The sequence below is a fragment of the Silvanigrella aquatica genome (assembly GCF_001907975.1).
GTDB classification, from domain to species: Bacteria; Bdellovibrionota_B; Oligoflexia; order Silvanigrellales; family Silvanigrellaceae; genus Silvanigrella; species Silvanigrella aquatica.
Window position 1 is genome coordinate 3,272,823 of record NZ_CP017834.1, and the last position, 57,671, is coordinate 3,330,493.

Genomic DNA, 57,671 nt, shown 5'->3' on the forward strand with positions numbered 1-57,671 from the left:
AAAAGAGACTTTTCAAAATAATTATTCCTTTTATCAATGACCATTGTGTTCTTTTACGACGAGTTCCATAGCTTGCGATATTGGAATTTGATAGTTTCCGTTATCTAATTTTTTATATGATGATAGTATTTCTTGTTGATTTTTTTCATAATTCAATAATGTTTCGTTACCCATTCCGGTAATCGTTTCATGAGAAAAAGATTCCGTTGTTTTCCAAAGAAATGTATAACAAAATAATGCAATAAGAACCAGTAAAACAAAAGATGAAACGACAATCACAGCTGTTATCAACACGGGCGGACGATCGGGTTCATCTTCATCAACACTGTGGGAAGGATCTGAAGACAAATTTGATGGAATACTTTTAATATATTTTAACATTTCAAACCACCTTACACATTTTCATAAGTCAACGACTCTGGCAAGCGCGGATCTTTAATAGGGACAAGGGCTTTTTTACGTGTAACCGCTGCAAAAAAAGCAATGAAAAGACCGCCAATTCCAAGAAAACAAAAGATATCTATCATACCAAATTGAGGTCCCTCTTCGTACTTTGAGGGCATGACAAGCCAATACAAATCAATAAAATGCATGATAAGCATCCAAACTGAAACAGCGACAACCATTGTACGGGATCGTTTTGCTTTACGCGCCATTAAGAAGAAAAAGGGAACAATAAAATGTCCAATGCTTAATAAAGCAAGAACATATGCCCAGCCATGAGATTCACGAACAGCATACCATTCTGTTTCTTCAGGAATATTTCCATACCAAATAAGTAAATATTGCACAAAGGCAGCATAAGCCCAAAAACAAGAGTGACCAAAAACTAATTTTCCAAGATCATGATAGTGCTCTATGGTTATCACTTCATTTAATGTTTTAACGTTATGTAACAAGCGCGTTACAATAGTCAGCGCAGCAAAAAATACCATATAACAACTGGCAAAGAAATATAATCCAAATATTGTAGAATACCAGTGCGGATTTATCGACATAATCCAGTCAAATGCAGCAAAAGTAACACAAAAACCAAGAACAATTAAAAAAGGATAGCTTGCATTTTGCAGTCTATATGTAATTTCGTGATTGCCTGTTTCATCTTGCTTTGCAGAATTTTTTGCAAAATAAATAGCAGCCCATGTAAAAATTGCTAAATAAAAAACAGCACGAATGTAGAAAAAAGGAATGTTTAAATACCATTGCTTAGACTGAATGACTTTATCTGCTAAAGCCTCATGACTCGTCCAATGATGGTATAAAGTTGATGTTCCAAATCCCATAACAATTAAAAGAATAAAAAATAGAGGCATTGTCATGGCAATATTTTCTGCCATTCTTCGAACAACAACACTCCAGCCTGCCTTTGTTGCAAATTGAATTAATACAAAAAAGACCGCGCCAATTGCTATACTTAAAAAGAAAAGCCACCAAACATGAAAAGAAAAGAAAAAATATTCGATATTTGATTTCCCCAGCATAAAGGCAACTAATAATGAAATTAGTCCAATGGCTGTCCCTGCAAGAGGAAGTTTTGCAAACAGGTGATCGGGCGGTAAAGAAGCATTTTCTTTTGTTAATGTTACTTTATTATGACTGCCGCTCATTTTTTATTACTCCAACCATTTTTAGCTTTGACATCTTCTGGCACATTTTCAGTTTTAGCTGTCCTTGAAATCTGGAGAGCACGAACATACGCGACAACAGCCCATCTTTCTTCAACAGTCATTTGCGCAGCAAATCCAGGCATATTCCAATTATTCACGCCATTGCGAACGGCATCATATATTTTACCATCAGCTAAATTGATTTTATCCGCATCATGTATATTGGCGGGACGAATAGCCCCTCCTGATCTTTGTGTAACAGGACCATCGGAATTACCAGCAGGACCATGACAAGTTGCACAATAAATATTGTATTTCTCTTGTCCTAGTTGAAGGACTTTATCATTTAATTTTATTGGTATTTTTTTTACCCATTTTGGATTTTGATCTGTTGAATCGGACTCTTGTCCAAAATAAAGCGGCTTATTTGTTCTTTCTTCACCTTGCGCAACCGTTCCCGAGACAGGAGCGCGATACGCTAAACCATCCTTAAAAAATTCATTTTTGGACTGAGGTCCATATGAAGTCTGCTCAACCATATTTTGAATAGGCTGAATAGGAGGTTCTGTGCTCTTTTGGCCGCGACAACCACTAAATACGAGTGATATAAGAGCAGCTCCCGCTATAGGTAACAACATTTTTTTACTTAAAATAAACTTAAACATAATGTTACTGCTCCACCACTTCCACATGAGATGCGCCTAATTCTTTTAAGAATTCCATCGTATTAACGGGATGAAATTTCGGATCAGTTGCTTCAATAGAGATAAAAAATTTATCGTCAGTCGCTTTTTTAAATGCTTCCGAACGAAATAAGGAGTGATACCATTGCGGAAGTTTATTTAAGGCAAGCATGCCAAATAAACAGGCAAACGCCGCAGATAAAACAGCACATTCAAAACCGGGTAAAAAATACCCTGTTAATCCCCAAAAAGGCTTTCCTGCAATGACAAATTTATAATCAACGGCATTCATCCAAACCCATGTTGAAAAACCGCCAATGCCACATATTGCAGCTGTACCACCAACAACCCATGAAAGTTTACTTTGCGGTAAACCCATTGCTTTATCTAATCCGTGTACAGGGAAAGGAGTGTGAGCATCCCATTTTAAAAAGCCTCTATCACGAACTTTTTCACAGGCATGATATATGTCTGGCGCTGTTTCAAATTGCGCCAACACTCCGTAAATCATTTTTTTACCATTTGTAGTCATTTTTCCTCCACCATCACAATGCCATGTTACTTTACTTATCCAAGCTCAGGGTTAGCATTGCGAAGTTTTGCAAGGTAAGTCGTTCTTGGTCTCGTATTTAACTCACCAATTAAAGCATAGTTACGACTTAGTGCTTTGAGCTTTGAAACAGCAGATTCGGGATCAGCAACATCACCAAAAGCAATGGCATTTGTCGGACAAACACTTTGGCATGCTGTGATTACAGCTCCATCTGGAATAATTCCATCCGAAATCTTTTTAAATTTCGAACGTGCATGATTAATTTTTTGGACACAATATGTACACTTTTCCATAACCCCGCGAAAGCGAACTGTTACGTTAGGATTTTTTTGCATAGCATATAAAGGATTTCGTTCATCATCAATTTTACTATAATTAAAGAAATTATAACGACGGACTTTATAAGGGCAGTTATTTGCACAATAACGCGTACCAACACAGCGATTGTAAGCCATGTCATTTAAGCCATCAGGACTGTGCACAGTTGCGGCAACAGGACAAACAGCTTCACAGGGTGCATTTTCGCAATGCTGACAATTAATAGGTTGAAATACCGTTCTCATTTCAGGATTATCAACATCTCCTGTAAAGTAACGGTCAACGCGAATCCAAGACATCTCACGATTTTTAAATACTTCTTCTTTTCCAACAACAGAAATATTATTTTCAGATTGGCATGCCACAGAGCAAGCATTACAGCCAAGACATGAATTTAAATCAATTGTCATGCCCCACTGTTGACGTGCCCATTTTTTCTGAGCAGGATCTTCAGGAAATTTAAATAAATTACTTTTTTGTTTTTCAACGGGAAGTAATTCATATTCATTAACAAAAGAAGGATTTGACTTAAATGCACTTAATGTTGCTTCACGAATAGCGGGTGGACGATCCTCTTCCATTCCGGGAGTTCCGCTCATAGAACCATGCTCTTGGCATGACACAAGAGAATATTGTTTCCCTGTTTTTTCGATTTTAAGATCAGAGCCAAACCAAGATTCAGAGGTTCGAATTAAATTTGCATTAAATCCAGAACCATTGGCAACTCTACCAAATTTAGTTCCATATCCGATATGTAAAATAGCGGAAAAATCGGCAACACCGGGAGTTTCCCAAACAGCAACCTCCATAGAGCGATTTTGATACGTTACCTTAACAAGATCGACATGGGATTTTCCTGGTTTTGGACGCGCTTGAAGCTTAAGCTCCTGAGCTGTCTTTGGACTTATTAAAAGTGCATTATCCCAAACTAATTTTGTAATGGGATCAGGAGTCTCTTGCATCCAAGCATTATTCGCATACATTCCATCATAAACAGTGCGATCAAGTGCAAAATTAATTTCGAGAGACTTTCCATTTGGTTCAACAAATTTCATTGCCTTTGCTACGGCATTAGCAAAACTAGAAAATGAAAAATGACTTATTGCTGTTTCTTTATGATAATCAGAAATTATGCCATTACTTAAATATTGACGCCACATACTTTCAAAATTTATGGAATTTCCTAACTTATTTTGCCAAAACTTTTTAACAATTAAATAACTACTAACCACGTTCTCAGAATGATATAAAGAATAAATAAACGAATACTCATCGATACAATCATCATACAATGGAGCAATTAGCGGTTGAGTAATACTTACAGTACCATCGGAAGCTCTCGTATCTCCCCAGTTTTCTAAAAAATGAGACTTTGGAAACAAATACTTACAGGATTCAGAAGTTTCATTTAAAGAATAACCTAGATAAAAACTATCCGTTACCTTAGAAAAAAGAACTTTAAAATTTAAATCAGAAGCGGATGTAAATACAGGATTACCACCTACAACAATTAAATTTTTAATCGTATTATTTTCAATTGCACTCTTTAGATTATTGTAATTACTAACGCTTTTGGGACGAGTCGTATCAGGTAATAATGTTAATGTTTTGCCAGTCGATCCCAATGCGGAATTTATAGCAAAACCCAACATATGTACCCATGTTGGTTGTCTGTCACCAATAATAACAACGCTGTTTCCATTTTGTTTATAAAGATCTTTGGCACATGCTTTTACCCAACGCAATAAAGCATCAGGTAATGCTGCTCTTGAAGAGATATGATCAACTATTTCTGCTGAAAACTTCACTTTTAATGCTATAAGTTCAGTGACAAGAGCAATTAAAAAATCACCCATAATTCCAGAACGCAATGCGTAATGATGATCAGCCAAGGAACCCGTCGTACTAAAACTCGATTCAACACTATACAAACGATTCATACTTGAATTTTGATTTAATACTTTTCTTTTTTCAGCGAATTCTCTAGCGTTTTTAACGCTATCACCCTCAATACCCATAAAATCAGAGTCTACTGCTAAAATAACATTCGCATTTGATAAATTATATGAAATATCAGCAGAAGTCGCAGCTATGTTACTTAAAGCTATTTTACGATTAGATGAATAATTTGAGTCTTGCTCAACGATTAATGCTTTTGGATAATTAGATTTAAATTCGTCTATCAAATGAGCAAAAGTCAATGAAGAATTAGCTGCATAGACTAAGGCTAAATCGGAACCATCCACTTTTTTAGAAGCTGTCATTGCTTTTTTTAAAGCTAAATAAGCTTCTTTTTTATCAATGGCTTTATTTGATAAATAACATTTTTGTACCCTATCAGGGTCATACATATTTAAAATTTCAGCTTGAGCAAAAGTATTTGAAGAACCAATTTTACTATTCGCAACAGGATTGTTCATAGGATGGCGTGCATTGCCATCAATTTTTGTCGGACGCCCATCCGTACTTGTTACAAGAAGTCCTAAAACACTCCCTGCCACCTGAGCCGATGTAGAGTAAAACTTTGGCACCCCAGGGATCATATCTTCAGGGCGATGGCTTTCAGGATAAATATGTTCTTTAGGCCTTCTTATACAACCCGTGGCTGTCACACCTGCGAGTGCCATAGAAGCACCAATTATTCCTAAAAATTTTCGCCTTTGAACACCTGGACGCATTTCAAGTTCACTGGCTCCGTGAGGAAACTCACGTGTTAATTTATTTAAAAAGCCAGGAGAATTTTCTAAATCTTCTATGCTGCGCCAATGTGTTTGTTTTTTTTGTTCATCATTGGAATTGAACTTTGTCATGGTGCAAACTTTCCAATCAAAATTTGTTACTTTACGCACTCAAAAAAAGCGCTCGTTTATAAAATGTACTAATAGTGACAAGCACCACAAGCCTCAGGGCCTTGCTTTGGTCTGTCTTTATAATCTGGATCATTGTAAAGAAGGTAACCTTCTTTATGAGGATCATAAAGCATGTCCGTCAGCTTGCTTTGCGGTCTAATATTTGGCGTTGTATTGCGGTGGCAATCAAGACACCATCCCATACTTAATGGACTCGCAAGACTGACTACTTCCATTTTATCCACACGGCCATGACATGAAACACAACCAACCCCTGCAGTTAAGTGGGCGCTGTGATCAAAATGTGCGTGTCTTGGTAATTTATATACGTGAACCCACGGAATAGGTGTGTTGTTCTTGTAACTTTCGTGCAGAAGTTTCAGTCGAGGACTGTCTTTCTTAACTTTATTGTGGCACCCCATACACGTTTCTGTAGCAGGCAAAGGAGCTGTAGGAGCTTTTTCTATACCGCTATGACAATAGCGACAATCTATTCCCATTTGTCCCGCATGAAGCTGATGACTAAATGCAATGGGTTGTTCGGGTTCATAACCTACCGCCAAAAATTTCGGCGAGAAATAATACCAAATTCCAGCAACGATAGCTATTACAAGTAAAGGAATACCTATGCCAAGAAATAAAGGAATTCGGTTCGTCCATTTTGGAAATATCGGTTCCACGGCACCACCTAAATTAAAGCAAAAGCTGAGTGATTATTAAAAAATCTAAAACTTTTTTCATTAACGTAACAACATAAATACCTAATGCAAATTCAATAAACTGAACTCACAACAATATGATGTTGCGGGAGTGTTCTAACGGATCATAACAAGAGGAGCAAGACCCCAATCCTAGATCATCAAAAACATTTTTCAAACTCATAATATATCAGTAAAATAAAATTTTCTCGCTCACATGATCGCATGTCAAGCATATAACAAAAAGTGTCACGCAATCCAATTGAGATTAATTCTCATTTAGATTACAAAGCTCAATCATTTTACTTTCCAATCAGCATCCAAATAAATCTATCGGCAACGAGACCAAGAACTAAGACTGGTAAGTAAACAAGTGATGCAAGAAAAAATTTCCTAGGCCAATTAGGTAACACATCTCTTTTTAAACCAATAATACTTAATCGTAAAAACCAAACCCCTAATATCACAGAAAAGCCAAGATATATCAATCCTCCAACCTGTAATGGAACAAGCAAGACACTTATTCCAATTAAGACAATAGTCCACAAAACAGCTTGAATTTTAGCGACATGATCACCCCGAATTGCAGAAACAACTTTAATACCTGCTTTTGTATAATCTTCTTTATGATATATCGCTATCGCAATAAAGTGCGGCATTTGCCAAGCAAATAAGACTCCAAATAAAACTAAACCTGGCAAATCAACTTTATTCGTAACAGCTGTCCATCCTAGCAAAGGGGGCATGGCTCCTGGAAATGCACCAATAACAAGTGCTAGAGGCGTTTTATATTTTAACGGTGTGTAAATTAAACTATATGCAAATATAGCAATAAATGCAAGGCTTGCTGTTAATATATTAACATAAATTGCCAGTAAAAAAATACTACTTACACCCAGAGCTGTTGCAAATATGACAGCATTGAAAACTTTTAACCGCCCCGTTGCCAAAGGACGATAGCGCGTGCGTCGCATTAATTTATCAGTTTTTCTTTCATAAATCATATTGAAAGTATTCGCTGAAGCCACAGATAATGAAGTTCCAAAAAGAGTCATTATAAAACTTAAAAAATCAATATTACCTGGAGCAAGAATGACACCACCAGCTGTCATTAAAATACAAAAAAATGAAATACGAGGTTTTGAAAGTTCTATATAGTCTTGAAAAGTAGAATTTTTTTGAGACATTGTAATTTTAATTTCCAAAAATCTAATGCGTTTTTTGCGCTGTTACTTTAGTAGCCGATTTACAATATTCAGCGACAGTTTGCCAGACATCACCACAAGCTTTTTTTAGTGGTTTTAATTTTTTATCTTTCATATAAGCAGTGCATTGTTTTGCACCAAAATTATAACCATAAATTTCGTTTCCAAATTGCGAGCATTGTGCTGTTTTATCCGAGTTTGCTAAACATACCTTGATCATTCTTGATACCGTTGTATCACATAATTCGGACATGACGTCACATTTCGAAAACCATTCCATTGTCCTATCTGCACAACCAAATATAGTAAGCGATGAAGATTCTTCTTGAATTTTAGCAAGTGACGAAGTGATTTCTTTTGATGAGTTTTCATAACTTCTAAATACAACCCAACCAATAATTATGGAAAGTGCAAATAGAGCGATTACAACTGGAATACCCAAATCACCTTTACGTCTAAATGCTTCACTATCTTCATTTTGCATGATACCACTTCCTGATTTAAATTTATGGGAGCTATTAAAAAAAGATATTTCCTCATTTTGTGGCTCAACTGCCACACATGTGAGACTTAGCCTATCCTCTAGACAATTTCCAGAAGCAGGCGAATGCTTTTTTATATTCTGAGCGACTTTATTTGTTTTATATCAAGATAAGCAAATCTTTGGGAGAGTTAACAGTTATTTGCGGAGCGAGAGAACCTGGCTCTGAGTTATAACCCCAAGAACACCAAACGGTCGTTGCCTGAAAAGCATGTCCTGCCTGAATGTCGCCAGCACTATCACCAATCATAAAAGCTTTATTTTTGGAAAAAGAAAAACCGTGCTGTTCCGCAACAATTTTAAGCGGCATCGGACTTGGTTTCATTTCAGAGCAACTGTCGCCACCCATAACGTCGGTAATGTACTTAGCAAGATCTAACTTCTTTAAAAGCTCTCTAGAATGTTTTTCAGGTTTATTTGTTATAACAAAGACCTTATTTTCTTTAGAAAGTTCCTTTAAAGTATTTGGAATTTCATCATAGCATTTAGATAATATACAGATATTTTCAAAATAATATTGCTCGTAATAATTTTTTAAATTTTCATATTTTAATTTATAATTCATATTGTCAGATAAATAATCATCAAAACAATTTTCATATAATTCATGCATGCCTTTATTGACATATTTTTTCAAATCTTTGGTATCTCTGAGCGGCAATTCCAATTTTTCTCTTACAGCGTTTACAGCATTCGCCATATCATCACGTGAATCTTCAAGAGTTCCATCTAAATCAAAGAAAAAAAAGTTCATATTACTTTATACCTTATTTTTTTGAAGATCTTCAACGCTGCCTTTAGCATCACTGTATTCTGTTACTTTACGCTCTCCAGAACGACTTCCTTTAAAAGCCGTAAATGGTTTTGAATTATGAATTGAAACATGATGAGGAATGCCAGGCGGTATCACTAAAATATCGCCAGATTCTAATGTAATAGGAAATTCATCAAAATGAAATGTGATGCATCCCGAAACAGCGGCTCTAATTTCTTCGTAATCATGTCCATGACGACTGCGATCAAACCAAGGAGGACATGTCTGTAAATCGTAGGCTTTAAACCCCAGTGACTCTAATTGCTGTTTCATTAATTCTTCAGTGGGATCAACTTTTAAAGACCATTTATAAATAACAATTCCGTTGGGAAGCTTATAATGATTCATTAAAACATTCCTTATATAATAAAAAAATAGTTAAATAGGTGATGTCACCTTTGGAGGATTGTCTCGATACTTCCTGACATAAGAAAACACTTCAAAATCAGTTGATAAATTTAACTTCGCTTTTAATTCAGGATCATCCCATCGCAAAAAACTACTGATTTCTTTTTCACTTTTTAATGAAAAGGGAACTGTAAATTGATTTTTTTTACGCGCTTCAATAGCTTCATTTAGTTTAGTTGTAATAGCTAAATTATCTGGTTCTAATTTATTTAATATTAAATAATTTTCCACGGTATATTCGTGCGCACACCATATTAATGTTTCATTCGGCAAAAAATCTCTTAAAAACTTCAATGAGGCAAACATTTGTTGCATGGTGCCTTCAAATAATTTACCGCACCCACCAGAAAAAAGAGTGTCCCCAACAAAAAGATGGTGTTCCCCATTTTTCAAGGGAAAATAATAACAAATATGCCCAACAGTATGTCCTGGAACAAAAAATACAGTTGCTGTTTCTGCGGCAAATGCAACAAGATCACCTTGTTTTAAATAGTGAGTTTGTCCTGGAATGCGCTCTGCATCATTGATGCCACCATACACTTCTACATTGGGAAAAGCACGAGAAAGTTCTTTATTACCAGACACATGATCAAAATGATGATGAGTATTAAAAATTTTAGTTAATTTTAATTTATTTGATTTTAAAAATTTTAAGACAGGCTCTGCCAAAGCAGGATCAACTACAGCTGCTTCCTGTTTTAATTCATCAATTAATATAAAAATATAATTGTCGTTTAAAACAGGAAGCATGCGTATTTCCATAAAATTATACTCTATTTGTATTAAACTTATTAATTAAATCGGATAAACTTGCAGGTTTTTCAGATTCTTTATTTTCGTTTCTTACATTTTTTGTATTTGGCCTTCTATTTGCATTAGCTGTAGAATAATTTTGATTTCTATTTTCTTGATTATTCTTATTATAATTTTGGCGCTGATTTTGGCCGCTGCTCGCCCCATATCTATTTTGCTGATTTGAAGAAACCGATGGCGTTGGATTTTCTTCGCAAGCACGTTTTGAAAGAGAAATTCTTTTTCTTTCTTTGTCTAAGCCAATAACTTTAACTTTAACTTGCTGACCAACACTAATTGCTTGCGATAAATCTTTAATAAATTGATTTGACAATTCAGAAATATGAATAAGACCATCTTGGTGAACACCAATATCAACAAAGGCACCAAAATTTGTTACATTTGTAACTGTACCTGTAATAATTTGACCTTCCTTTAAATGACCAAAATCTCTGACTTCACGATTGTATGTTTGCTTAGCGCCATCTTCACGAGGGTCACGACCTGGCTTTAAGAGCTCTTTAATAATATCTTGTATCGTTGGCAAACCAAATTCTTCTGTCACATAATTTTCAAGTTTTATTTTATCAATATTTTCTTTATTACCCACTAAACTCGCAATAGGTAAAGATAAATCAGATGCCATTTTTTCAATTATAGAATAGGACTCAGGATGCACAGCTGTGTTGTCAAGAGGATTTGAACTTTCGGGAATTCTTAAGAAACCAGCTGATTGCTCAAATATTTTTGCGCCAAATCCCATAACTTCATACAAGCTTTTTCTATCCTTAAATTCACCACAAGCATCTCTATGTCTCACGATACCTTTCGCTAAACTATTACCAATACCGGCAACATACGATAATAGACTTGGGCTCGCCGTATTTAAATTGACTCCCACATAGTTCACACAACTTTCAACAACGTCACCAAGTTGTTTTTTTAGTCTGCTTTGGTTCACATCATGCTGATATTGTCCGACACCAATGCTTTTAGGATCTATTTTTACAAGCTCAGCAAGAGGATCTTGTAAACGACGTGCAATGCTAACAGCACCACGATAAGTAATATCCAAATTAGGAAATTCTTCACGAGCAATATCACTTGCAGAATAAACACTAGCTCCCGCTTCATTTACAATAACAATACGCGGTTTTTTTCCTTGTATAGATTCCAGTACTTTTTCAATAAAGGCTTCCATTTCACGACCTGCAGTGCCATTGCCGATAGAAATGAGCTCAACTTGAAACTGTGAAATAAAATTTAAAAGCGTTTCTGCTGCTGATTTATTTTTAGGTTTATCAAAATCATCATCATGTTGTGGATAAATTGTTGCATAATTTAATAATTTGCCCGTTTGATCAACAACAACAAGTTTGCTTCCTGTTCTTAATCCGGGATCCACGCCAAGTACAATTCTTTTTGGTATAGGCGGCAAAAGTAACAAATTTCTTAGATTTTTACCAAACACAGAAATCGCTTCTTCTTCAGCACCTGTTTTTGTTTCTAATCTAAGCTCTGTTTCAATGCTTGGCGAAACGAGTCTATTGTAACTTTCTGAAATACATTCCGATAAAAAGTTTTTTACAATATCAGATGCTGTATTTTTAATTACGTGACTTGAAATAAGAGATAATGGAATTTGCTCATCAAATTCAAAAGAAACTTTTAAAACTTCTTCTTTTTCACCACGTCTTAAAGCCATTAAACGATGCGCTGCTATTGTTTTAACAGGCTCTAAAAAACTATAATAATTATTATATTTTGTTTTTTTATCTTTATATTCTTCTCTTACTTCTGCCTTAAAACTTGCATTTTCAAACATCCAATGGCGAACTTCTTTTCTCATTTCTGCAATTTCAGAAATTTGTTCGGCAATAAAGTCTTTTGCACCTTGAATAACTAATTCTAAATTTTTAAGTTCTTCATGTGTTCCAATATAGGAACTAAATAAAGTTGCTAAATCAACAAGAGAAGATTCTTGTTTTAAAACTTCAAATGCTAATGGTGCTAACCCACGCTCCATTGCAATTTGACCACGTGTACGTTTTTTAGGTTTGAACGGAAGGTAAAGATCTTCGAGCTCAGATTTTACTTTACAGGCAACAATTTTCGCCTGTAATTCTGGCGTTAATTTATTTTGCTCTGTAATAGAACGAATTATAGCCTCTTTCCTTTCATTTAAAGAAAAGATATATTCGTACTTATCGACTATATTTCTAATTTGTACTTCATCTAAACCACCTGTTACTTCTTTTCGGTAACGTGCAATAAATGGTATTGTACAATCATCAAGTATAAGATTAAGAGTATTTTCAACCTGATTCTTATTAATATTCAAATCATTTGAAATATCAGATATCATTTCTTGAGTGAGGATAATTTCTTTTATAGCCATAATAGTTACTCGCAAATAAATGTAGCCAGAAGAACAAAACTTTCCTTGATCAAGGAAAGTAAAACGCACGACGGATACTATACACTCTTTTTAAACAAAAAAAACCGCAAATGCGGTTTTTTAAACTACGATAATTTATTTATTTTAAATTATTTTGCAGCGTTTACAAGCTCTGTTCCTGAAAAGAAGTAAGCAACTTCAATAGAGGCATTTTCAAGAGAGTCAGAACCATGAACAGTATTTTCACCAATACTAAGACCAAATTCAGCGCGGATTGTTCCTTTATCTGCTTTTGCAGGATCGGTTGCACCCATGAGTTCTCTATAAGCAGCAACGGCATTTTTGCCTTCAAGAACGGAAACAACAACGGGACCTGAAGTCATATATTCGCACAATTCGCCAAAAAAAGGACGAGCTGAGTGAACAGCATAAAATTGCTCCGCTTCGCGGCGGGACATATGAATCATTTTAGTAGAAACAACCTTTAAATCTGCGCCTTCAATTTTAGAAAGAATTTTTCCAATAAGATTTCTTTTAACTCCGTCTGGCTTGATGATAGAGAACGTTCTTTCCATAGTAAAATACCTCTTTGTAGATAAAACAAAAAAACCAAAGATAAATAAACCAGTGGGAGGCTATTTAAAAAAGGGGTGAAATGTCAATAGGAATTCTGCTAAAATAGGGTTCTGAGACAAATTAACTAGTCAAAATAAAGAAGTTCTTACTTGCCCGAGGACGATTCTTTCATAATGAAGTCTTGCAAAATATGGAACCAAATACGCGGTCTTGGGTTACCCTCATTGGAATCCCTAATAATTTCCTTCAAAATTCTCAGCAAAAAACAAAAATTAAATAAGCATTGAACCATCTCTATATTTTTGGGACGCAACTGAGAAGAGCCTATATTTTCCTCTAAACTATGATTGTAAAATTTGAAAAATAGATTTTCAATTTCTTGAATATGTGGCTTATATTTCTCAGGAGTGATTGTCTCAGGCATTTTTTTCGTATTCAAATTTCCCATTTTAATATCACTATTTTCCGAACCTTCCGTTAAAGAAGCATAGTACTTTCTTTCCGTAAAGTACCAAGAAAATCGCAAACTCACCAATAAAGAGGCCACATCCTTTAAACAAGGCTGTTTAAAACGTCTATAACTGGGATCATCAAAATTATCAGACTCATAGTCTAGTAAAAAAAGGCCATCTTTGCCAATTAAAAATTGTCCTAAATGAATATTACCGTGATTGCGTACGCGCAATCCTAAGTCATCAGCTGATTTTATTTTATCGATTATTTTATTAATAAAGTCAGGAAGTAAATAAAAAACTCCAGAATAAATAGGATATTGATTTTGCATTTGCAAAACTTTTTCTAATCGTTCGTGAAGTTTAGCTGAAGTGACTTCAAGCCATTTATTTTTTGAATCTGAAGTTGTTTGATCGGGGGTAAGATCAGTTCCTCGAGGAGCAAGAATCATTGCCTTATGAAAATCACCCATAATTCTTCCCAGAGATTCGACGATTTCAAGCACCTGATTCCAGGCATCTTCTGATAAACTTTCTTTTGATTTTTGAGGGAATCTAGCTTTATGTAATAAAGAAACAAAATGAGGGAATAAAGTACCATTATTTTGAATATATTTTATTCCTATTGCCGTATGAGACTTCTTTATATTTCTTGAAGAAAATTCAAACACACTTATCAACTTAGCAAAATTCGTAAATATATTTTGGCTGCCCAAATAAGTTAACAATTCAACTTCAATGGATTGGGGATGCTCTCTTTCAATGGTTCTAAATATTTTATAGGCAATTTGAAAATCAATCCGAACACAGGTGTTTTTGGTATCACTCCAAATCCCAATCGCATTCAGACTAGGCTCACCACCAAATTTCTTATGGAAAAATGTCCCTTTTTTAGCCGTAGGAAGTGGATTGCGAAGCTTTTGCGCTTGGCGCCAACTTTCATAAAATTTTCCGTCCGAGGAGGCCTCTCTTAAACTCCAAGGAGAAATTGTGATTAAATCTCCATCTTCACTATAGCGTGCCAAGCGAAAAGGAAAGACATAAATGTCTGAAATTCCTTTAAATTCAACCCATAAAAACCCCGAAGCCCCTTGCGCACTGGTCTCAAATAAGCAGGTATCAAATACATTTCCCGCGGGATTTTCTAAAAATTTAAAGGGGAAATTGCTTTGCTCAAGCCAAGTTTGTCCTGAAACTGCCTCTACGAGTTGCTCAATAATTTGTATAAAGGCGTTCATGAATTTTTTTTCTTTATTGATCAGTTACAATGACGTCATCAAGTTCAGGAAATTCTTCTAAAATATAATTGGAAATAGATTCTGAAGTATAAGCCTGTATTGAACAACTTCCGCAAGAACCCGACAGCTCTAATGTAAGTATATTATTTTCAAGGCTAATCACGTTCACTTCACCACCATGAGCCATAACCCCGGGAGAAATTTTTTCGTCGATAAAGCCCTTTATCGCATTGTACTGCTCTAAGTTCTGCATAAAACCAAATATCCTTAATAAATAAAACCAGTTAGCTATGTTTTTAAGTTTGCAAAATCAACTTCGCTGGGAAACAAATACCACTGATAATACTAGCATAGTTTAGTTCATGACGGAAGCCTTGCATTCAAACCCTTTACATGCTGCAATGAAAATAGCGAATATTTTAAATAACTTTTGCCTTAAACCGAACTGAATTAAAAGGAATCCTCATGGTTATTGCTCAGAATAAGGGCAAAATCAAATTTAAGATATTAATATCATTAATTTTATTTAGCATAAACCCCTTTGCTTGTGGCATAAATTTAGGTTTTGATGATGAGGACATTATTCCCTCACTATTCGAAAACAATAATACACCGCTATCATTAAATAATATTAATGGAATTCCTTTAACGGCTTTCCATATTTTGAATGATATCCAGCGAACCCGACTTCAAAAACAGATTTCTGATTTATGCCAGAGAGTGGACTACACCTACAGTAAACTGAGCTGGGGAAAAAGTCCTTGTTTTTCAGTTCCTTGGAAGTTTGATTTCGTCAGTGAATTAGGAAGACCTCTAATATACTGGGAATTTAAAGGTCAGTACCTTGATGAAGAACAAAAGAAAAATGTGACTATAGTCCTAGGGGGCGTGCATCCCGATGAGCTCACACCTATTCATTTAGCATTTAAATTTGCAGAAACTCTGCAAAACAATCCCGAGCTTTATAACAATGCCCACGTTATTGTAGCACCCCTCGTCAATCCTGATGGTTTTTTTTCAAATCCACCTAAAAGGACAAACGCAAACGGTGTCGACTTAAATCGAAACTTTCCCACGGCAACCTGGAATAAGTACGCCTACCAGGTTTGGGTGCGCTCAAAAGTCAAGGACAAACGTAAATTTCCAGGAAATTTTGCAAATTCAGAACAAGGCACTCGTTTTCAAGGGGATTTGATAGCTAAATATCATCCTGACAAAGTTATTTCTATTCATGCACCTCTTGCTTTTTTAGATTTAGATTACGAAATACCCAAACTTCTTACTTTAGGAAAATTAACGGAACAGCAAAAAAAAGCCCGTAGTCTTGCTGAACTTCTCTCTCGGAGTGCGGGGAATTATAGAATAAAAGATATTGGAATTTATCCAGGTAGTCTTGGAAACTATGCAGGAAATGAAAGAATAATCCCTACAATCACATTAGAAATGAACAGTAGCAATCCCAGATTTGTTAGAAAATTTTGGAATGAATTTTCTCCTGGATTATTTAAAGCAATAAAGTATGAAGTTAAAAAACATCAATTTGCCGATTTAGGGAGCTCAAATTTTGGGAACCAATAATTAATTATTAACTCACCTATTAAAAATAACAATATTTTAAATTATAATTTAATTTTTCAATTGACAATTTAATTCTTTTTTGATAGAAAATTACACTGTAATCAGTTTAATAAAAATAAATTAATAGGAGAAATTATGATTAAGTCATTTATAACTTGCTCTATGTTATTATCATTGCCCGTTTTTGCATTTATGTATTCTGAAAACGATAAAGGATATCATATTTTTAAAATATATTCTGCAAATGAAGATAAGGGTTATCATTAATCGCAATAAAAATTTGAAATGAATAAAATTGAATTTTGGGAAATAGAAATAATTTAATTTATTTTCTCGAATTCTTTTTTACTTTTTCTTTTTGACTCATCTTTGACATAAAATTAAAGTAGTCTGAAGAGATTAAAACCCCTAAAATAACTACTACCCCCCCTAAAATAGCTGAAATTGCCAAAGGATGGCCCATCACCAGTGATGTCAAAACGGTAAATACAGGTACGAGATTAAAAAATACCACCGTTTTAGGGACGCCTAATTTTTCGATCCCAAAATTCCAAAACAAATATGCTAATGCGGAGCCAAAAATAGCCATAAATATCAGTGCGCCATAAACATTTAGTGGAAGAGTTGAAATTTCAATCCATGAAAAATTTGGAATTGCTAATATAAATAAAAAAATAGTTCCCACAAGCATAGTCATTACTGTTGTCACTAATGGTTCTGAGTTTTTAAGATATTTTCTCCCAAGTACTCCATATAAAGCCCAGCAAAAATTTCCTAAAATAATAATCCAATCACCTATAGCAACTTCTAAATTTTTTAATGTTAACAAGGAACCATTTGTAACAACAATAACAACACCAAATAAGCTTAATATCATCCCTATTTTTTGACTTATTTTAATTGGATCTTTTAATATAATATAAGAAAAAAATGAACTTAAAATTGGATTTGTTGCCATTATGAGAGCTCCATTTAAAGGAGTTGTGTATTTCATTCCCCAAAAAAATAGCTCGTTAAATCCTGCAATTCCAATAATTCCAAGCACAATATATATTTTATAGTTTGTTTTAATTGATTTTTTTAATTTCACTTTCTTGATAATGACAATAATTAATATGAGCAATGTGGCAATAGCAAAACGCCATGCTGCTGCTGCGGTAGGGTGCATATAATCTACAACAAATTTACCAATATTAAAATTTGTACCCCAAAAAAATGTTGTTAATACTAGTAAAATAATAGATAAATTTTTTGACATTTTAACCTTCCTAAGAATTTAGGATTTCGGTGATAATATTTTTAAATTCTCATTTAAATCATTCTAATATAAAAAAATAGACAAATAAAATAGGCATTTATTTCTTGATATTTTTAAAAAAATTGTTAAAAAAGAAGACTTCGACCAATGTTTCATTGGTGTTTTTAATTCCTTAAAGATTAGGCTTGCATCATGGCACTTAAATTTGATTATCTTGCAAAAGATCCCCATTCCGAAGCAAGAAGAGGACGCATTCATACCGCACATGGAATCATTGAAACACCGGTGTTTATGCCTGTAGGAACATTTGGCTCTGTCCGCACCTTAGATCACACAGAACTCGAAGATATTGGTGTTCAAATCATTTTAGGCAATACATACCACCTCTATTTGCGACCCGGTCCCGAAATATTAAAAGATCTGGGTGGCTATCATAAGCTTATTTCATGGAATAAACCCATTTTAACGGACAGCGGTGGATTTCAAATTTTTTCTTTGCCACACCAACGGGTTATTAGTGAAAAAGGCGTTACTTTTAAAAGCTATATCGATCAAAGTTATAAGCGTCTGACACCAGAAAGTGACATTGCATTTCAAGAAGTCATCGGATCCGATATTATGATGGTTCTCGATGTTTGCGTCCCTTCCACAAGCTCCTATGACGTCTGTGTCGAGGCCATGAACCGCACCCACCGCTGGGCGAAAAGATGCAAGCAAGCCAAAACCAGAGAAGAAAATTCTTTATTTGGCATTGTTCAGGGCGCTATTTTTGAAAACTTACGCACAGAAAGTGCGGAAGCCCTCACAAGCCTCAATTTTGATGGCTACGCCATTGGAGGACTTGCCGTAGGGGAAAGCGATGAAGAGCGTGATCATTTCACAAGATTTTCCGCAAAATTACTCCCCGAAAACAAGCCGCGCTATTTAATGGGCGTCGGCACGCCACACGATTTAGTGAGAAGCGTGCTTGCAGGAGTAGATATGTTTGACTGCATCATCCCTACAAATCACGCACGCCAAGGTGTAGCCTATACTTTTGCAGGCAAGGTTAAATTGCGCCGTGTTTTTCATGCGAGAGAAGATAAACCCATAGATGAATCTTGTGCTTGTTACGTTTGCAAAAGATTTTCAAGAGCTTATTTGCATCAGCTTACAAAATGCGAAGAACCTACAGGATGGAAATTAATTTCTTATCATAATACCTGGTTTTATGAACGCTTGATGGAAAAAGTAAGAGAAACTATTGTAGATGGAACCTTTTCTACTTTTGCTAAAAATTTCCTAGAAAATGCGGAAGAGTAATCGCTATCTCTTTCTGCGAAAGAAGATAGCGAAAATAATTCTTAAAAACTTGTATCTAACTCTTATTACACATTTTTTAGATATTTTGTATAAAAAAAGCCCCCGATCTATCGGAGGCTTTTTTTTAGAATCTTTTTACTTTAAAATTATATAGCAAAAAGAATATGATTTAGTTCATGCTCAATAACGCTTTTTTCTTCTCCACGAGCAACAGAAATTTCTGAAACGAGCATATTACGCGCACGCTCAAGCATTTTCTTTTCACCAAAAGAAAGTTCTTTGTCGGAACTCAAAGAAGAAAGGTCTCTCAAAACTTCAGCAATTTCAACTAAATCACCTGTATTTAATTTATCATTTAGCGCTCTAAAACGACGATTCCAAGTGGCAGTAGATTTTTTGGAAGGAGATTGCAATATTTGAAATACTTTTTCAACATCAGGAAGCGAAATAACAGAACGTAACCCAACAGTTTTTGCAGCTCTTGTAGGAACCATAACTTTAGCGCCAGTGGAATGAATTTTTAAAACATAAAAATCTTGTTGCGCACCGCCAATACTGCATTCTTCAATATTTTCTATAGTCCCGACACCGTGACAGGGATAAACAGCTTTTTGGCCGACGATAAAATCATAGAACTTTTCAGCACTCATGCTGCAAGACCTCCAGAAAAAAGAAAACCCGTTGTACCTTGTAGGAATATTCAAGCGAAACAACGAGAAATACTTAAGTTTTTAATGAAAAAATAATATGTTAGCAAAAATAAATGATCTGTTATTTAATTTAAGAGATATTAAATTCGAATATAGCAAGAAGCCCCCACAAGCATTATGACAATGCTTTAATAGTTATTCTCAGATAACTCTCTCAAAAAAATTCTAAACTTAACAGTTGCGAAAAATATAGGAATTCTCTCCAAGAAAGAATCCCAATCTTTGTTCTTTCATTTAGATGATTCAAAAATGAAAGTTCCTTAGTTGATTCCAGTCTAAAATCCTTAAAAAAACATAGCTCTAGGATTTGACATAACTAAAAAAAACTAATAATCACTCGCTTTAGAGAATATGTTTAAAATCCACTCTTATTGAAAATAGAGTATTAAACAACATTATTCCAGTTAAGAAAGACTTTCTTAAATAAGAAATACCTATATTTCATTGATTATAAACCCACTCTAACAAGACTGTTTTCGTAAGTCAAAGCATCTATTAATTTACCTAGACAAACCCATTTTGTCAATTTATTTTGCATAGTAATTGCGCACCTATTTAACATTAATGCCTTTTTTGTTAAACAGCATTTTGAAGGAGATCGCATGGCAATGACCGCAGTTCAAAAAAGGTATTTCACAATTGACAAAAATACATCTAAGCTTGTTTTTACTGGAAAAATACGTGATTCTTTACACGATACGGTACCTTTCACAGAAGCAGAAAAAACAATCATAAATACTAAAGAATTTCAAAGACTTAGAAGAATAACCCAGACTGCTTTTACTTATTACGCTTTTCCTGGTGCTACCCATACCCGTTTTGAACATTCCCTGGGGGTTATGCACGTTGCGACACTTATGCTTCATACCATTATGACAAATCAGCGCAGGTTATTGGAATCTCTTGATTTTGCTAAAGAATCGACGCCAGATCACATTTTTCAAAACATGCTTGAAAACGAAAAAAGTTATGGTTCTTTAACTTTAACAGAAAACGTTCTCCATTTTTTAGAAACAAGTCCTTATTTATTTCAATGCTTGCGATTCGCCGCTTTACTCCATGATGTTGGCCACGCACCCTTTAGTCATTCAGGCGAAAAATTCATGATTTCTTGGGAATCATTTTCTGAAAAAATAGATGAACTTGAATGCCCATTATGGTTAAAATTAGCATTTAAATTAAAAATTTCAAAACTAAAAGAAAATTTTCAAAACTTAACTGAAATAAAAATTCGTCATGAAGTGTACACACTTCTTATCGTTTCAAAAATATTTAAATATGATGATGAGTATTTATCAGAAAAAATGGCTCAAGATATTTGTGCCATACTCGATCTTTCTGTTAAACCCTATTCTGGAAATGATTTAGAAAAAAGTGGTTTGCAAAATTTACTGCATGAAATTGTCAGCGGAGAAATTGATGCCGACAGAATGGATTATCTACTCAGAGATTCAAGAGAATGCGGTATTGTCTATGGTTATTTCGATTTAGGACGCATTTTAGATTCCCTTGGATTTTATTACGATTATAAAAAAAATAAGTTTCATTTAGCCTTACGCCGCAGTGGATTATCTGCATTTGAAGATTTTCTCAGAGCGCGTTGGAGCATGTATCAGCAAGTCTATTTTCATAAAACTGTGACCGCATGCGAAGCCATGTTGCAAAACATAAATAAACAACTACCTCATTTTAATTTACCTTTAGATTTAAATGAGTATTTATTATTAGATGACAATAGTTTTTATCGTTATATTGAAACAAAATATTTAAATGATTCAAACTCTTATACAAAAGAATTATTAAATGATTTGATTTACAATAGAAAACTTTGGAAAAGAGTCTATGAAGAATGTATTCCTAAAAATGCAATTAGACTAATACCTTCCTTATGTCCTGCAATATTAAATTTTGTTCAAAGTTCTGATTTTCCTTCAGAGCTCATTGAGAACAGCACAAACTTAACAAATTTCTCTCCCAAAGGAAAAGAAACTTCCTCAAAAAATAATTTAAAAATAATAATTAAGGACGTTCATTCTTTAAAATATTTAGAACCTGTAGAACAACACAGTTCTCTTATTAACAAATCTGATGAAGAAATTATTATCCGTAGAATTTATGTTTCAAGATATAAATTAAATCATGAAGAAATTAATTCTAAAGAAATTCAAAAAAAGATATCTGAAAAAATAATTAATCCAGATCAATCTTTAAATCAATTTGATAATAATTAATTAGGATATATTATGAAAATAAATAATAATGAAAATAAGTTAGCAGAAGAAACTAGTCTTTATTTACTTCAACATAAAAAAAATCCTGTACTTTGGTTTCCTTGGGGAAATGAAGCATTTGAAAAAGCAAAATCTGAAAATAAACCTATATTTCTTTCTATTGGATATTCCAGTTGTCACTGGTGCCATGTGATGGCTCATGAAAGTTTTGAAGATCAAGAGACTGCAGATTTAATGAATGAATTATTTATTAATGTCAAAGTAGACAGGGAGGAAAGACCTGACATAGATGAAATTTACATGGAAACTGTGATGCTCATGACAAATCATGCAGGTTGGCCCTTGAGCGTATTTTTAACTCCCCAATTAAAACCATTTTATGGTGGAACTTATTTTCCTCTCGAAGCAAAACAAGGCTTCCCCTCTTTTAAGGATATTCTGAAATCTATCTCCGCTTTTTATCATGATAATAAAAACAATATTGATGAAAGATGTTCTAAAATAATAGGTTATTTAAAAGAAACTTCTTACCAATCTAGTTTAGTAAATCTGGAAGAATATATTTCAGATAAAAATATTACAATTGACAAAATTGTAGATAAAACTCTACCATTTTATAATAATTTACTAGATAAACTCGACTCTATTTCTGACAAAAACTATGGCGGATATGGAAGTTCTCCTAAATTTCCTCAACCTTCCAAAATATCTGCCATGTTATTTTCTAAAAATAAACATCATCGTTCACATGCGATTTTTACCTTAGATCATATTCGCTGCGGCGGAATTATGGATCAAATTGGTGGTGGAATATCGCGTTATAGCGTAGATGAAAAATGGCTGGTTCCTCATTTTGAAAAAATGCTTTATGACAATGCACAAATTATTTCTCTTTATGCAGTAGGAAGTGCTTTATTATTAAATGAAAATGTTTCTTTAGCAAAAGAATTTTCTAATACTGCTGAAAATATTTTTAATTATTTAGAACGAGACTTAAAATGTAAAAAATCAGGCTTATATTTTAGTGCTGAAGATGCGGATAGTGAAGGTGAAGAAGGTTTATTCTATACTTTTTTAGATGAAGAATTTACAAAATTATTCGAAAAAAAATTTGAGCTTTACGACTTTGCTAAGAAATATTATAAAATATCTTCTTTAGGAAATTTTGAAGGCACTCATATTTTAACAATACCTCATGATTTTAAAAAGTTTTGTGCTCAAGTTTCTATTGAAATAGAAGAAGGAATAAAATTTTTAAACGAATCTAAAAATATTTTGCTTCAAGAAAGAAATAAAAGAGTACGACCTGCTTTAGATAATAAGTGTTTACTTTCCTGGAACTCTCTTGCAGTAACAAGTTTCATTCAATCTGCTATCTCTTTAAATAATTCCAATTTATTAGAACGTGGTTTAAATTTATTGCAGAATATTTTTATTCATTTTAAAACCCCACTAGGATATCAACATGTCTATATTAATGGACAAGCCAAAATAGAACCTTTTTCAGATGATTTAGGATTTTTATTAGAAGCCTGTATTGAAGCACTTTTTATTACAGGTTGTGAAGCGTTAATTTCAGAAATTTTAGATATTTCAAAAACAATACATAAAAATTATATCGATCCCATTTCAGGAACTCTCTATTTTTCTAAAAATCAAGATGATCTTATTAATAGACCCATAAAACCTGAAGATAATGTTATTTATAGCCCTAATTCTGCCATATTTGGTTCTCTTACTAAATTTATTGTTTGGTTAGGAGCTACAAACAATTATGATAAAATATCATCAAGTGATCATAAAATGTTGGAGTCTCTCGCCCTTATTTCTGTATCAAATACAGTTATTTTATCTGAAAAATCTCCTCACGCTTGTGCTAAAATGTTACAAAAATTAAAATATCTTGAACATAAAAACGTGATTATTATCAACGATAAATTAAATAGAATTCCCTCATTAACAAGCTTCCACCATGCTTTTTTGACTTGTGTAAAAAAATTAAATGAATACTCTGTGGTGGGAAGTGATTTGAACTCTAAATTTGATTTGTTAAATATTCATGAATATAGTAAAGAACTATTAAAACAGGAAAGCGAAAGCAAATATTCTTTTTGTAGCATTAAAGGGTGTTCTCTTCCTACTGACAATTTATACAATTTGTTCTAGAGAAAAGAGGATATATGATGAACAAAATAAATTCTAATTTAAACATTCCCAATATATTTACTGTTTCCGATGGAACAGGAGAAACCGCTTTAAGCATCGTACGTGCTGTCCGAGTGCAATTTGAACATGCGGAAATGCATATTGAAAGATACAATAAAGTCCGCAATCGGGAAATGTTAGATGATATGCTCCTCTCTGCAAAAAATAAAAATGCCACTGTTGTTGCCACTCTTGTTGATCCTGAATTGAGGGTTTTTTTAATTTCACGTTCTATGCAACTAGGCGTAAAAGTTGTTGATGTCCTTTTTCCATTACTGGAAACGTTATCAGAACAGCTAGGGAGTCGTCCTAGTGCTATTCCAGGCCTTCTTCGCCAACTAGATGAGGGTTATTTCAAACGCATAAGCGCCATCGAATACACCGTACGACACGATGATGGCATTATTTCAAATGATTTGCCCAATGCTGATATTATTTTAGTCGGGGTTTCGCGCACCTCTAAAACACCTCTTTCTATGTATCTTGGCCATAAAGGCTATAAAGTCGCAAATATTCCTTTAGTTCCAGGAATAGATCCTCCCGCAGAACTTGCTAAAGTAGATCAAAATAAAATCATTGGACTTATTATCGATCCTTCACGCCTCGCCGAAATACGCGCCGCGCGTATAAATGCTTTAGGCACAGATGATATTGGTGATTATGCTGATTTAGAGAAAATATTTGAAGAATTAGAGTGGAGCCGCGAAATATTTAAAAGAAATAAACGTTGGCCTATATTAGATGTGACAGGTAAAGCATTAGAAGAAAACTCTGTAGAAATCGAAAAAATTATTTTAAACCGATTTCCACAGTTATCCGATGAACAATAAATTTAAAATTTATTCAAATAATTACTGTCCACTTTGTTCCTGAAGGAGCGTCTTGAATTTGAACGCCTTGAGATAATAATTCGTCCCGAATGGCGTCAGATTTTGCCCAGTCTTTATTTGCGCGCGCTGTTTTTCTTTCTTCAATTTTTTGCTCAATTTCCGTTGCCGAAATTTCAGAAGCTAAATTATATTTTCTTAAATGAGCAAAAAATTCTTGTGGTTCCTGTACTAATAAACCCATTGAGTTTTTAATCCAATTTTTAAATTCTGGCCATTTTGTTGATAATAAAAATTTATCTTGTTGATTTAATGTTTTTCCCGATTTTTCAAGAGCATTTAACTTTGTATTTACAGTTCTCATAAAATCAAAAAAGACCGCGAGAGCTGCACTGCTGTTTAAGTCATCGCATAAATATTCTCTCATTTTAGGTATGAGAGACTCTAACTCTTTAAAAATAAAATCCGCAGTTTGATTTTGTTCCTCTTCTTGTTTACTAGAATAACCATCAACTAAAGAAACAAAACGATATATTTTGGCTAATTTTTTTAGATTTTCAGTGGTCATTTCAAAAGTAAAATCGAGAGGCTGTCCATAGGAAATAGATAGAAATACAAGACGTAACACTTCAGATGGATATTTTGCCAAGAAATCTTTTATAGCTACGTAATGATTTGTACTTTTACTCATTTTTTCGCCATAAAGAGTCACCATACCTGCATGTAACCACGTAGAAGCAAGCGGTTTACCCGTTGCCCCTTCAGACTGTGCGATTTCGGCTTCATGATGTGGGAAAATGAGATCTCTTCCCCCCATGTGAATATCGATGGAATCACCAAATAAAGAATGGATCATAGCGGAACATTCCACATGCCATCCAGGACGACCTTGCCCCCAAGGAGAATCCCAAAAAATTTCACCTTCTTTTGCAAATTTCCACAAAGCAAAATCGAGAGCATCCTCTTTCGCTTCATCAACCTCAATGCGGGCTCCTGACTTCAAATCATTGATTTTATTTTTACTGAGCTTGCCATAGTCAGCAAATTTACGGACACGATAATAAACACCAGATTTACTGACATAAGCATAATCTTTTGCAATTAAAGTTGTAATGACATCGATTATTTGAGGTATATTTTCTGTTACTTTAGGCTCGTGTTGCGGACGCTCTAAATTAAACAATTGCAACATTTCATCTTGCTCAGAAACATAACGAGAGACAAGTTGCGCACAAGGAATCCCCTCTTGGTTTGCTTTATTTATTATTTTATCATCAACATCTGTAATATTACGAGCCCATTCAACATCAATATCATTATCAATTAATGTGCGATAAAGTAAATCATAAGAAAAAAAAGTACGGCTATGACCAATATGCGTGTTACCGTAGGGAGTCACGCCACAACAATACATTTTTACCTTACCTTCATGTAAAGTTTTAAATTTCTCTTTTTTTCCAGTAAGTGTATTAAAAAATTGCATTGTCATGTGTTATTACCCAAAAATTTTATCAAAAAACCCGTTATTATTTTTTACGTTCTGTCCTACTTTTTGAGCAAAAGCTCTTAAATGCTCTTCTGCCTCTTTATTTACTTTCATAGGAATCTCAACATTGACTTCAATAATGAGATCACCTTTACCTCTACCATATTTTTCGAGCTTAGGTATCCCTGCGCCTTGAATAACAAGACGCTGACCAGGCTGAATTCCTGCAGGAATTTCCACTTGACGCGGCTCGTCTTCAAAGCAGTCAATACTCACATCTGTGCCTAAAATAGCTTGAGCGACACCTATTTTAAGTGAATAAACCAGATCAAAATCTTCTCGCTTAAACTGAGGGCTCGCTTCCACTTCTATGAAAACATAGAGATCACCAGGAGTGCCCCCATTAATGCCGCCTTCACCCTCTCCAGAAACTCTTAAGCGCATTCCTGTATCAATACCCGCTGGGATTTTTACATTAATATTAGAAGATTTGGTTTGAAAACCTGTTCCCTTACAATCACCACATGGAGTGGAAATACTTTTACCACTGCCATTACAGTCAGGACATGTTGATGCGTAAGTAAAGAAACCTTGCTGCACTGCCACTTGTCCTTGTCCACGACAGGTTGAACAAGTGACAGGTTTGGTGCCTTTTGCCGCTCCCGATCCTTCACAAGAAGTGCAAGATGTTTTGCGCGGAATTTGAATTTTTTTCTCCGTGCCTAATACGGACTCTTTAAATGAAACTTTCAAATCGTAACGAAGATCGCCGCCTTTACGTGCTCTGTTTCCACCGCCACGTTTTCTTCCACCGCCCATACCAAAGAGGTCTTCAAATATAGAGCCAAAATGCTCAAAAACATCGTCAACATTGCCAAAGCCAGCACCACCAAACCCATTTCCACTGACACCCGCATGACCAAATTGATCGAAGCGTTGGCGTTTTGCAGGATCACTAAGAACTTCATAAGCTTCTGCCGCTTCCTTAAACTTTTCCTCTGCGACTTTATCTCCAGGATTGCGGTCGGGATGGTATTGAACCGCCAGCTTACGGTAAGCTTTTTTAATTTCATCTGCTGAAGCGGATTTCGATACTTGTAAAATTTCATAATAGTTGCGTTTTGTAGTCATCTAAAAATACTCCAGGATACTGTCGGGGTTAGCGATGCGGATCGACAGGAAAAACAAGGTTGCGGAGAAAACTTAACCTTGATTCAAAGAGAGTCAACAATTCAAAGGCAATATTTATTATATTTAAGAAAATATACCCGTAAACGAAGAAAAAAAGAATAAGGCTTCCCTTATTTATGTTGTCAGAAGCGTTTATAGAGGAGTTTAACCTACGGCGAGACCGCTGAGGCTGACTTGAACTTCTTCCAAAGATTTTGGAAATGTAAGTAAAGATTTTAAACGATTTGCTTCACGAACCGAAGGAACACGAATGGTTCTTGCAGATACGTTTTCTAAAATAGCTCTTGCTAATTTATTGTGCAGATCGTGACCTGCTTTATGAGCAATGACATGACCTAGAAGAGGCATGCCCATTAAATGAAGATCACCAATACAATCAAGTACTTTATGTTGTACAAATTCAAGTTCATGACGCAAGCCATGCGCATTGAGCACACCTTCTGTCCTTGAAACCAGAATGGCATTTTCCATGGAGCCCCCTTTGGCTAGACCACGGGAGAAAAGAAACTCAATTTCTTCCTTGAGGCCAAAAGTACGAGCAAACGAAAAACTTTCACAAAAGGCTTTTGCCGTATAATCCATAGTCACAGACTGACGACCAATAGCCGCCACACCACCGAAATCGATCACATAAGAAATGAGAGGCTTTTTAGAAGGTTCAATACGAATAAAGCGTGTTGGATTTTTTTCATCCACCACTTCTATTGTTTTTTCAACAATTAAAATCTTGCGAAACTCTTTCAACTCTTCAATACCTGCTTCATTAAGAAGCACTAAAAAAGGGGCTGAAGAACCATCCAATATAGGCATTTCACTATTATTTACGGCAACGATAGCATTATCAATGCCAAAACCAAAAAAAGCCGCCATTAAATGTTCAATTGTAGATATATATGCTTGAGGACTACCAATACGGGTCGCAAGGCTTGTGTCAAATACCGCTTCCGCATTTGCTTTTATATAAGGTTTATTAGGAAGATCAGTACGTTGAAAAACAATTCCGGTATTTGCAGCGGCAGGGCGAATTTCAACAGAAATTAAATTTCCAGAATGAACTCCAACACCTGAGAAGGATACAGAGCGTTTTAATGTTCTTTGGAAGTTATTCATAATTTCTCCATACAAACCAAAACAAATACAGCACTTATCGTCAATTCCGAGTTAATGTCAGCAGGAACAGCCCAAAACACGCCCTTATAGCTAGCATTTTAATAATAGTGTCGCAAGTATAGGGATGTTTTAGACATCATTATCTGTAACATAACATATCTATCGGAAATTATAACCCGATCCCTAGTAAAATTTTACTGAGTCACCCAGGTTATATATGATAAAAATTTTGACTTTTTAGTTAAAAAAACAGAAATGAACATTAACTGGTCAATATAAATAAAAAAATTACAAGCGAAAGAAACCTGATTGACGCTGTGAAGACCGCGCTATAAGCCTATTGTGTGGGCAAGGCGATCCCCCATGCTTATTATTTGCACATTTAAGGAGCTTCTTATGTCTGGAGTAAACAAAGTCATTCTCGTCGGTAGGTTAGGGCAAGAGCCCGAAATTCGTAGCACAACAAGCGGGCAACAAGTGTGTACCCTTAGCATTGCCACAAGCGAAACTTGGGTAAAAGATGGTAACAAAGAAGAAAGAACAGAATGGCACCGCGTCGTGCTCTGGGGCAGACAAGCAGAAATTGCTCACAAATACCTCAAAAAAGGACGCCTCGTTTATATCGAAGGAAAATTACAAACACGTTCGTGGCAAGATCAACAAGGCCAAAAACGCTATACAACAGAAATTGTTGCTAATAACATGCAATTCTTAGAAAGTATGAGCGGCAATTCTCCTTCCAACCGCGATACACAGGACATGCCACCTATTCATGACAACAACGACGCTCCTTATTATTCAGGAGCAGGTGGTTACGATAACGCACCGCAAAAAAATAGCAGCTCTGCATTCAGTAGCAACTCACGCCCTATGGATGACGACATTCCGTTTTGAGGCTCAATAACTGAAAATTTTTAAAGCAGAAAATTTTATTTTTAAAAAATATTCTCGTTACTTTAAGGTGTTTTAAAGTAGCGATTTTTTATGTGCTATTTTCAAATCAAAAATAATTAAATTTAAATAAATTACCAATTTTTTAAAAATATTTTTAATAGCTTTGCATTATTAAGAAAAATTGACAACTAAATAAACATCGGTATGTTGTCTCTTGAGGATTTAAAAAAAGATCCTCTACATAATATTATATGCCACCAAAAATAATATAATTATATTATTTTTTTAGTATGAAGAATGATTATCTATGTCCACTGAAATATTACTGCTTATCATTTTTGGATCTGCTTTTGCCTGTTATTATATTGAACGCAAAATAGCTTGGATTTTCCATGCAAGCAGTGTTTGCTTATTAATTCTCTTTGCAATGTTTTTAAACCAAATTGGGTTTATACCTACTGAAACAGAATTATATGACCATTTACAAAGCTCATTTTTATTAATAGCTATAGTTATGATCACCCTAAACTTTAATTTTAAAGATATTTTAAAAATTCCTTTAAAAATTTTAATTGTGTTTGTTGTAGGCGCAATCGGCAGTATGGTGGGTGGTATTTTATGCGGTTACATTGCTTCATACGAACTTGGCATTGATGCGTATAAAATAGCAGCACAACTCACCGCAAGTTACATAGGCGGCTTGGAAAATGCAGCCGCAATGCAAAAAGTCATAAGTATACCGAATCATTATTTTATTGCTTCATTTACCTTAGATAATGTTGTCACAAGCCTCTGGATTATTATTTGTATATACTTTTCAAAAGATAAGAAAAATGAAATTGATATTGAAGAAAATGACGCAAGCAGTTTTGATGGTGTAAAAACCTCTATTTTAAGTGTATTTGCGTGTTTTTTTGTAGCACTAAGCGTTTTATTTATTGCAGATTATTTAGCAAAACATGTAGGATACCTACATAAAATTCTATGGCTATCTCTTTTAACAATCATAGCAGGACACATTCCATTTTTAAAAGAGTTTTATAAACCAGGATATGTGATTGGCGCAATTTTATTTTCTGGATTCTTTTTCGCAGCAGGAGCAATTTCCGATTTAAATGAAGTTATGAAACTTCCTAAATTTATTATAGCTATGCCATTTATAATAGTATTTGTACATGCTATATTTATAATAGCAGCAGCAAAAATACTAAAGCTAAATAACATGACACTTTTTATAACATCACAAACTTTAATTGGTGGCCCCGGCACAGCGGTTGCGATTGCACAGGCAAAAAAATGGAAAAGCGGAGTCTCTATTGGAATTATACTTGGTGTTTTTGGCTATTCGATAGCTAATTTTTTTGGCGTTTTTGTATTTAATATATTACAATTTTTTGCTCCACAATAAGGAATATTATGATTCAAAAATTAATTGAGACCCCGATTTATTTTGACTATAAGCTCCCTACTAAAAATGACATTGATTGGCTTAAAATTAATACTAAATCCGTTAATGTTGAGCAAAATTTTAGAATAAATGCGGCTCATTCATACAGAGAAATTAAACTCAGCGGAACGCAAAACATTATGCTTGCGCGCCAAGCGTTAGTATTAAAACTCAACGAAATTCTTGAAATTTTACCAAATAAATACAGCTTTAAAGTATTTGATGCCTTTCGTACTGTGGAAACACAATTTGCATTATTCAATTATATCTATAACCAGCAAAAAGAAATAAATCCCAAATTAAGTCACTCCGAACTTTATTCGATTACAAGAGAATTTATTATTCACCCAGAGGAGACATCGAGATTTGCTATACCGCCCCACAATAGCGGAGGAGCTATCGATTTAACTCTAACTTGCGATGGAATTAACTTGGAAATGGGAACAGATTTCGATGCCATTACACCACTTTCCCAAACAAATTATTTTGAACAAGAATATATTTCAGAATGTGGATTTACAAACGAAAAATGGCTTGAAATTAGAAACAACAGAAGAATTTTATTTAATGCCATGAAACATGTGGGCTTTACAAATTTTCAAGTGGAATGGTGGCACTACGATTTAGGCGATTGCATGTGGGCAATAGAACTTCAACAAAACTGGTACTATCCCTCGCTTGAAAAAGAATTAAAATAGAGAATACTTAATGAGAGCAATATATAATTTAAAAACAATTAAATTTGAAAGCTGCGCTCCGATAATTAAAAAAATAATTGGAACTTATTTGTGCTTTTTATTTATTTTATTTGTTATTTCTTCAATTATTTTTTTAAATAATTTTAAACAATTTTTTTCAGAAAATCATGTTTTTAATATAACAACATTTATAACAATAACATTTTTTATAATTTCTTGTACCTTAGTTCTTTTATTATGGATCATCCTCAAAAACATCATCTCCCCTCTGGTTAAACTTATAACTCACTCAAAAAACTCAACGACACTGCAAGAAAAAGAAATTCCAGAAAATATTTCATCTGAAATAATAGAATTGTATAAAATAACCAACGAATCTATTGCGCGCATTAATGAATATCAAGAAAAAAAAATTGAAAATGAAAAAAATAAAGCTATTGCCATGACCACGCAAATGCTTGCCCACGATATTCGAAAACCATTTCAAATATTGAAGATCTCACTTGAAATTATTTTAAAGCAAAAAGATAGTGATAATTTGAAAAAAATTGCCTTAGAAGTATTACCCGAAATTGATCGTACTATTAAAAAAGTGGAAGGCATGATAAGCGATGTCCTAGAAATAGGTAAAACAAGTGAAAACATCAGTCTCACTCCTACCGACCCCGAATTATTTATTGAAAATACACAAAAAATATTTAATAAATTCTACACGCAGAAAAAAAATGGAACAGGGCTTGGACTTGCCATTGTGGAAAAAGTGATAAAGGAACATGGAGGCAATATTTACTGCACTTCTGAAATGAATTCAGAATTTCCTGAAGGCAAAGTTGAATTTTGGTTTACTTTGCCTATTGCGGAAGGATATTTAAAATACCAAACAATAAATAATTATGATAGAAATAATGAATTAAATATTTAATTATACAAAAATTAGTGAAAAGCACTTAAAAAACTTTCCACATTTCCGCCAAGGGCACTTACTAAATAACCACCTTCTTGAAGAATAATTGTTTTTTTATTCATAGCGCGAAATTCTCTGCCTAAGCGGTTAAAATCGGCAATACTTATATTAAAATGGCCAATGGGATCGCCGGCTTCAATATCAAAACCGGCAGATAAAATAAGATAATCTGGTTCCATAACTTGAAAAGCTTTATTCATTCCATTAAGAAGTGCTTTAAAATATTCAGAGGGGGAGGAAAGAGGCATTAAAGGAACATTCATATTATAATTTACGCCATCATCAATTCCTTTTTCTTCTTCAAAACCCGTAAAATAAGGATATTCCACTAACGGATGAGCATGAATGCTGAAATAGAAAACTTCAGAGGAATCATAAAAAATGCTTTGGGTTCCATTGCCATGATGATAATCGAAATCGACAATCATAACGCTGCCCGATTTTAATAAATATTTTGCAATTATGGCGGCATTATTAAGGTAACAATAACCTCCAAACATATTTTTAGAAGCGTGATGCCCAGGAGGGCGGCAAAGAGCATAAGTAGGTTCACCTGTTTTTTTAGTATGTATTGCTGCGGCATATGCGGTACTGGCAGAAGCAACAGCGGCACTCCAAGTGTTATTCATAAGAGAAGTGCCTGCATCAAAACAATAATAGCCTGCTCTTTTAGGAATAAAAGGTTCGTGCCTAGAAATTCTATTGTCACAAGGAAAAACATAGGGGCATATAATTTCATCATTTTTTAAATTTTGCGATGACTCTAAAAAATGCAGATAATCTTCATCGTGAACGTTTGATATGGCATCATAAGGTAAGATTTCAGGAACTATAATTTCATAATTACCAGCATGTCTAAAAGCCTTTAGAATGGAGTCAACACGAGTCACTTTATCATTATAGGGATGAGCTTTTCCGTTATAAACTTCTTTTTTTATAACGTGCTTTTTTTGAAGTGAGCTGTAAAAAATTTTCATGGAAATTACTTTCTTATTTGACCTATTGAATAAAGTAACTAGAACCCCGAAAATCATAACTGAATCATATTTAAGATTCCATAATATAAGAAAGTATTTAAAAAAAAACAGGGAGACTTGTAAATTTCAAAAATCAAATTAGTATAGGCCTGATTATCAATTGGTGTCAATGCAAAGCTACGGGGGATTAATAATGTTACAAAAAATTAACATTCCTAAAATAATTGGACACAGAGGCGCCAAAGGTCATGCCCCTGAAAATACAATAGCATCATTTCGAAAAGCAAAAGAATTAGGCGTAACATGGGTTGAATTTGATGTAAAAGAAACAGAAGATGGCGTTCTTATTATTATGCATGACGATGAACTTGATAGAACAACAAATGGAAAAGGTGCCATTGCAAAAAAAAATTGGGCAGTCATCAAAGAACTCGATGCAGGATCTTGGTTTCACTCTTCATTTTCTAATGAAAAAATTCCCACTCTAGAAGAAACATTTTTATTACTTAAAGAATTAAACATGGGTGCAAATATAGAAATTAAGCCTTGCCCCGGAAGAGAAGAAAGAACGGCAATTGCTGTTGGAAAAGCAATAAAAGAAAAATGGCCACAAGAACTCCCACCTCCATTAGTTTCGAGTTTTAGTATGGATTCGCTCGTTACCGTAAAAAAAGTTTATCCCAATTTGATTATTGGCGCTTTATTTGAGACACTACCGGACGATTGGAAGAAAATTATTTTAAAGGTTCAAGCGCAAACAATTCACATTGATCATGAAGTTGTCAACGCAAAGATGATTCAAGAAATGAAAGACGCAGGATATCCCGTTCTTACGTATACTGTGAATGATCAAAAAAGAGCTCGTGAACTATTTAATATAGGAGTTCATTCTATTTTCACTGATTTTCCATGGAAGGAATAATTATATTTTAAATTTTTGCTAATAATTTGTTATCAAACGTATTCAGTTTTCAAAATTAAAATGTTTTCCAAAGGAGATTTATTAATGAAATCATTGAAGCTCGCGACTTTAACTTCTTTAATGGCAATAAGTTATAATGCACCCGCATTTTCAGTAGTAGATCTTCAATTTTGGCATGGCTTATCAGGACAAACAGCGGAATATTTAAATGACATGATTAATGATTTTAATAAATCTCAAAAGGAATATCATGTCACAGCTGTTCGCAAGGGCAGCTATCAAGAAACTATGATGGCAGGAATTGCGGCATATCGTGCTAAAAAAAGTCCGGATTTAATTCAAGTATATGAAGTCGGTACCGCAACAATGATGGCAGCTCAAGGCGCTATAATACCTGTTTCAAAATTAATGACGGACAATCATGCTAAGTTAGATATAAAAGATCTTATTCCTGCCGTCAAAGGTTACTATAGCCATGGAGAGGAACTTCTTTCTTATCCTTTAAATAGTTCTTCTCCCGTTATGTACTTCAATAAATCCATATTTAAAAAAGCAGGACTCGATCCCAATTTACCACCAAAAACTTGGGATGAGCTTTTTAAATATGCAGAAAAAATTAAAACTTCAGGAGCAGCGCCCTGCGGATTTACATCCGCTTGGATTGCTTGGATACAACTAGAAAACTTTAGCGCATGGCACAATGTTCCTTATGCAAGCAACAGCAATGGAATGAGTTCAAAGACTCCAAAACTGCTATTTAATTCTAAAACACAAGTGTCTCACTGGGATAATTTACTAAAAGCAAATAAAGCAGGTTATTTTACATATTATGGAAGAACAACTGAACCAGAAATGGCATTTACAACTCAAAAGTGTGGTATATACTTCGACTCTACAGGATCCTATGGAGATGTGAAACAATCAAAAATTGACTTTGGCGTGGCTAAACTTCCTTACTATCAAAATGTCCCTGGCGCCCCACAAAACACTATTATTGGTGGTGCGAGTATGTGGGTTTTTAATGGTATTTCTGCTGAAAAACAAAAGGCAGCAGCTCACTTTATTTCTTATTTAAGTCAACCTGAAGTCATTGCAAAATGGCACACAACAAGTGGCTACCTACCCATATCTAATTCTTCATATAAATTTTTAAAAAATGAAGGTTTTTATAAATTAAACCCAGGATTAGAAGTTGCTATTTTTGAATTAAATAATAAGGTACCAAATGATAATTCTAAAGGATTAAGAATAAGTGGACTCCCCGAAATTCGTAATATTATTGAAGCAAATTTTGAGTCCATGTTATCAGGAAAATTAACGGCTCAAAAAGCTCTTGATGACGCTGTTGAAAAGGGTGATGCTATTATTAAAAAATAAGGTGAATAAGTGGAAAAACGTGCTGTATTTGATTCAAAAATAATACCCTATCTGTTTCTCGCACCACAAATTATTGTTTCGGCGGTGTTCTTTTTCTGGCCAGCACTTCTTGCTATATGGCAATCCTTTTTAAAGGAAGATGCTTTTGGATTGAGTACAGAATTTGTGTGGTTTGATAACTATAAAGCCATATTTCATGATTCCAATTATTTATCTTCTATTTTTATTACAATAATATTTAGCTTAAGTGTTACTTTAATTTGTCTCGTTTCTGCACTTATTTTAGCTGGTCTGATCAATAAAATTCGTTTAGGAAAAATAATTTATCAAACTCTTATTATTTGCCCCTATGCTGTCGCCCCTGCTATTGCTGGGGTATTATGGTTTTTCTTATTTAGTCCTTCCATTGGGCATATTGCTCATCTCATGACAAATGCGGGTTTAAATTGGGATCCTAATTTAAATGAAAATCATGCCTTAATCTTAATTATTTTAGCCTCAAGTTGGAAACAAATCAGCTACAATTTTTTATTTTATCTTGCAAGTTTGCAAGCAATACCAAAGTCGTTAATTGAAGCAGCAGCCATTGATGGCGCCAATTCATTTCGAAGATTTACCGACATCATCATTCCATTAATATCGCCTACAACGTTTTTTCTATTTATAATGAATTTAATTTATACATTTTTTGATACTTTTGGCATTATTTATACTACGACACAAGGTGGACCAGGATATTCAACAACAAATCTCGTTTATAAAGTTTATGTAGATGGTATTGTAAATTTAAATTTAGGCGGTTCTGCTGCACAATCTGTTATATTAATGGTATTTGTTTCTTTTATTACAATTTTACACTTTAGATTTGTTGAAAAAAAGGTGCACTATTAAATGGATAAAAATTTTAAACTATCCAATGCCATTGCTCATCTCATTTTAATTATTGGTGTTATTATAATTACTTTTCCTATGTATTTTGGCTTTGTAGCCTCAACCCAAAGTGTTGAGGCGATTTTACATGGTAACTCTGGAATTCTACCAGGGAATTATTTCGTAGAAAATTATTTAGAAATTTTTTCTCCAAATAAAAATATTTTGCCTGGTATATCAATATGGCATTTGCTCTTTAATAGTTTATTCGTTACTTTATTAATAACTTTTGGCAAAACAGCTATATCAATTATCTCTGCTTACGCTATTGTTTATTTTAAGTTTCCATTTCGAAATACGGCCTTTGCGCTTATTTTTTTAACACTCATGCTTCCTGTTGAAGTTCGTATTGTGCCTACATTTCAAATGGCTTCTAATTTAAATCTTCTTGATTCTTACCAAGGATTATCGGTTCCACTTATTGCTTCTGCCACAGCAACATTTTTATTTAGACAGTTTTTTATGTCCATTCCAGATGAACTGTGCGAAGCGGCTCGCATTGATGGCGCAGGTCCTGTACGTTTTTTTTGGGACACTATTTTACCACTGTCTAAAACAAGTATAGCTGCCTTATTTGTTATTTTGTTTATATATGGTTGGAATCAATATCTTTGGCCATTATTAATAACCACAAAACAAAGCATGAGCACAATTATAATTGCTGTAACTCAAATGATCACATCAGATGGAAAAACACCTTGGCACCTTGTTATGGGTGTCGCTTTTATTGCAATGATACCCCCGGTATTAGTCGTTATTTTAATGCAAAAGTGGTTTGTTAAAGGATTGATTGATTCTGAAAAATGAAAAAAAAGGTAAATACATGGCAAAAGTAATTTTAAAAAATTTAAAAAAAGAATTTCAAAATCAAACTATTCTTCAGAGTGTCAATCTTGAAATTAACGATGGTGAATTTATTGTTGTTTTAGGTCCAAGTGGCTGTGGTAAATCAACCATGTTACGTATGATTGCAGGATTGGAAACCGTCTGCGAAGGAGAAATATTAATTGGCGATCAAAATGTCTCAAAATTAGAACCTAAAGACAGAAAAATAGCAATGGTATTTCAAAACTATGCATTATACCCGCATATGACGGTTTATAATAATATTGCCTATGGATTAAAACTTCATAAAGTACCAAAAGCCGAAATTGAAAAGAAAGTTAATATTGCCGCTGAAATGCTTCAATTAAAAGATCTTCTACAAAGAAAACCAAATCAATTAAGTGGGGGCCAAAGACAACGTGTGGCTATGGGGCGCGCTATTGTACGTGAACCAAATGTTTTTTTATTTGATGAACCACTAAGTAATTTAGATGCTAAACTCAGAACACAAATGCGTTTTGAAATTAAAAATATTCATAGAAAAGTGAAAACAACAAGCATTTATGTCACTCACGATCAGATTGAAGCCATGACTTTAGCTGATAGAATTGTGCTTTTAAATAAAGGTAAAATAGAACAAATTGGAACCCCTTTGGAATTATATCATAAACCCGCTTCTACTTTTGTGGGTGGATTTATAGGAAATCCACCTATGAATTTTATTCCTGGTGATATCGCACAGAAATATATTGCAACTGATAAATTAAATGCAAATACCATTTTAGGCATTCGACCCGAAAAAATTGAAATTATTGATGAAAAAAATTCTCAACAAAACCATAATTCATTAATACCTTTTATGACTCATATGTTTGAATCCATTGGTCATGAAAATTTTATTTATGGTAAAATTGAGGGAACAAATACAGAATTAATCATAAAATCAAACAATGTTTTCATGGAAGAAAATAAAAAGATAAATATAAAAATACTAGAGGAAAATATTCATATATTTAAAAAACAAACCGGGCTTAAAATTTAAATATCATTTCAAATTATAAATCTATAAATTTCATCATATGATTATAATTTTGTGAAGAGAATTTTTGATTACCAATAAATTTAGCTTTATTTTTAAGCTCATTATAGTTTTTTATATCTAAATATAAACGCGCACTTTCTTCAAGTTTTGTAATTAAATTTTCTATATTTCCTGCTTTAAAAATAAAATCTTGAAAATCTGAAAAGACTTCAGGCAAAGCACCTGCATCAGAGCTTAAGACAGGTATACCTGACTGCAAAAATTCAACTCCTACACGGCAAATGACTTCGCTATCTAAACTTGGAATGACTCCAAAATTTGTTATCGCTAATAAATTTTGAATATTATCAAGTTTTTCTTCGATCATAAAAATGCGTTTATTTTGTTCTTTTGATTCTAAAAAATATTTATTTTGAGTATACCTTCCATTTCCAAATATATTTAAATATTTTAAATATATTTCTTTGGGATTGATATTTGCTTTATATCCTGCAAATACCAGTTGCGCTTCTATATTTCGATTATCCTTATTTTTAAACTTAGCTTTATAAAAGGCATCGACAAGATAATCATGTCCTTTTACAGGATCAAATCTTCCAATAACAAGAAATAATAATTGATTTTCATTAATGGAAGGAAACACCTCTTGCACCTTAAAATCTTGCGATTCATTATAAATATTTATAATATCTTTCCCATAATAAACAACCTTTGAATGATTATTTTTTATTTCAAATAAAACTCTATTTTTTACACACTGAGCAGCAAAAATAACTTTATCCGTAATTTTATTATAAATAAATTTAGATATAAAATTTGATTTTACCGTTTGAGCTTGTCCTCTGACTCGAATTAATTTTTTATTGCGCCATAAAAAAGGAAAAATTATTTTTATAATACAACATAGTGTATGTTCACGACCTTCAAACACCCATACATATTTTATCCTATTTTTATTTTGTAATAGAAGCCTGAATATAAATAAAAAACTCATTAAAAAGTTCTTTAATGATTGATTATGAATAGGGATATGAACAAAAGGAATTTTATATTCAACACACTTTACATCCATAGCCGTACTGCCCACTTCAGAACAATATAAAATATTTTCTGAAGCATTTACATATTTAGCAATTTGCAGACTGTAATCAGATACGGCAGAAAACCAAGGATTTGAATTTAAAAACAAGTGTTTTATATTTTTTTCTTTATTCAACTTTAGACGCCTTACGAAAGATAAGAATGGGATTCGTTAGCAACTCCTGATTCTTATCTCCTTCTACAATTTTATTCCAGGCTAAAATGGGATTCTCAAATCCTAAAATATGCCCTTCTTTTTCTAATTTGCCCTCACAATATATGAGCTCTAAACCCAACTGGGTGGCCTGCTCGTAAATATAAGGCAAAGGCCATCCAGGATCAGAAGGGTGCATCAGGGCATCAGCAACACTCACCGATCCTAAGCCTAAATAGCGAAAGCGTTGTCCTGTTGAAGAGAAAAATCCTAAAAAATTTAAAAACTGCCAAAATCTGAGTAAAATATATTTTAATAAAATCTCAATGCGAAAGCGTTTTTTTTGTAAAAACTGATTCCAAACATGACTATAACGACTCTGAATGCGACGCTCTAATTTGCGCCCGTGGTAGCTGTAAACCATCAAACGCAAAATACCACCTGCATTTAATCTTTCCACCATAGGGAAAAGGATGGAAAGAGGGTCAGGTTGATGATGAAGAACTCCAAAGCATTGTATAAAATCAAAGGATCCCAATGCCTTCTCAGGGAGTACCATTTCGGCTCCCCCTAATAGAAACTCTACTTTTTTAAATTTCTTATGATTCGTTATTATGTTGATAATGCTATGAAATGAAATCTTTTTACGTGCTTTTTGAATTGCTCTCCGGCTCAAATCAATACCGATAATTTCATTCTGCGGATGCAGTTTCCGAAATAACAAGGGCTCATCAGTTCCACAACCGACTAATAATATTCGTTTTGATTTCGGAAATGCCTCTTCCATTTCAATTAATAGCGCGTTCCACTCCTCCTTGGAAAGCTCCAAATTCCCCTTGCTAAATTTAACAGCTAAATTCCATAATTTTTCCGCAAGCAGGAGTCGTCCCTGCAACAATAACTGAGCAAATCCTCCGTGCGCCGTAAGATGCGCTTCAATATTAGGTGATATCATTAAGGGACGATTGGGGTATGGGAAAAGGTCGTAAAATTGCCTCATTTTCTCGATCTTTAGCTGCTCCATGCGTTTCCTTCCCTAAGTGCTTCTATGGCAAGTAAAATTCTCTCATAATAACATGAGGATCGTGCAAACTGAAGAGTTTATTACTCTGTGCTTGACACTCATATATTTGTAAAGTATTGCTGACAGGCTCATGTTGGTGGCTGTAGTCAAGCGGTTAAGACAATGGATTGTGATTCCATCATGCGGGGGTTCGAATCCCCTCAGTCACCCCAAATTTTGAGTTTATATAAAAAAACCTCATCTTCATAATTATGACCAGATGAGGTTTTTTTATATTGCCTACAAAATAAATAATGCGCACTCTTAAAAATGAAATCGTGTTGATCATAAGTTGAATGTATTTGAAAATAATTTAAATTATTTAATTCCAAAACTTGATTTAGTCCCAAAAAAAAAGTAGTATTCGATTAAATTTATTGCCTACAAAATAATTGGTTAAAAAAATGAAGTTATTCGGGATTCTTTATTTAATTTTTTTTTCAATTTATATACAACAAAATGCCTATGCAGATGAAACTTTTATCATATGTAGTAACCAAGACGAGACATGGCAATGGCTCAAAACAGAAAATGGTTTATTCTATGTTGCACATGGTAATTTTGTTATTGGTGAGTTTGAAAAAAATTCAAAAATATATTTATATAGTTATTTTAAAATTCAAAATGGTGAGCGCATTATGCAACAGTTAAAAAATTTATGTCATGACAAATATGGTCAAGACTATGCAAATCCTCAACCAGCCAACTCATCACTAAGTCCTTGGACACTATTCTCCATTAGTGATAACCAATTTATGGGTGGTATTTTAGCAGTAAGAAATGGCGGATTTCGTCATGCAACTACAAAAAAACATAAGATACATATGCAATCAAATGCTGTAGAAGTTCAATTTTTTAATTTGAGAGAATATTTTATTCAAGAAGAAATAAATAATAATTAATTTAAAAATCGTTAGTAAAAAAATGATTATTTTTTATCTATAAAAATAAGTGCAATATTCTGAATTATTATTGGTTGTATATTTTATAAATTTAATTTTAAAATATTTCAAGAATATTTTCTCCTGCATTGTACACTCTATTATTTTTTCTTTACGTATTTTCACAATTTTTGGGCAAAGTATAGATAAATTATAGTTTTTCACAATATATTTTTCATTAAAAATAATAAATTTACTTCTATAATATACAATAAAAGACCCAATAAAATAAAAAGAAGTGACAAATAATTGAATTTCTTTAGAATAAGGAATTATAAAATCAGAAATTAATAAAATAATAGGAACAATAAAAACGAGTTTTGAAACTTTAAATCTTTTTATATTTGACATTGATTTTCCTAATTTTGTTAAACTGTTTATGCAATGATTCGCATTAAACTTTAATTTTGATGAATTATAACCGATTATTCAAATTCTCCATTATAAATAAAGTCATATTAAACAGTATATACTTCATGATCATCTATAATTTGACAAAATTTATAAATTTTGTCAATTAAATATGAAAAAATTAATATTATAAAAATTTTAACTCCTGTTTAACCCAATGTCATTAACAACTCTAAAGTTCAAACTTTATGTTCACTTTTAATAAATGATAATATTAAATTTTAGATGCTTTCAAAAAGAATACCAAATTAAATTTTCTTGTAATATTTTTATAAAATAAATGCAATTTTCATAAAATTTAGTATACTTAATTTGAGCTATTGTGAATATAGCGCATAGTACTTTCCTGTAGCAAAGGTCAAATGATGCAATCTGGTGCTCTCAAAATTTCTGATCCTAAAAAATACACGCTGACTATGATTCTCCTATGCATAGGTTATTTCATAGATTTTTATGATCTTACTATTTTTTCAGCAAGCTACGTGAATGTTTTTAGGGACTCATTTCATATTTATGAAACGGCAGAAATTCAACAACTGTATTTAAAAATCTCTAGTTATTATACCTTCGGAATATTTTGCGGCGCGGTATTTTTTGGAATTATGGGAGACAAAATAGGTCGCACTGCCATGATCCGCTATTGTATATTATTATATTCAATTGCCATGATATTAAGCGTTTTTACAACTTCCATTCCTTTGTTTACATTTTTACGCTTTATTTCTGGTGCAGGATTAGCTGCCGAGTTTGCTACCTCGAGCGTCTTAATTAATGAGTTATTACCGACAAAACATGCTACCAGATATACGTCACTACTTTATTTTTGTGGTATTTTAGGAGGAATGACTGCCACTTATTTAGGAGCCATATCTTGGCAAGCCATGTATTTATTTGGTGGATTATCAGGGTTCATCGTTTATTTTGCTAGAAAAAAAATATGCGAATCCGTTGTCTTTTTAAACTTGGATAACAAAGTTAAAAAAGGAAATCCTCTCCACTTATTTAATAGTTTTGCAAATATAATGAAATTTTCAAGACTTCTTATGCTCATTATTCCCTTTCAATTTCTCATAACAATTATGTTTATATATCCAAGATTTATGAATTTAAATGGTGATATGAGCTCAATAAACAAAACGTTATTAACCGGATTTTTTATAGGTAATTTAATTAGTACAATAACGTGTAATTTTATTATAAACAAATTTAAAGATTATAGAATATTTGTATTAGCAAATATTCTATTATTTTCTTTAGTTATGCCACTATTTATTTATGTCCCGCAAAATTTATTTTTTGTTTACACTTTATTCTTGGGGCTTTTAGGTGGAGGGTTGCCCACTGTCTGGATTCAAATTGTTGTAAAAAGCTATGGTACAAATTTAAGAAGCACAGCGTCAAATTTTTTGTTTGCGTTTGGAAGATTAAGTGGAATTTTATTTAACCTTATTATTTCTACTTTATTATTAACACCGCAAAATTTTCATTTTAATGTCGTCATAGTCATTGCTACTATTGTATCATTAGTTCTCTTTGCCTTATTTAAAACTAATAATAACTATAATTCAAATATGGAATATACTGAGCATAATGAAATGATTAAAAATTCAAATAATTAGTTATAAAGATTTTTAATAACACCAAAATAGGGAGTGATATTTTATGAATCTTCATTCTAAAAGGATATCTTTAAGACCCATAGAAAATGACGACGCCCAAGATATATTTGAATATGGAAGCAATATTAATGTCTCAAGATATATGATTTGGAACAGTCATAAATCAATTCAAGACAGCTACGATTATATTAAAAGTATCCAAAAGATGTACAAAGTAGCTCCCATCAGTAATTTTGGCATAACAGTATTACATAATGGTAAAGAAAAATTAATTGGTACTGTTGGACTTTTTAAGCGGTTGAAAGCTTTTCAAAAAACATATGAATTGGGCTATGTTTTAAATGAATTATGGTGGGGAAAAGGCTATGCTTATGAGGCTTGTAATTTAATCATAAACTACGGATTTAAAAACTTTGATATCCACCGCATCGAAGCCCATTGTGTTGTTGAAAATAAAGGCAGCATGAAAGTAATGGAAAAATTAGGAATGCAGCGCGAAGGAATAATAAGACAAAATTATATTAAAAATGAAATTATTTATGATCTCTATTTATATTCATTATTAAAAAGCGAGTGGAATGTATTTAGGTAAACAACAAAACAGGAGGTTATAAACATGGATAACCCAGCAATCACAAAAGAATATGCTACCCTAGAATATTTAAGCTAAAACTCCCTTGCCAGAGAAAAGTATGAACGTAGTGAAAAGGAATTTCATGATTATATTACCGGGATGATTGTGAGCCGCAGGGAAGGCTGAACTGATGGCAAATTAGATGGAATATATAATGTTAGCAAAAAAATAAAAAGCATGGGTCTAGATATGGAAATTGTGATAAAAGCAACAGGACTCACAGCTGAAGAATTAAAAAAAATATACTTATATTTAAGAATTTATAACAAAAACATCACAGTGAATTTTATTGGAAACATAATTTGCAGTAGAATCTAGCATACCAAAAAAAGAATGATGATGACCCGCCACGATAACCAAATCGATATTTATTTCTTTTGAATATGACACAATATTTTCTTTAGGATCGCCAAAAAAAACATGAATATTCTCATCTGGTAAGTTTAAATTTTTTGTAATGTCACGCATTTTTTTTTCAGCTTCTTCCATAATATTATTTTCTAATTCAACATTTAAAGGATAATAATAGCCATGAATAGGTATTGATGAGACAGGACTTACAACATGGCAAATATGAAAATCTGCATTAAAATTTTTTGCCAGCGCAATGGCTTTGTCTATGGCTTTTACACCTTCATCAGAAAAATCGGTACACATCAAAACTTTTTTATAATTTGACATATATTATTTCCTTTTTTAGTGTTTATTATTCCTATTAATTAATAGGAATATTTATATAATATATTTAATTTATCAATAAATCAATAAAAAACGCAGATATTAGATCAACAATCATAACAATAAAGTAACTACAAAAAATTATACTAAATTTGTGTTCATAATATTTTTGGGATAGTCTACAATCCGCGCAAACGGACCTTGAAAAATATATTGAATAGGGGTTAAATCGGCCGCATTCATATTTTCTTTAGGTATTTCTGACTCATGAATCACAAGAATACGATGAGAATTCGTGTCTGTAATAATGATGTGATCTTTATACCAACTTATACCAGAGGGTTCATTTAATTCTTCAGATAACCTTACAGTACCTAAATAATCTTTACTAATAGAATAAATACGCATAGCATTGTTATAAGAATCTAAAATAAATAAATTTTGTGAATTTGGACTCCAGACACAGCTCAAGGGGTATTGCATTTTAGCTTCTGCACCCAGTCCATCGGTAAATCCAAAATCATTCAATCCGCCGCTTACAAGGCTCACTATCATGGTTTTTCCGGTCTCATTCCAATTCTTAACAATAAGTCGAATAGAACTGGTTTCGCTGTCTGTAAAAGCAAGCACCGAGTCCGAAACGGCGGAAATTCCTGAAGGTTGGGCAAGTGCGGCAAAAGATGCGGGGCCATCAATGAGATCTTCTTTTCCCGAACCCGCGATATGCGTCACAGCATCATCTTTAGGAATATAAAGCACAATTTGATGACTTCCAGAACATGTAATGGCGAGATTAGAGCCCCAAACACAGACATCCGTAGGAGAATTCAGGGGGGCAAGTTTTGCATCGTATTCGGCACGAGCTTCGAAAGACCCTTTTTCCCCTTTACCTGCCAAGACCCTGTATTTTCTTTGAGGCGTCCCTTCAAGTTCAAAGGCAATGAGCCTATGATGTCCAAAATCACAGACAACAAGCTCATCTTTCCAAACACAGCATCCTAAAGGTGAAGAAAGAATTCCTTCTCCAAAGGAGGTCACAAACTTTCCCTCTTCATTTAATTGTACAATACGATTGTTATAGGTATCAGAAATAAAATAAAATAATTTTGATTGAATTTCGATAGCAACCGTTTTTGCAGGATAACGTAAATTATATTTATCATCAATTTTAGACCATTGATTTAAATGAAATTCTGGAAATGTTTTATTTTGCATTAAAATATTAATTTGTTCTCTTAATAAATCAAGTTTATTTTCCCCAGAAATGGAATAAAATATTTTACCTTCGCAATCAATTAATACAAATGAAGGACTTGATCGAATTGCAAATTTTTTCCATATTTGCATATCTTCATCAACAATAACAGGATGATTTATATTTAAACGATGACAAGACTCTTTTACATTTTTATAATCTTTTTCATGAATAAACTTTGCGTTGTGAATTCCAATAACAACAAGCCCTTTTTTACTAAACTCTTCTTCTATTTTTTTAACTTCAGAAAGAACTTGTAAACAATTAATGCTACAAAAAGTCCAAAAATCTAGTAATATAGGATGCCCTCTAAAATGTTCAAGGGTTAATGGAGAGGGGGTATTAATCCATTTGAACTCTGGTGGAAACTCGGGAGCATGTACCGACATCGAAGCACCTGTCATAAAATAGGCTATAAATCAAAACCAAGTCATTTCGTTTTAAAATGACCCAAAAGTCCTCTTAACAAATTATAATCCATTTTGAGTCCTCGAATTCCTTTTTTTCTAATTACATTAAAAATTTTTGGCAAAAAAATGACAAATGTAATAAAACCAATCACTATAAAAAAAAGCAAACCAATAAGTATAAATGGAATTAATAATATTATGCTAACAAGAGAAGGTTTTTTTATTTTTATATTTGAACTCTTAGAGAATGAAGAATAAAAAGAACTAAAATTATTATTTTGAAATTGCTGGTGGTTATTTTCATAGTGATAATTATGAATTTGGTCAATTTCTTGATTTTTAGAATAACTTTTTTGGGAGTTTACTTTTTTATTTTCGTCATTAGATACAAATTCAGCATCGATAATGTCATTGTTTTTATTGTAATTTTCATTTTTCACTTTTGATCCTTTCCACTGATTGGAAACTTCGAATTATATATAACATTCCATTTTTTAAATTTATAATTCATGAAATATCCCAACTCCATACAGTTTATGAATAATTTTAGAATTCCAAAAAACATCTGCGCTTGAATCCCATACCCAAATACCATCACTCAAAGCGCATATTTTATTTGCTACTTTTTTAGCAAAATAGAGATCATGAGTAGTCATAAATATAATGGCATTATTTTGTTGAGCGTATAATTTACAATTATAAATAAGTTCTTCCTTATAATTCCAATCTAGATCACTTTCAGGTTCATCTAAAAAAAGCCATTTTGCTTTATGTGACCATATTCGAGCCAATTGTACACGCTTCCATTCCCCCCCACTTAACTCGGTCAATTCCATCTCGTTTAAGGAATGAATGCCAAAATCATCTAATATATGAAGATTACCAGATTCAATATTTAAAGATGCCATTGGCTGCAAATTGAGAAACTCGGTTACGTTAAAATTTTCGGGGCGACTCAATTGTTGGGGAAGCCATGAAATGCCATTTTGATATGGTAATAGATTGTTATAAAATACCAAATTGCCATTTGAAGGACTCAAGACCCCTGCGCAAACCTTTAATAAAGTACTTTTTCCAGCTCCATTATGCCCGAGAAGGCAGACAATATCACCTCCCTTGTACTCGAAACACACATTTCTAAATAATATTTTACTACTATCTAAAGCATAAGCAAGATGTTTTGCTTTTAATGAAATTGAGCTCATACCAAATTCCTTTTAAATAAAATAAAAGAAAGAGCAGGAGCACCCAAGATTGCTGTAAATATTCCAACAGAAAGTTGTGCCGGAGAAAATAAGGTGCGTGATAAGGTGTCGGCATTTACTAATATGATAGCGCCTAAAAACATGCATATAACACACTCAAATAATGATGAAAATCTATGAATTTTTCTCACAATATGAGGAATAATTAATCCTACAAAAGCAATAATTCCAGCTGAAGAAACAACTAAAGAAATTAGAATACAAATCATAAATATCGTTTTATTTCTTATCTTTATAGGATTGATGCCCATTGATTTGCCAAAGTCATCACTAAAGAGCATATGATCAAAATATTTAGAATTTCTAAAAATAATAATTAAAGGAAAAACCGATAAAATAAAAAAAACAAGAATTTGATAAAATGATACTGGTTGTAATGTACCAATTAAAAAATTATGAATTTCTGAAAGTTGCTCTGGTTTTGCAATTGAAAAGACCATCATTAAAATGGAGGTAAAAAAAGAATTAATGATAATACCGATAACAGGAAATACATATTCATCATGAGAGCTTTTAATTTTTTTTCTTACAAATAATAAAATAAAAAAAGAGGTCAAACATCCTATGAGTGCAAAAGCCGATTGCAAAGGAAAAAAATAAAATAAATGCATACTTGAAAATAAAGCACTTGAATTTAATAAAATAAAAACAGAAGCAAAACAAATTCCACCCGATGATATTCCTAAAATAAAAGGATCGGCTAAGGGGTTTTTCAAAATTTTTTGAAGAACATATCCACACAAAGCAAGAATAGCTCCAACCATGGCTGCCTGAAAAAAACCACTTACTCTAAGAGCCATTATTTTTGTAAATATGTTATTATCTAAAAATGACAAATTACGAATTTCAAGAAACGAGATTTGCACAGATCCATAATACAAACTAAAACACGCTGAAATGCTTAGAATTATTGAATATATCATAAGTAATTTAAATGAAAATATTTTTTTCAAAACTATATGCTTTCAATAAATTTAATTCCTTCAACTATGCGTGGTCCTGGACGAACTAAGACATCTTTAGGAACAGTTATAATTTCAATTTTCTCAGTTTCATTACCAAAAATTTGTTTCAATTTTATTTTGTTTATTTCGTAAGATTCTTTTTTTGTTTTACCTTCAATTTCTCCCACTAAAACAACATCAGGACGATTTTTTAATAAAAATTCATTTGATAATATAGGATATTTTATCACGCTTTTTCCAACAATATTTTTTAATCCTGATAATTTAAACAAACCACCAAGCCATGTTTCTTCACTGACAGAATAAGTAGGATTAAATTGCAGAACAAGCAAAAATGACTTATTTTTTTTATTTTTCATAGATAATTCATTTAAAGAATTTTCAATATTACTCGATAATATAACCCCTTGCTTCTCAACGCCTAAATGTACTGCAATTGTTTTTATGATTTTGGGTATGTCCTGAGCTGATTGAGGTTTAACCTGCAAAACTTCAACACCCATTGGCTTTAATATTTTTAATTTATCCATAGGATTTCCTTCAGTTGCTAATACAATATTTGCGCCTGACGCAAGAATGTTTTCAATACTAGGATTATTAAAATTCCCTACTTTAAAAACCTTTTTAGCTTCTTCTGGATAATCACAAAGCAAAGTATTCCCTACCAAATTATGTCCTTGGCCTAAAGCGTATACAATTTCAGTTAAATTTGGTGCTAAAGTTACAATTTTTTTATTGTTTGCAAATAAATTACAATGAATGAATATAATTAAAATGAAAAAATATCGAATAATTTTTTTCATTTTCCTATTCCAGCTGCCATAATGCGATCTTTAATTTTTTTAATAACCCGCGCTTCAAGTTGTCTTGCTCTTTCACGGGTAATACCATATTTATCGCCCACATCCTGAAGTGTAATAGGATCTTCTGCCATAATGCGATTATGAAAAATAAAAGCATCTCGTTCGTTTAAATCTTTTTCAATAAAGGCAATTTCTTTTCTCAAAATTTTTAATAACTGTTCTTTTTCATAAGTAATATCAGCATCTTCAGCATCAGAGAATAAAAGATCAATCTGCCTTGTATCGTTATCTTCTCCCACAGGAGTGTCCAATGAAATATCGCTTTTAGTGAGTCTTTGTTGCATTTCAACAACATCTTGAGGTTGCACACCTATTTTTTCAGCTAATAAATTGGCATCAAATTTTTGAGTCAAAGCATAGAGTTTTTCTGCTTCTCCTCTCAAACGAAAAAATAATTTTCTTTGCGCATCGGTTGTCCCCATGCGTACAAGACTTTTATTATCCATTAAAAATTTTAGAATATAAGCGCGAATCCACCAGGCACTATAAGTGGATAACTTGACACCACGATAAGGATTAAAACGATTCACAGCTTGTACTAAGCCCGCATTACCCTCTTGAATTAAATCAAGAATTTGTGAATAGGCTCTGCGGTATTCCATGGCTATTTTAACGACTAATCTTAAATTTGAGGTAACAAGACGATTCCGTGCTTCAATATCTCGATCCTCATACGCTCTTATAGCAACTTCCTTTTCTTCTTCGCGCGTCATTAAGGAATAGCGGCGCAATTCAGCAAGGTATTTTTGTAAAGCATTTGTTGTGACTAAGCCTTTTTCTTTACTCCCAATTTCCAAAGCGTCATCTAAATCGACATCTTCGTCTTCATCGTCTTCTTCCTCTTGAAGAGCGGGTAGAATATCATTATCATCTAATATGACTTCGGTTTCTGAGTCTTTATAATTCCCAACATCTATTATATCCTGCTCTTCTTTTGGTGACACCTCGGTTTCATCATCATCTAAAACCTCTGCATCAAGCAGATCGATCTCTTTTGTTTTGGAGTTTGTATTTGTTTTCTTATTTGAATTTGATATATTTGACTTATTTTGCCCCGAAACACGCACAAAAGATTTCTTTTTTGCTTTATTTGTCTCATCTATTTGCTTTTCTTCTTCAGCTATCACAATCTCTTTTTTACGAGTCATAGGGCTTACTCCCTGAAAAGGAATCAACAATGCTCAGAGTCGGAATCATTTCCAACCCTTTTGCAAAAATCATTAAAATCAATCCTGAATACAACACACGCCTCTGGTATGCGTTGGCTAATTACGGGCAATTAGAAATTACTCATTCCATTGAGCAACTCGAACAAGTTTGCCAAGAATTTAGCGCAAGAAAAATAAACCTTGTCGGGATTGTGGGTGGTGATGGCAGTATTAGCCTCACCTTATCCGCTTTGTATAAAGCTTATGGATCCCAAAATCTTCCTAAAATTCTTCTCCTAAAAGGTGGTACAATCAACTTTTTAGCCAAAAATTTAGGCATAAAAACAGAGGCTCAAGTTTGTCTGGAAGACACTTTACAAATCATCAACAAAAAACAAACCATGAATGAAGCTATTCTGAGTACCCTACATGTCAATGGGCGACTTGGATTTATCTTTGCAAATGGCATTGCTACCACCTTTTTACAAGAGTTTTACAAGGATAAAACAAACTCTGCGGGTGCCGCTCTAAAAATAGCTTCCTATCTTGCTGACGGCTTCTTTAAAGGTAAAATTAATGGTGAATTTCCTAAACTTGTTAAGCAACAAAAAATGGATATCACAACTCACCCTTCATCAATCTGGGAATCTAATGCTAAAACTCAAAGAATTCCAGAAGAATTTAGCCTTGTTTTAGCTTCCACAGTGCCAAGGTTGCCGCTGACATCATGTTTTTTTAAAAAAATTGAACGTGGCGATAAATTCGGAGAAATGATTGCTATTTCGGAAAAAGGAAGCAAGCTTATGAGAGGTGCTGTTCAATCTCTGTTGGGGGGAAGCATATACGGATTCTCCGAAGTAAAATCTGTCAAATTTCAAAAAGCGACTTTAATTTGCAAAGACACTCCTCTGTATTCTTTAGATGGTGATCTTTTAGAAACAAAGGACGGGAAGATTCACATTGAAATGGGTCCAAATTTTGTGTTTTGCTCTCCTTACGATATAGCTAAATAGGCTTAATTCGTTAAAAAAAGGATTTTTATGACAGTGAAAGAAAAAAAGGAAAAAGAAGAAAGTAAGGAAGACAAAAAAAATTTTGATTCTAAACGCAGCTTTTCCGTTCGCGAAATGGAAATCCAAGACTTAGCGGAAGCTTATAATTTAGGCGAAACCTGTTTCCGAGCCGATCTTTGGCCTATGCTCTACCGGGGTTGGGATGAGTACGAAGTCACGAGCATGTTCAATACAGACGGAGACTACTGTCTTGTTGCAGAAAATGATGAATTTCAAAAAGGGGAAGATCCCGAAGATGAACGCATTGTCGGATTTGTACTAGGAACTGTAATGTCTAAGCCAGGTACAGCCTGGAGCTATGGCTATATTGTCTGGCTTTGCGCCCATCCGAAGTGGCAACGTGAAGGAGTGGCTAGCAAACTCATTGATAAAGTGGTTGAAGCCTTTGTTGAAAACGAAGGGGTACGCATTATCATGGCGGACACCGATCCCAGCAACAATAGAGCCGTCCAATTTTTCAAGAAAAAAGGCTTTGATCAAGAGCATCAACATGTATTTCTAACTTCAAATATTGAAAATAATCCTCTTTATTCTAATCTTCTCCACAAATCGAGAGCTGCGGCATTGGAGGAACAATATTTAAAGAAAATTAGAAGACTTGCTATTGGTTCTTCTGGACTCGCAGCAGTAAAGAATTTAAAAAGAAAAAATATTAACAGCAAAAATACAAGTAGTAAAAACACAACACCCAAAAGAAAAAAGAAAAAATCAAAAAAGAAAAAGTAACAATTAATTTTGTTACCAATTAGCTAAAGGATATCGATCAAACATGCATAATGAAATAGAAACCCCTGACCTTTCCCTTTTAAATAAAGCACAATTTGATGCTTGCACACACAATGAAGGACCAGCGGTCGTTTATGCAGGAGCGGGAAGCGGAAAAACAAGAGTCATTTGTTGCCGTATTGCATGGTTGATTTTAAACCAAGGAGTTCCTCCCTCTTCTATTCTTGCTGTTACTTTTACAAATAAAGCAGCAAAGGAAATGAAAGAAAGAATTGAAAAATATATTGGTGCACAAAAGGCAAAAAATATTATTGTTTCTACATTTCATGCTTTTTGTGCACGTTTTTTAAGAATCTATTCACATGAAGCAGGTTATAATCCTGGATTTTCCATTTATGATGACAATGATCAAAAAAGTCTTTTAAAAGATATTTTAAAACAATTAAATGTTCCCGATAAATTATTATCTGTTAATACCGTAAAATCAAAAATAGATAAAATAAAAAATCAAGGTCTCACTCCCGAAGAGTATTTACAAGATATAAAAAATAATCAAGATTATTCATTAAAAGAACAAAAATATCAACTTCGCCAATTTGGTGAGCATTACGATCCCGAACTCATTCAAAAAGTCTATGCGATGTATCAAAGACTTATGAAACAACAAAATGCTATGGATTTTAATGATCTTCTCCTTGTCATGTTTAAACTACTTGAAAACTCTCCTCATGTATTGGAATCTTTACAAAATAGATTCCGTTATTTTTTAATTGACGAATTTCAAGATACCAACCCCATACAATTTAAATTAGTAAGTTTATTAAGTTCAAAAACTAAAAACTTATTTATTGTGGGCGATGATGATCAAAGCATTTATTCATGGCGTGGCGCTGAACCTTCTTTTATTTTAAATTTTCATAAAGAACATGAAAATACTAAAGTCTATAAACTTGAGGAAAACTATAGAAGTTCAAATACCATTATATCTGCTGCCACAAGCGTTATAAAAAACAATTATAAAAGAGCGGATAAATCATTATATACAAAAAAAACCAATGGAATAAAAATTAAGTTTAAATCATGTGAAGACGCCTTCTCGGAATCAAAATACATTGCAAATGAAATTTATTCTGCTATTCAAAATGAGGAAAAATTCTCTGATTTTTGCATTTTATATCGTACCAATGCGCAAAGCCGTTCTTTAGAAGACGAACTAAGAAGACGTATGATGCCTTATATTATTTATGGATCAGTTCGATTTTATGAACGCGCAGAAATTAAAATTTTGTTAGCTTACTTAAAACTTATTATTAATACTACTGATGAAGCCTCTTTCCAAAAAGTAATCAATACCCCAAGAAGAGGCTTTGGTGACAAAGCATTACAAAATTTAAAAGATTTATCAATTCAGCGTAAAGAAACACTTTTAAAAACATTAAATGAAGTTGTTTTTGGTGGAATTGAAAACGACATCACACGCTCGATTTCTGGCGTTAAAGAATTTATGATGAGCTATCAAAAATGGCGTAGTAATCTTGATAGTCATAATAAACCATCGCAAATTTTAGCAGAAATTATTTCGGATATTAAGTTTGAAGCTTATTTAAAAACAACACACCCAGAAGACTTTGATGAACGTTGGTTAAACGTGATCGAATTAAAAAATGCTATTGTTGAATTCGAACATATTCAGATTGATGACGAGTTTAATTTTGAAAATAAAATCCAAACTGGGATTGAAAAACTTTCAAAATTTATTGAACAAGCTATGCTTACGGTAGAGCCGACTGTTGTCAATGTACAACAAGGTAACGCAAATGCAATTACACTTATGACAATACACTCTGCAAAAGGTTTAGAATTCCCTAAAGTTATTATTGCTGGCCTTGAAGAAGGCGTCCTTCCTCACCAAAACTCACTCGACTCTCCCGAAGCCATTGAAGAAGAAAGACGTCTCATGTATGTGGCTATCACCCGAGCAAAAGAGAAACTTATCCTTACAAATTGTAAAAGAAATCGATTTAAAGATTTTCTCCCTGCCCAAGAAAGTCGATTTATTTCGGAAATTCCCTTTGAAGTTATTGATTATGCGGATAATCAAAACAAAAATATTAAAAAAGAATTTGGCAAAATAAATACAATAGAACAAAAATTTGTCGACAAACCTCGCATTTTTAAAGGGGATGATCTTCTCAAACAAGAAATGAATTCAACTCAAAATGACGGAGTCACCTGGAGAAAAGGCCAAAGAGTCAAACACAAAGTGTTTGGAGATGGAATCATAAGAGAAATAGAAAAAAGCAGTCAGGGCTACAGACTTAAAATTAAATTTGAAAAAAGTAGCATTGGAGAAAAAACATTAATTCATACCTATGTGCAGCCAGCATAAGTATGAGTATTTTAATTAGAATAAGGTTACTATGATGAAAAAAGAAATTAAAGTCTCTCCCTCCATTGCTGCTGGAAACCTCATGAATTTAGGGGAAGAGGTCAAAAAACTCGAAATCAGCGGCGCCCATAGCATTCATTTTGATGTCATGGACGGACATTTTGTTCCACTTTTAACAATAGGTATTCCTTTTATCGAACAAATGCGCAAAATAACGCAAATGCATCTTGATGTTCACATTATGGTAACAAACCCCGATCAGGTTTTTCAGGATTATATCAGCGCAGGCGCAGATACTCTTTCATTTCATCAAGAAACCGCAATACATCCACACAGAATTTGTTCAAAAATTAAAGAAATGGGCAAAAGAGCAGGGGTTGCTTTAAATCCATCAACACACTGGAATACCATTCAATATTTATTGCCTGTATTAGATCAAGTTACCATTATGTCAGTAAATCCTGGATTTTCAAGACAAGCTCATATTCCTCTTGTTCACCATAAAATTAAAGAATTGGCTCAATTTCGAAATGAAAATAATTTAAAATTCGATATTCTTGTAGATGGTGGGGTGAATGCAGATAATGTGCAAACCCTAACACAACTTGGCACTGACATTATTGTGGCAGGCGGAGCTGTCTTTAATTATGAAAACTATCAAGAAGCAATTCATAAAATTAAAAAAGCTTCTATTATAAATATATCGTAAAAAATGAATTTTAATGAATGACTTATTTATCAAAGAAGAAGAAAAAATTATGATACCCTCTTTTTATCAATCTATTTCCGACGAGCTAGCAACCTTAGAAAAAAAACTTGTAGAATATTTATTAACACCAAATAAGCCTACAAATCAGGTTTTATATCATATTTTCTCCTCAGGAGGAAAAAGAATAAGACCCGCTATTTTTTTACTGTCTTCTCAGCTCATAGATTACGAGGGAGAGCATAAATATCCTATTGCCTCTGTTTGTGAGTATATTCACACAGCAAGTTTATTACATGATGATGTCATTGATAATTCAACCCTAAGAAGAAATAAACCCACGGTAAATTCTGTGTGGGGTGATGAAACTGCTGTGCTATCTGGTGATCTTATTTATTCTGCCGCATGTCGTTTAATGACAAAAACAAAAAGCATTGAACTTATCGATGATTTTGCAGAATGCATTCGTTTTATGAGCGAAAGCGAGTTGTATCAATTAGAATTATTATGGAAAAAAGACACGAATATAGAACAATATAATAGAGTTTTACTTGGAAAAACAGCAACCCTTTTTCAAGCTAGCGCAAAAACACCCTGTTACTTAAAGAAAATAGAAACAGGCATTGCTAATTTATTATCAGATTATGGAAAAAATCTTGGCTTTGCCTTTCAAATATTTGATGATTGTTTAGATTATGAAGGTCAGCAAAAATTAGTTGGAAAGCCTGTTTTAACCGATTTATTAGAAGGTAAAGTAACAATTCCTTTAATATATGCCTTAAATGCAAATCATTCTTTAAAAAATGAACTTCTTATTTTAGTCAATAAGATAATTGAAACTGCAGAAGCTACCTCTGATGATAAGAATAGACTTTTGAATCTAGTTAAGGAAACGGGTGGCCTTGAAAAAGCTTATGAAGTAGCTGAATTTTATGCTCACTCAGCTCGAAACTCATTAAATGAAATAAAAAATAAAATAAATTTTTCAGATAAACAAACTCAAGCATTTAATGCCCTTTATGAGATTACTTATTTTGTTATGAATAGAAAGAACTAAAATGCATCATTTTTCAATAAGTAAACATATTTTAAAAAATGGTTTACCGGTTTTATATTGTCACACACCTCAAAGCGTTGTCTTTGAACTTTCTATCCATATTAATACAGGTGCTCGCGATGAAACCG

Annotated in this window: 56 protein-coding genes and 1 tRNA gene (2 of these 57 cut by a window edge); 25 read left to right on the forward strand and 32 right to left on the reverse strand. The window is 33.2% G+C overall.

All coding sequences use genetic code 11. The annotated features are described in order from the left end of the window. The 16 genes from AXG55_RS13980 to AXG55_RS14055 form a co-directional block, all read right to left on the reverse strand. A protein-coding gene (locus AXG55_RS13980) for an SCO family protein (RefSeq protein WP_148698715.1) crosses the window boundary here: on the reverse strand, nucleotides 1-16 show its 5' end (the start). The gene continues 845 nt to the left of window position 1, outside the view; the window shows 16 of its 861 coding nt (coding positions 1-16); the start codon lies at nucleotides 14-16; its stop codon lies off the left edge, out of view. Nucleotides 17-33: 17 nt separating this feature from the next. Beyond that, on the reverse strand, nucleotides 34-381 hold the full coding sequence (locus AXG55_RS13985) for a hypothetical protein (RefSeq protein WP_148698716.1): 348 nt from the start codon (nucleotides 379-381) through the stop codon (nucleotides 34-36). Nucleotides 382-392: 11 nt separating this feature from the next. Next, nucleotides 393-1,607, reverse strand: a complete 1,215-nt coding sequence (locus tag AXG55_RS13990) for a quinol:cytochrome C oxidoreductase (RefSeq protein ID WP_148698717.1) — start codon at nucleotides 1,605-1,607, stop codon at nucleotides 393-395. Next, on the reverse strand, nucleotides 1,604-2,272 hold the full coding sequence (locus AXG55_RS13995; protein ID WP_233231250.1) for a c-type cytochrome: 669 nt from the start codon (nucleotides 2,270-2,272) through the stop codon (nucleotides 1,604-1,606). Before AXG55_RS13995 ends, AXG55_RS13990 begins: the two co-directional genes overlap by 4 nt. A 4-nt stretch (nucleotides 2,273-2,276) precedes the next feature. After that, nucleotides 2,277-2,822 carry a DUF3341 domain-containing protein gene (locus AXG55_RS14000; RefSeq protein WP_148698719.1) on the reverse strand — a complete coding sequence of 182 codons (546 nt, stop codon included), beginning with the start codon at nucleotides 2,820-2,822 and terminating at the stop codon, nucleotides 2,277-2,279. A gap of 35 nt (nucleotides 2,823-2,857) precedes the next feature. Next, nucleotides 2,858-5,971, reverse strand: coding sequence for a TAT-variant-translocated molybdopterin oxidoreductase (locus tag AXG55_RS14005; RefSeq protein WP_148698720.1), 3,114 nt, complete (start codon nucleotides 5,969-5,971; stop codon nucleotides 2,858-2,860). Between the two features lie 68 nt (nucleotides 5,972-6,039). Next, nucleotides 6,040-6,690, reverse strand: coding sequence for a cytochrome c3 family protein (locus AXG55_RS14010; protein WP_148698721.1), 651 nt, complete (start codon nucleotides 6,688-6,690; stop codon nucleotides 6,040-6,042). 320 nt (nucleotides 6,691-7,010) lie between these two features. Beyond that, nucleotides 7,011-7,895 (reverse strand): heme o synthase, encoded by an 885-nt coding sequence (cyoE, locus tag AXG55_RS14015; protein WP_148698722.1) that lies wholly within the window; start codon nucleotides 7,893-7,895, stop codon nucleotides 7,011-7,013. Nucleotides 7,896-7,917: 22 nt separating this feature from the next. Further along, on the reverse strand, nucleotides 7,918-8,397 hold the full coding sequence (locus AXG55_RS14020; protein ID WP_148698723.1) for a hypothetical protein: 480 nt from the start codon (nucleotides 8,395-8,397) through the stop codon (nucleotides 7,918-7,920). 157 nt (nucleotides 8,398-8,554) lie between these two features. Further along, a complete protein-coding gene (locus tag AXG55_RS14025) occupies nucleotides 8,555-9,208 on the reverse strand; it encodes an HAD family hydrolase (RefSeq protein WP_148698724.1) in 654 nt (217 codons plus the stop codon). Nucleotides 9,209-9,214: 6 nt separating this feature from the next. Further along, on the reverse strand, nucleotides 9,215-9,616 hold the full coding sequence (locus AXG55_RS14030; protein WP_148698725.1) for an AraC family ligand binding domain-containing protein: 402 nt from the start codon (nucleotides 9,614-9,616) through the stop codon (nucleotides 9,215-9,217). A 30-nt stretch (nucleotides 9,617-9,646) separates the two neighbouring features. Further along, complete coding sequence (gloB, locus tag AXG55_RS14035; protein ID WP_148698726.1) at nucleotides 9,647-10,438, reverse strand: hydroxyacylglutathione hydrolase; 792 nt, start codon at nucleotides 10,436-10,438, stop codon at nucleotides 9,647-9,649. Between the two features lie 4 nt (nucleotides 10,439-10,442). Then, the gene (locus AXG55_RS14040; RefSeq protein ID WP_148698727.1) at nucleotides 10,443-12,866 is read right to left on the reverse strand and encodes a Tex family protein; all 2,424 of its coding nucleotides are present in this window, start codon (nucleotides 12,864-12,866) and stop codon (nucleotides 10,443-10,445) included. Between the two features lie 149 nt (nucleotides 12,867-13,015). Further along, the gene (gene ndk, locus AXG55_RS14045; RefSeq protein ID WP_148698728.1) at nucleotides 13,016-13,441 is read right to left on the reverse strand and encodes a nucleoside-diphosphate kinase; all 426 of its coding nucleotides are present in this window, start codon (nucleotides 13,439-13,441) and stop codon (nucleotides 13,016-13,018) included. Nucleotides 13,442-13,587: 146 nt separating this feature from the next. Continuing rightward, nucleotides 13,588-15,132 (reverse strand): hypothetical protein, encoded by a 1,545-nt coding sequence (locus AXG55_RS14050; RefSeq protein WP_148698729.1) that lies wholly within the window; start codon nucleotides 15,130-15,132, stop codon nucleotides 13,588-13,590. 13 nt (nucleotides 15,133-15,145) lie between these two features. Further along, nucleotides 15,146-15,385, reverse strand: a complete 240-nt coding sequence (locus tag AXG55_RS14055) for a NifU family protein (protein ID WP_148698730.1) — start codon at nucleotides 15,383-15,385, stop codon at nucleotides 15,146-15,148. A 212-nt stretch (nucleotides 15,386-15,597) separates the two neighbouring features. On the opposite strand from AXG55_RS14055, the gene AXG55_RS14060 reads away from it, so the two are divergent. Next, nucleotides 15,598-16,710, forward strand: a complete 1,113-nt coding sequence (locus tag AXG55_RS14060) for a M14 family zinc carboxypeptidase (protein WP_148698731.1) — start codon at nucleotides 15,598-15,600, stop codon at nucleotides 16,708-16,710. A 135-nt stretch (nucleotides 16,711-16,845) separates the two neighbouring features. Continuing rightward, complete coding sequence (locus tag AXG55_RS15070) at nucleotides 16,846-16,977, forward strand: hypothetical protein (RefSeq protein WP_272866906.1); 132 nt, start codon at nucleotides 16,846-16,848, stop codon at nucleotides 16,975-16,977. A 58-nt stretch (nucleotides 16,978-17,035) separates the two neighbouring features. Here the strand turns inward: AXG55_RS15070 and AXG55_RS14065 are convergent, their stop codons facing one another. Further along, complete coding sequence (locus tag AXG55_RS14065; RefSeq protein ID WP_148698732.1) at nucleotides 17,036-17,968, reverse strand: DMT family transporter; 933 nt, start codon at nucleotides 17,966-17,968, stop codon at nucleotides 17,036-17,038. A gap of 192 nt (nucleotides 17,969-18,160) precedes the next feature. On the opposite strand from AXG55_RS14065, the gene tgt reads away from it, so the two are divergent. Further along, nucleotides 18,161-19,270 (forward strand): tRNA guanosine(34) transglycosylase Tgt, encoded by a 1,110-nt coding sequence (tgt, locus tag AXG55_RS14070; RefSeq protein ID WP_148698733.1) that lies wholly within the window; start codon nucleotides 18,161-18,163, stop codon nucleotides 19,268-19,270. 146 nt (nucleotides 19,271-19,416) lie between these two features. On the opposite strand, the gene AXG55_RS14075 is transcribed toward tgt, so the two are convergent. Next, nucleotides 19,417-19,920 carry a CarD family transcriptional regulator gene (locus tag AXG55_RS14075; RefSeq protein ID WP_148698734.1) on the reverse strand — a complete coding sequence of 168 codons (504 nt, stop codon included), beginning with the start codon at nucleotides 19,918-19,920 and terminating at the stop codon, nucleotides 19,417-19,419. A 662-nt stretch (nucleotides 19,921-20,582) separates the two neighbouring features. On the opposite strand from AXG55_RS14075, the gene AXG55_RS14080 reads away from it, so the two are divergent. The 3 genes from AXG55_RS14080 to AXG55_RS14090 are packed head-to-tail and all read left to right on the forward strand — an operon-like array spanning nucleotide 20,583 to nucleotide 25,246. Continuing rightward, nucleotides 20,583-22,211 carry an HD domain-containing protein gene (locus tag AXG55_RS14080; RefSeq protein ID WP_148698735.1) on the forward strand — a complete coding sequence of 543 codons (1,629 nt, stop codon included), beginning with the start codon at nucleotides 20,583-20,585 and terminating at the stop codon, nucleotides 22,209-22,211. A 12-nt stretch (nucleotides 22,212-22,223) separates the two neighbouring features. Further along, on the forward strand, nucleotides 22,224-24,377 hold the full coding sequence (locus AXG55_RS14085) for a thioredoxin domain-containing protein (protein WP_148698736.1): 2,154 nt from the start codon (nucleotides 22,224-22,226) through the stop codon (nucleotides 24,375-24,377). Nucleotides 24,378-24,394: 17 nt separating this feature from the next. Further along, complete coding sequence (locus AXG55_RS14090) at nucleotides 24,395-25,246, forward strand: pyruvate, water dikinase regulatory protein (protein ID WP_233231251.1); 852 nt, start codon at nucleotides 24,395-24,397, stop codon at nucleotides 25,244-25,246. Between the two features lie 13 nt (nucleotides 25,247-25,259). Here AXG55_RS14090 and cysS read toward each other — a convergent pair whose 3' ends face one another. The 3 genes from cysS to lpxC all read right to left on the reverse strand — a co-directional run bounded on the left by cysS (nucleotide 25,260) and on the right by lpxC (nucleotide 29,030). Then, entirely contained in the window at nucleotides 25,260-26,732 is a 1,473-nt protein-coding gene (cysS, locus tag AXG55_RS14095) for a cysteine--tRNA ligase (protein WP_148698738.1), read from the reverse strand. A gap of 6 nt (nucleotides 26,733-26,738) precedes the next feature. Beyond that, the gene (gene dnaJ / locus AXG55_RS14100) at nucleotides 26,739-27,860 is read right to left on the reverse strand and encodes a molecular chaperone DnaJ (RefSeq protein WP_148698739.1); all 1,122 of its coding nucleotides are present in this window, start codon (nucleotides 27,858-27,860) and stop codon (nucleotides 26,739-26,741) included. A gap of 204 nt (nucleotides 27,861-28,064) precedes the next feature. After that, nucleotides 28,065-29,030 carry a UDP-3-O-acyl-N-acetylglucosamine deacetylase gene (gene lpxC, locus AXG55_RS14105; RefSeq protein WP_148698740.1) on the reverse strand — a complete coding sequence of 322 codons (966 nt, stop codon included), beginning with the start codon at nucleotides 29,028-29,030 and terminating at the stop codon, nucleotides 28,065-28,067. A gap of 396 nt (nucleotides 29,031-29,426) precedes the next feature. Here lpxC and AXG55_RS14110 point away from each other — a divergent pair, with 396 nt between their 5' ends. From AXG55_RS14110 to AXG55_RS14125, 4 genes are all read left to right on the forward strand, one after another. Further along, nucleotides 29,427-29,924 carry a single-stranded DNA-binding protein gene (locus AXG55_RS14110; RefSeq protein ID WP_148698741.1) on the forward strand — a complete coding sequence of 166 codons (498 nt, stop codon included), beginning with the start codon at nucleotides 29,427-29,429 and terminating at the stop codon, nucleotides 29,922-29,924. Between the two features lie 307 nt (nucleotides 29,925-30,231). After that, entirely contained in the window at nucleotides 30,232-31,332 is a 1,101-nt protein-coding gene (locus AXG55_RS14115) for a DUF819 family protein (RefSeq protein ID WP_148698742.1), read from the forward strand. A gap of 8 nt (nucleotides 31,333-31,340) precedes the next feature. Further along, the gene (locus tag AXG55_RS14120; RefSeq protein ID WP_148698743.1) at nucleotides 31,341-32,069 is read left to right on the forward strand and encodes a M15 family metallopeptidase; all 729 of its coding nucleotides are present in this window, start codon (nucleotides 31,341-31,343) and stop codon (nucleotides 32,067-32,069) included. Nucleotides 32,070-32,079: 10 nt separating this feature from the next. Beyond that, entirely contained in the window at nucleotides 32,080-32,991 is a 912-nt protein-coding gene (locus AXG55_RS14125; protein ID WP_148698744.1) for an ATP-binding protein, read from the forward strand. An 11-nt stretch (nucleotides 32,992-33,002) separates the two neighbouring features. Here AXG55_RS14125 and AXG55_RS14130 read toward each other — a convergent pair whose 3' ends face one another. Further along, nucleotides 33,003-34,010: a histone deacetylase family protein gene (locus AXG55_RS14130; RefSeq protein WP_233231253.1), complete on the reverse strand. Its 1,008-nt coding sequence runs from the start codon at nucleotides 34,008-34,010 to the stop codon at nucleotides 33,003-33,005. 193 nt (nucleotides 34,011-34,203) lie between these two features. Between AXG55_RS14130 and ugpQ the strand changes: the two genes are divergently transcribed. The 5 genes from ugpQ (at nucleotide 34,204) to AXG55_RS14155 (ending at nucleotide 39,106) form a co-directional block, all read left to right on the forward strand. Further along, entirely contained in the window at nucleotides 34,204-34,932 is a 729-nt protein-coding gene (gene ugpQ, locus AXG55_RS14135) for a glycerophosphodiester phosphodiesterase (RefSeq protein WP_233231254.1), read from the forward strand. A gap of 84 nt (nucleotides 34,933-35,016) precedes the next feature. Next, a complete protein-coding gene (ugpB, locus tag AXG55_RS14140) occupies nucleotides 35,017-36,309 on the forward strand; it encodes a sn-glycerol-3-phosphate ABC transporter substrate-binding protein UgpB (protein ID WP_233231255.1) in 1,293 nt (430 codons plus the stop codon). 9 nt (nucleotides 36,310-36,318) lie between these two features. After that, nucleotides 36,319-37,200, forward strand: coding sequence for a sn-glycerol-3-phosphate ABC transporter permease UgpA (gene ugpA, locus AXG55_RS14145; protein ID WP_148698748.1), 882 nt, complete (start codon nucleotides 36,319-36,321; stop codon nucleotides 37,198-37,200). Next, on the forward strand, nucleotides 37,201-38,046 hold the full coding sequence (ugpE, locus tag AXG55_RS14150) for a sn-glycerol-3-phosphate ABC transporter permease UgpE (RefSeq protein WP_148698749.1): 846 nt from the start codon (nucleotides 37,201-37,203) through the stop codon (nucleotides 38,044-38,046). Nucleotides 38,047-38,062: 16 nt separating this feature from the next. Further along, entirely contained in the window at nucleotides 38,063-39,106 is a 1,044-nt protein-coding gene (locus AXG55_RS14155) for an ABC transporter ATP-binding protein (RefSeq protein ID WP_148698750.1), read from the forward strand. Nucleotides 39,107-39,119: 13 nt separating this feature from the next. On the opposite strand, the gene AXG55_RS14160 is transcribed toward AXG55_RS14155, so the two are convergent. Further along, nucleotides 39,120-40,322 (reverse strand): glycosyltransferase family 4 protein, encoded by a 1,203-nt coding sequence (locus tag AXG55_RS14160; protein ID WP_148698751.1) that lies wholly within the window; start codon nucleotides 40,320-40,322, stop codon nucleotides 39,120-39,122. Continuing rightward, entirely contained in the window at nucleotides 40,315-41,364 is a 1,050-nt protein-coding gene (locus AXG55_RS14165; protein WP_148698752.1) for a class I SAM-dependent methyltransferase, read from the reverse strand. The genes AXG55_RS14160 and AXG55_RS14165 overlap by 8 nt, the downstream gene beginning before the upstream one ends. Before the next feature lie 136 nt (nucleotides 41,365-41,500). On the opposite strand from AXG55_RS14165, the gene AXG55_RS14170 reads away from it, so the two are divergent. Both AXG55_RS14170 and AXG55_RS14175 read left to right on the forward strand, forming a co-directional pair. After that, a tRNA-His gene (locus AXG55_RS14170) sits at nucleotides 41,501-41,576 on the forward strand. A gap of 231 nt (nucleotides 41,577-41,807) precedes the next feature. Further along, nucleotides 41,808-42,305, forward strand: a complete 498-nt coding sequence (locus AXG55_RS14175; protein WP_148698753.1) for a hypothetical protein — start codon at nucleotides 41,808-41,810, stop codon at nucleotides 42,303-42,305. A gap of 33 nt (nucleotides 42,306-42,338) precedes the next feature. Here AXG55_RS14175 and AXG55_RS14180 read toward each other — a convergent pair whose 3' ends face one another. Beyond that, nucleotides 42,339-42,695, reverse strand: a complete 357-nt coding sequence (locus AXG55_RS14180) for a hypothetical protein (protein ID WP_148698754.1) — start codon at nucleotides 42,693-42,695, stop codon at nucleotides 42,339-42,341. A 422-nt stretch (nucleotides 42,696-43,117) separates the two neighbouring features. Between AXG55_RS14180 and AXG55_RS14185 the strand changes: the two genes are divergently transcribed. Both AXG55_RS14185 and AXG55_RS14190 read left to right on the forward strand, forming a co-directional pair. Beyond that, a complete protein-coding gene (locus AXG55_RS14185) occupies nucleotides 43,118-44,374 on the forward strand; it encodes an MFS transporter (protein WP_148698755.1) in 1,257 nt (418 codons plus the stop codon). Nucleotides 44,375-44,417: 43 nt separating this feature from the next. Next, nucleotides 44,418-44,966 (forward strand): GNAT family N-acetyltransferase, encoded by a 549-nt coding sequence (locus tag AXG55_RS14190; RefSeq protein WP_148698756.1) that lies wholly within the window; start codon nucleotides 44,418-44,420, stop codon nucleotides 44,964-44,966. A gap of 294 nt (nucleotides 44,967-45,260) precedes the next feature. Here the strand turns inward: AXG55_RS14190 and AXG55_RS14195 are convergent, their stop codons facing one another. From AXG55_RS14195 to AXG55_RS14225, 7 genes are all read right to left on the reverse strand, one after another. Further along, nucleotides 45,261-45,689, reverse strand: a complete 429-nt coding sequence (locus AXG55_RS14195; RefSeq protein WP_148698757.1) for a universal stress protein — start codon at nucleotides 45,687-45,689, stop codon at nucleotides 45,261-45,263. A gap of 138 nt (nucleotides 45,690-45,827) precedes the next feature. Continuing rightward, nucleotides 45,828-47,330, reverse strand: a complete 1,503-nt coding sequence (locus AXG55_RS14200) for a redoxin family protein (protein ID WP_233231256.1) — start codon at nucleotides 47,328-47,330, stop codon at nucleotides 45,828-45,830. Nucleotides 47,331-47,371: 41 nt separating this feature from the next. Further along, a complete protein-coding gene (locus AXG55_RS14205) occupies nucleotides 47,372-47,791 on the reverse strand; it encodes a hypothetical protein (RefSeq protein WP_148698759.1) in 420 nt (139 codons plus the stop codon). 60 nt (nucleotides 47,792-47,851) lie between these two features. After that, entirely contained in the window at nucleotides 47,852-48,556 is a 705-nt protein-coding gene (locus tag AXG55_RS14210; protein ID WP_148698760.1) for an ATP-binding cassette domain-containing protein, read from the reverse strand. Next, complete coding sequence (locus tag AXG55_RS14215; RefSeq protein WP_272866928.1) at nucleotides 48,553-49,539, reverse strand: FecCD family ABC transporter permease; 987 nt, start codon at nucleotides 49,537-49,539, stop codon at nucleotides 48,553-48,555. Before AXG55_RS14215 ends, AXG55_RS14210 begins: the two co-directional genes overlap by 4 nt. Nucleotides 49,540-49,571: 32 nt before the next feature. Further along, on the reverse strand, nucleotides 49,572-50,384 hold the full coding sequence (locus AXG55_RS14220) for a helical backbone metal receptor (protein WP_148698762.1): 813 nt from the start codon (nucleotides 50,382-50,384) through the stop codon (nucleotides 49,572-49,574). Further along, entirely contained in the window at nucleotides 50,381-51,592 is a 1,212-nt protein-coding gene (locus AXG55_RS14225; RefSeq protein ID WP_148698763.1) for an RNA polymerase factor sigma-32, read from the reverse strand. Before AXG55_RS14225 ends, AXG55_RS14220 begins: the two co-directional genes overlap by 4 nt. A gap of 29 nt (nucleotides 51,593-51,621) precedes the next feature. Here AXG55_RS14225 and AXG55_RS14230 point away from each other — a divergent pair, with 29 nt between their 5' ends. The 6 genes in view from AXG55_RS14230 to AXG55_RS14255 are tightly spaced (at most 43 nt apart) and all read left to right on the forward strand, a layout consistent with a single transcriptional unit that may run on beyond the window. After that, the gene (locus tag AXG55_RS14230) at nucleotides 51,622-52,605 is read left to right on the forward strand and encodes a diacylglycerol kinase family protein (protein ID WP_148698764.1); all 984 of its coding nucleotides are present in this window, start codon (nucleotides 51,622-51,624) and stop codon (nucleotides 52,603-52,605) included. 27 nt (nucleotides 52,606-52,632) lie between these two features. Beyond that, nucleotides 52,633-53,391: a GNAT family N-acetyltransferase gene (locus tag AXG55_RS14235; RefSeq protein WP_148698765.1), complete on the forward strand. Its 759-nt coding sequence runs from the start codon at nucleotides 52,633-52,635 to the stop codon at nucleotides 53,389-53,391. A 43-nt stretch (nucleotides 53,392-53,434) separates the two neighbouring features. Beyond that, a complete protein-coding gene (locus AXG55_RS14240) occupies nucleotides 53,435-55,780 on the forward strand; it encodes an ATP-dependent helicase (protein ID WP_148698766.1) in 2,346 nt (781 codons plus the stop codon). A gap of 34 nt (nucleotides 55,781-55,814) precedes the next feature. Continuing rightward, nucleotides 55,815-56,489, forward strand: coding sequence for a ribulose-phosphate 3-epimerase (gene rpe, locus AXG55_RS14245; protein ID WP_233231258.1), 675 nt, complete (start codon nucleotides 55,815-55,817; stop codon nucleotides 56,487-56,489). 13 nt (nucleotides 56,490-56,502) lie between these two features. Next, the gene (locus tag AXG55_RS14250; RefSeq protein WP_148698768.1) at nucleotides 56,503-57,543 is read left to right on the forward strand and encodes a polyprenyl synthetase family protein; all 1,041 of its coding nucleotides are present in this window, start codon (nucleotides 56,503-56,505) and stop codon (nucleotides 57,541-57,543) included. A gap of 1 nt (nucleotide 57,544) precedes the next feature. Beyond that, nucleotides 57,545-57,671, forward strand: partial view of a M16 family metallopeptidase gene (locus AXG55_RS14255; RefSeq protein ID WP_148698769.1) — the beginning only. Its footprint extends 1,205 nt past the window's final position; the window shows 127 of its 1,332 coding nt (coding positions 1-127); it begins with the start codon at nucleotides 57,545-57,547; its stop codon lies off the right edge, out of view.

Bases quoted from the DNA above. Each gene is read 5' to 3' on its own strand.
- AXG55_RS14120 (WP_148698743.1), top strand. From the start codon at position 31,341: ATGATTCAAAAATTAATTGAGACCCCGATTTATTTTGACTATAAGCTC.
- dnaJ (WP_148698739.1), bottom strand. From the start codon at position 27,860: ATGACTACAAAACGCAACTATTATGAAATTTTACAAGTATCGAAATCC.
- AXG55_RS14055 (WP_148698730.1), bottom strand. From the start codon at position 15,385: ATGCAGAACTTAGAGCAGTACAATGCGATAAAGGGCTTTATCGACGAA.
- AXG55_RS13985 (WP_148698716.1), bottom strand. From the start codon at position 381: ATGTTAAAATATATTAAAAGTATTCCATCAAATTTGTCTTCAGATCCT.
- AXG55_RS14200 (WP_233231256.1), bottom strand. From the start codon at position 47,330: ATGTCGGTACATGCTCCCGAGTTTCCACCAGAGTTCAAATGGATTAAT.
- lpxC (WP_148698740.1), bottom strand. From the start codon at position 29,030: ATGAATAACTTCCAAAGAACATTAAAACGCTCTGTATCCTTCTCAGGT.
- AXG55_RS14215 (WP_272866928.1), bottom strand. From the start codon at position 49,539: ATGATATATTCAATAATTCTAAGCATTTCAGCGTGTTTTAGTTTGTAT.
- AXG55_RS14155 (WP_148698750.1), top strand. From the start codon at position 38,063: ATGGCAAAAGTAATTTTAAAAAATTTAAAAAAAGAATTTCAAAATCAA.
- AXG55_RS15070 (WP_272866906.1), top strand. From the start codon at position 16,846: ATGATTAAGTCATTTATAACTTGCTCTATGTTATTATCATTGCCCGTT.
- AXG55_RS14005 (WP_148698720.1), bottom strand. From the start codon at position 5,971: ATGACAAAGTTCAATTCCAATGATGAACAAAAAAAACAAACACATTGG.
- AXG55_RS14210 (WP_148698760.1), bottom strand. From the start codon at position 48,556: ATGAGCTCAATTTCATTAAAAGCAAAACATCTTGCTTATGCTTTAGAT.
- AXG55_RS14130 (WP_233231253.1), bottom strand. From the start codon at position 34,010: ATGAAAATTTTTTACAGCTCACTTCAAAAAAAGCACGTTATAAAAAAA.
- AXG55_RS14125 (WP_148698744.1), top strand. From the start codon at position 32,080: ATGAGAGCAATATATAATTTAAAAACAATTAAATTTGAAAGCTGCGCT.
- ugpE (WP_148698749.1), top strand. From the start codon at position 37,201: ATGGATAAAAATTTTAAACTATCCAATGCCATTGCTCATCTCATTTTA.
- AXG55_RS14040 (WP_148698727.1), bottom strand. From the start codon at position 12,866: ATGGCTATAAAAGAAATTATCCTCACTCAAGAAATGATATCTGATATT.
- cysS (WP_148698738.1), bottom strand. From the start codon at position 26,732: ATGACAATGCAATTTTTTAATACACTTACTGGAAAAAAAGAGAAATTT.
- cyoE (WP_148698722.1), bottom strand. From the start codon at position 7,895: ATGTCTCAAAAAAATTCTACTTTTCAAGACTATATAGAACTTTCAAAA.
- AXG55_RS14225 (WP_148698763.1), bottom strand. From the start codon at position 51,592: ATGACTCGTAAAAAAGAGATTGTGATAGCTGAAGAAGAAAAGCAAATA.
- gloB (WP_148698726.1), bottom strand. From the start codon at position 10,438: ATGGAAATACGCATGCTTCCTGTTTTAAACGACAATTATATTTTTATA.
- AXG55_RS14065 (WP_148698732.1), bottom strand. From the start codon at position 17,968: ATGTCAAAAAATTTATCTATTATTTTACTAGTATTAACAACATTTTTT.
- ndk (WP_148698728.1), bottom strand. From the start codon at position 13,441: ATGGAAAGAACGTTCTCTATCATCAAGCCAGACGGAGTTAAAAGAAAT.
- AXG55_RS14195 (WP_148698757.1), bottom strand. From the start codon at position 45,689: ATGTCAAATTATAAAAAAGTTTTGATGTGTACCGATTTTTCTGATGAA.
- AXG55_RS14050 (WP_148698729.1), bottom strand. From the start codon at position 15,132: ATGAACGCCTTTATACAAATTATTGAGCAACTCGTAGAGGCAGTTTCA.
- AXG55_RS14075 (WP_148698734.1), bottom strand. From the start codon at position 19,920: ATGAGTGCTGAAAAGTTCTATGATTTTATCGTCGGCCAAAAAGCTGTT.
- AXG55_RS13995 (WP_233231250.1), bottom strand. From the start codon at position 2,272: ATGTTTAAGTTTATTTTAAGTAAAAAAATGTTGTTACCTATAGCGGGA.
- AXG55_RS14190 (WP_148698756.1), top strand. From the start codon at position 44,418: ATGAATCTTCATTCTAAAAGGATATCTTTAAGACCCATAGAAAATGAC.
- AXG55_RS14230 (WP_148698764.1), top strand. From the start codon at position 51,622: ATGCTCAGAGTCGGAATCATTTCCAACCCTTTTGCAAAAATCATTAAA.
- AXG55_RS14000 (WP_148698719.1), bottom strand. From the start codon at position 2,822: ATGACTACAAATGGTAAAAAAATGATTTACGGAGTGTTGGCGCAATTT.
- AXG55_RS14185 (WP_148698755.1), top strand. From the start codon at position 43,118: ATGATGCAATCTGGTGCTCTCAAAATTTCTGATCCTAAAAAATACACG.
- AXG55_RS13990 (WP_148698717.1), bottom strand. From the start codon at position 1,607: ATGAGCGGCAGTCATAATAAAGTAACATTAACAAAAGAAAATGCTTCT.
- ugpB (WP_233231255.1), top strand. From the start codon at position 35,017: ATGAAATCATTGAAGCTCGCGACTTTAACTTCTTTAATGGCAATAAGT.
- AXG55_RS14250 (WP_148698768.1), top strand. From the start codon at position 56,503: ATGAATGACTTATTTATCAAAGAAGAAGAAAAAATTATGATACCCTCT.
- AXG55_RS14025 (WP_148698724.1), bottom strand. From the start codon at position 9,208: ATGAACTTTTTTTTCTTTGATTTAGATGGAACTCTTGAAGATTCACGT.
- AXG55_RS14090 (WP_233231251.1), top strand. From the start codon at position 24,395: ATGAACAAAATAAATTCTAATTTAAACATTCCCAATATATTTACTGTT.
- AXG55_RS14175 (WP_148698753.1), top strand. From the start codon at position 41,808: ATGAAGTTATTCGGGATTCTTTATTTAATTTTTTTTTCAATTTATATA.
- AXG55_RS14220 (WP_148698762.1), bottom strand. From the start codon at position 50,384: ATGAAAAAAATTATTCGATATTTTTTCATTTTAATTATATTCATTCAT.
- AXG55_RS14030 (WP_148698725.1), bottom strand. From the start codon at position 9,616: ATGAATCATTATAAGCTTCCCAACGGAATTGTTATTTATAAATGGTCT.
- tgt (WP_148698733.1), top strand. From the start codon at position 18,161: ATGGCACTTAAATTTGATTATCTTGCAAAAGATCCCCATTCCGAAGCA.
- AXG55_RS14110 (WP_148698741.1), top strand. From the start codon at position 29,427: ATGTCTGGAGTAAACAAAGTCATTCTCGTCGGTAGGTTAGGGCAAGAG.
- rpe (WP_233231258.1), top strand. From the start codon at position 55,815: ATGAAAAAAGAAATTAAAGTCTCTCCCTCCATTGCTGCTGGAAACCTC.
- AXG55_RS14060 (WP_148698731.1), top strand. From the start codon at position 15,598: ATGGTTATTGCTCAGAATAAGGGCAAAATCAAATTTAAGATATTAATA.
- AXG55_RS14080 (WP_148698735.1), top strand. From the start codon at position 20,583: ATGGCAATGACCGCAGTTCAAAAAAGGTATTTCACAATTGACAAAAAT.
- AXG55_RS14235 (WP_148698765.1), top strand. From the start codon at position 52,633: ATGACAGTGAAAGAAAAAAAGGAAAAAGAAGAAAGTAAGGAAGACAAA.
- ugpQ (WP_233231254.1), top strand. From the start codon at position 34,204: ATGTTACAAAAAATTAACATTCCTAAAATAATTGGACACAGAGGCGCC.
- AXG55_RS14180 (WP_148698754.1), bottom strand. From the start codon at position 42,695: ATGTCAAATATAAAAAGATTTAAAGTTTCAAAACTCGTTTTTATTGTT.
- AXG55_RS14165 (WP_148698752.1), bottom strand. From the start codon at position 41,364: ATGGAGCAGCTAAAGATCGAGAAAATGAGGCAATTTTACGACCTTTTC.
- AXG55_RS14115 (WP_148698742.1), top strand. From the start codon at position 30,232: ATGTCCACTGAAATATTACTGCTTATCATTTTTGGATCTGCTTTTGCC.
- AXG55_RS14020 (WP_148698723.1), bottom strand. From the start codon at position 8,397: ATGCAAAATGAAGATAGTGAAGCATTTAGACGTAAAGGTGATTTGGGT.
- AXG55_RS14240 (WP_148698766.1), top strand. From the start codon at position 53,435: ATGCATAATGAAATAGAAACCCCTGACCTTTCCCTTTTAAATAAAGCA.
- AXG55_RS14085 (WP_148698736.1), top strand. From the start codon at position 22,224: ATGAAAATAAATAATAATGAAAATAAGTTAGCAGAAGAAACTAGTCTT.